At 64.1% G+C, this 57,671-nt stretch carries 48 protein-coding genes and 1 riboswitch (2 of these 49 only partly in view); of the genes, 30 read left to right on the forward strand and 18 right to left on the reverse strand.

Annotated elements, in window-relative coordinates; all coding sequences use genetic code 11:
- The 8 genes from treZ to MKD49_RS07645 form a co-directional block, all read left to right on the forward strand.
- Positions 1-69, forward strand: partial view of a malto-oligosyltrehalose trehalohydrolase gene (gene treZ / locus MKD49_RS07610; RefSeq protein ID WP_252695942.1) — the end only. The gene continues 1,830 nt to the left of window position 1, outside the view; the window shows 69 of its 1,899 coding nt (coding positions 1,831-1,899); the start codon falls outside the window, past its left edge; the stop codon is at positions 67-69.
- Positions 66-2,330, forward strand: a complete 2,265-nt coding sequence (malQ, locus tag MKD49_RS07615) for a 4-alpha-glucanotransferase (protein ID WP_252695943.1) — start codon at positions 66-68, stop codon at positions 2,328-2,330. The genes treZ and malQ overlap by 4 nt, the downstream gene beginning before the upstream one ends.
- Complete coding sequence (gene treY / locus MKD49_RS07620; protein WP_252695944.1) at positions 2,330-5,287, forward strand: malto-oligosyltrehalose synthase; 2,958 nt, start codon at positions 2,330-2,332, stop codon at positions 5,285-5,287. Before malQ ends, treY begins: the two co-directional genes overlap by 1 nt.
- 213 nt (positions 5,288-5,500) lie before the next feature.
- Entirely contained in the window at positions 5,501-7,189 is a 1,689-nt protein-coding gene (pgi, locus tag MKD49_RS07625; RefSeq protein ID WP_252695945.1) for a glucose-6-phosphate isomerase, read from the forward strand.
- A 32-nt stretch (positions 7,190-7,221) separates the two neighbouring features.
- Complete coding sequence (locus MKD49_RS07630) at positions 7,222-7,755, forward strand: hypothetical protein (RefSeq protein WP_252695946.1); 534 nt, start codon at positions 7,222-7,224, stop codon at positions 7,753-7,755.
- A 368-nt stretch (positions 7,756-8,123) separates the two neighbouring features.
- Entirely contained in the window at positions 8,124-9,728 is a 1,605-nt protein-coding gene (locus MKD49_RS07635; RefSeq protein WP_252695947.1) for an ATP-binding protein, read from the forward strand.
- Positions 9,729-9,784: 56 nt separating this feature from the next.
- Positions 9,785-10,249: a response regulator gene (locus MKD49_RS07640; RefSeq protein WP_034330180.1), complete on the forward strand. Its 465-nt coding sequence runs from the start codon at positions 9,785-9,787 to the stop codon at positions 10,247-10,249.
- Complete coding sequence (locus MKD49_RS07645) at positions 10,246-10,974, forward strand: response regulator (RefSeq protein ID WP_252695948.1); 729 nt, start codon at positions 10,246-10,248, stop codon at positions 10,972-10,974. Before MKD49_RS07640 ends, MKD49_RS07645 begins: the two co-directional genes overlap by 4 nt.
- Before the next feature lie 17 nt (positions 10,975-10,991).
- On the opposite strand, the gene MKD49_RS07650 is transcribed toward MKD49_RS07645, so the two are convergent.
- Positions 10,992-13,190, reverse strand: coding sequence for an ATP-binding protein (locus MKD49_RS07650; RefSeq protein ID WP_252695949.1), 2,199 nt, complete (start codon positions 13,188-13,190; stop codon positions 10,992-10,994).
- Positions 13,191-13,776: 586 nt separating this feature from the next.
- Between MKD49_RS07650 and MKD49_RS07655 the strand changes: the two genes are divergently transcribed.
- The 3 genes from MKD49_RS07655 to MKD49_RS07665 all read left to right on the forward strand — a co-directional run bounded on the left by MKD49_RS07655 (position 13,777) and on the right by MKD49_RS07665 (position 18,520).
- Positions 13,777-13,947, forward strand: coding sequence for a hypothetical protein (locus tag MKD49_RS07655; protein WP_157845750.1), 171 nt, complete (start codon positions 13,777-13,779; stop codon positions 13,945-13,947).
- A 13-nt stretch (positions 13,948-13,960) separates the two neighbouring features.
- Complete coding sequence (locus MKD49_RS07660) at positions 13,961-14,341, forward strand: hypothetical protein (protein WP_252695950.1); 381 nt, start codon at positions 13,961-13,963, stop codon at positions 14,339-14,341.
- A 375-nt stretch (positions 14,342-14,716) separates the two neighbouring features.
- A complete protein-coding gene (locus MKD49_RS07665; RefSeq protein WP_252695951.1) occupies positions 14,717-18,520 on the forward strand; it encodes a PAS domain S-box protein in 3,804 nt (1,267 codons plus the stop codon).
- A 114-nt stretch (positions 18,521-18,634) separates the two neighbouring features.
- Here the strand turns inward: MKD49_RS07665 and MKD49_RS07670 are convergent, their stop codons facing one another.
- Positions 18,635-18,916, reverse strand: coding sequence for a PAAR domain-containing protein (locus tag MKD49_RS07670; RefSeq protein ID WP_134136447.1), 282 nt, complete (start codon positions 18,914-18,916; stop codon positions 18,635-18,637).
- A 282-nt stretch (positions 18,917-19,198) separates the two neighbouring features.
- Between MKD49_RS07670 and MKD49_RS07675 the strand changes: the two genes are divergently transcribed.
- Together MKD49_RS07675 and MKD49_RS07680 are read left to right on the forward strand one after the other, a co-directional pair.
- Positions 19,199-21,331 carry a TonB-dependent siderophore receptor gene (locus MKD49_RS07675; RefSeq protein WP_252695952.1) on the forward strand — a complete coding sequence of 711 codons (2,133 nt, stop codon included), beginning with the start codon at positions 19,199-19,201 and terminating at the stop codon, positions 21,329-21,331.
- Positions 21,332-21,397: 66 nt separating this feature from the next.
- Complete coding sequence (locus MKD49_RS07680; RefSeq protein WP_252695953.1) at positions 21,398-22,648, forward strand: PepSY domain-containing protein; 1,251 nt, start codon at positions 21,398-21,400, stop codon at positions 22,646-22,648.
- A gap of 32 nt (positions 22,649-22,680) precedes the next feature.
- On the opposite strand, the gene MKD49_RS07685 is transcribed toward MKD49_RS07680, so the two are convergent.
- On the reverse strand, positions 22,681-23,505 hold the full coding sequence (locus MKD49_RS07685) for a universal stress protein (RefSeq protein ID WP_121045592.1): 825 nt from the start codon (positions 23,503-23,505) through the stop codon (positions 22,681-22,683).
- A 229-nt stretch (positions 23,506-23,734) separates the two neighbouring features.
- On the opposite strand from MKD49_RS07685, the gene MKD49_RS07690 reads away from it, so the two are divergent.
- Both MKD49_RS07690 and MKD49_RS07695 read left to right on the forward strand, forming a co-directional pair.
- The gene (locus MKD49_RS07690) at positions 23,735-24,151 is read left to right on the forward strand and encodes a VOC family protein (protein ID WP_034341547.1); all 417 of its coding nucleotides are present in this window, start codon (positions 23,735-23,737) and stop codon (positions 24,149-24,151) included.
- Positions 24,148-25,098: a glyoxylate/hydroxypyruvate reductase A gene (locus MKD49_RS07695; protein WP_252695954.1), complete on the forward strand. Its 951-nt coding sequence runs from the start codon at positions 24,148-24,150 to the stop codon at positions 25,096-25,098. The genes MKD49_RS07690 and MKD49_RS07695 overlap by 4 nt, the downstream gene beginning before the upstream one ends.
- Positions 25,099-25,137: 39 nt before the next feature.
- On the opposite strand, the gene MKD49_RS07700 is transcribed toward MKD49_RS07695, so the two are convergent.
- From MKD49_RS07700 to MKD49_RS07725, 6 genes are all read right to left on the reverse strand, one after another.
- Positions 25,138-26,565, reverse strand: a complete 1,428-nt coding sequence (locus MKD49_RS07700) for a heavy metal sensor histidine kinase (protein WP_252695955.1) — start codon at positions 26,563-26,565, stop codon at positions 25,138-25,140.
- The gene (locus tag MKD49_RS07705) at positions 26,558-27,250 is read right to left on the reverse strand and encodes a heavy metal response regulator transcription factor (RefSeq protein WP_034341551.1); all 693 of its coding nucleotides are present in this window, start codon (positions 27,248-27,250) and stop codon (positions 26,558-26,560) included. Before MKD49_RS07705 ends, MKD49_RS07700 begins: the two co-directional genes overlap by 8 nt.
- 96 nt (positions 27,251-27,346) lie before the next feature.
- Entirely contained in the window at positions 27,347-30,499 is a 3,153-nt protein-coding gene (locus tag MKD49_RS07710) for an efflux RND transporter permease subunit (RefSeq protein ID WP_252695956.1), read from the reverse strand.
- Entirely contained in the window at positions 30,496-31,740 is a 1,245-nt protein-coding gene (locus MKD49_RS07715; protein WP_252695957.1) for an efflux RND transporter periplasmic adaptor subunit, read from the reverse strand. Before MKD49_RS07715 ends, MKD49_RS07710 begins: the two co-directional genes overlap by 4 nt.
- Before the next feature lie 55 nt (positions 31,741-31,795).
- Positions 31,796-33,256 (reverse strand): efflux transporter outer membrane subunit, encoded by a 1,461-nt coding sequence (locus MKD49_RS07720; protein ID WP_252695958.1) that lies wholly within the window; start codon positions 33,254-33,256, stop codon positions 31,796-31,798.
- A gap of 232 nt (positions 33,257-33,488) precedes the next feature.
- Positions 33,489-34,673 carry a citrate synthase family protein gene (locus MKD49_RS07725; protein WP_252695959.1) on the reverse strand — a complete coding sequence of 395 codons (1,185 nt, stop codon included), beginning with the start codon at positions 34,671-34,673 and terminating at the stop codon, positions 33,489-33,491.
- A 102-nt stretch (positions 34,674-34,775) separates the two neighbouring features.
- On the opposite strand from MKD49_RS07725, the gene MKD49_RS07730 reads away from it, so the two are divergent.
- The 4 genes from MKD49_RS07730 to MKD49_RS07745 all read left to right on the forward strand — a co-directional run bounded on the left by MKD49_RS07730 (position 34,776) and on the right by MKD49_RS07745 (position 38,418).
- On the forward strand, positions 34,776-36,161 hold the full coding sequence (locus MKD49_RS07730; protein WP_252695960.1) for a CoA transferase: 1,386 nt from the start codon (positions 34,776-34,778) through the stop codon (positions 36,159-36,161).
- A gap of 49 nt (positions 36,162-36,210) precedes the next feature.
- The gene (gene lepB, locus MKD49_RS07735) at positions 36,211-36,903 is read left to right on the forward strand and encodes a signal peptidase I (protein ID WP_252695961.1); all 693 of its coding nucleotides are present in this window, start codon (positions 36,211-36,213) and stop codon (positions 36,901-36,903) included.
- A 186-nt stretch (positions 36,904-37,089) separates the two neighbouring features.
- The gene (locus MKD49_RS07740; RefSeq protein WP_371925461.1) at positions 37,090-37,662 is read left to right on the forward strand and encodes a TetR/AcrR family transcriptional regulator; all 573 of its coding nucleotides are present in this window, start codon (positions 37,090-37,092) and stop codon (positions 37,660-37,662) included.
- Between the two features lie 417 nt (positions 37,663-38,079).
- Positions 38,080-38,418 (forward strand): hypothetical protein, encoded by a 339-nt coding sequence (locus MKD49_RS07745; protein WP_245201974.1) that lies wholly within the window; start codon positions 38,080-38,082, stop codon positions 38,416-38,418.
- A 20-nt stretch (positions 38,419-38,438) separates the two neighbouring features.
- Here the strand turns inward: MKD49_RS07745 and MKD49_RS07750 are convergent, their stop codons facing one another.
- Genes MKD49_RS07750 through MKD49_RS07765 form a run of 4 tightly spaced genes read right to left on the reverse strand, consistent with a single transcriptional unit; the run spans position 38,439 to position 42,602 of the window.
- Positions 38,439-39,242 carry an endonuclease/exonuclease/phosphatase family protein gene (locus MKD49_RS07750; protein ID WP_252695963.1) on the reverse strand — a complete coding sequence of 268 codons (804 nt, stop codon included), beginning with the start codon at positions 39,240-39,242 and terminating at the stop codon, positions 38,439-38,441.
- Positions 39,242-41,551, reverse strand: coding sequence for a VTT domain-containing protein (locus MKD49_RS07755; protein WP_252695964.1), 2,310 nt, complete (start codon positions 41,549-41,551; stop codon positions 39,242-39,244). Before MKD49_RS07755 ends, MKD49_RS07750 begins: the two co-directional genes overlap by 1 nt.
- A 51-nt stretch (positions 41,552-41,602) precedes the next feature.
- The gene (locus tag MKD49_RS07760; RefSeq protein WP_227022713.1) at positions 41,603-41,782 is read right to left on the reverse strand and encodes a hypothetical protein; all 180 of its coding nucleotides are present in this window, start codon (positions 41,780-41,782) and stop codon (positions 41,603-41,605) included.
- Between the two features lie 34 nt (positions 41,783-41,816).
- Positions 41,817-42,602 (reverse strand): SDR family NAD(P)-dependent oxidoreductase, encoded by a 786-nt coding sequence (locus MKD49_RS07765; RefSeq protein WP_252695965.1) that lies wholly within the window; start codon positions 42,600-42,602, stop codon positions 41,817-41,819.
- Between the two features lie 348 nt (positions 42,603-42,950).
- Between MKD49_RS07765 and MKD49_RS07770 the strand changes: the two genes are divergently transcribed.
- The 5 genes from MKD49_RS07770 to MKD49_RS07790 all read left to right on the forward strand — a co-directional run bounded on the left by MKD49_RS07770 (position 42,951) and on the right by MKD49_RS07790 (position 48,198).
- Entirely contained in the window at positions 42,951-45,383 is a 2,433-nt protein-coding gene (locus tag MKD49_RS07770) for an ATP-binding protein (RefSeq protein ID WP_252695966.1), read from the forward strand.
- Positions 45,384-45,434: 51 nt separating this feature from the next.
- Positions 45,435-46,160: a methyl-accepting chemotaxis protein gene (locus MKD49_RS07775; RefSeq protein WP_039787064.1), complete on the forward strand. Its 726-nt coding sequence runs from the start codon at positions 45,435-45,437 to the stop codon at positions 46,158-46,160.
- A complete protein-coding gene (locus MKD49_RS07780) occupies positions 46,157-46,765 on the forward strand; it encodes a hypothetical protein (protein ID WP_252695967.1) in 609 nt (202 codons plus the stop codon). Before MKD49_RS07775 ends, MKD49_RS07780 begins: the two co-directional genes overlap by 4 nt.
- Positions 46,766-46,796: 31 nt before the next feature.
- Positions 46,797-47,753, forward strand: a complete 957-nt coding sequence (locus tag MKD49_RS07785) for a chemotaxis protein CheX (RefSeq protein WP_252695968.1) — start codon at positions 46,797-46,799, stop codon at positions 47,751-47,753.
- Between the two features lie 76 nt (positions 47,754-47,829).
- Complete coding sequence (locus MKD49_RS07790) at positions 47,830-48,198, forward strand: response regulator (protein WP_252695969.1); 369 nt, start codon at positions 47,830-47,832, stop codon at positions 48,196-48,198.
- 347 nt (positions 48,199-48,545) lie between these two features.
- Here MKD49_RS07790 and MKD49_RS07795 read toward each other — a convergent pair whose 3' ends face one another.
- The 4 genes from MKD49_RS07795 to MKD49_RS07810 form a co-directional block, all read right to left on the reverse strand.
- Positions 48,546-49,412, reverse strand: a complete 867-nt coding sequence (locus MKD49_RS07795; protein WP_252695970.1) for a DUF296 domain-containing protein — start codon at positions 49,410-49,412, stop codon at positions 48,546-48,548.
- A gap of 307 nt (positions 49,413-49,719) precedes the next feature.
- Entirely contained in the window at positions 49,720-51,036 is a 1,317-nt protein-coding gene (locus MKD49_RS07800; protein ID WP_134136426.1) for a voltage-gated chloride channel family protein, read from the reverse strand.
- 89 nt (positions 51,037-51,125) lie between these two features.
- Positions 51,126-51,199, reverse strand: a riboswitch (Fluoride riboswitch).
- 65 nt (positions 51,200-51,264) lie between these two features.
- Entirely contained in the window at positions 51,265-52,089 is an 825-nt protein-coding gene (locus MKD49_RS07805) for a tetratricopeptide repeat protein (protein ID WP_252695971.1), read from the reverse strand.
- Positions 52,090-52,108: 19 nt separating this feature from the next.
- Positions 52,109-52,483, reverse strand: a complete 375-nt coding sequence (locus MKD49_RS07810) for a cupin domain-containing protein (protein ID WP_209569852.1) — start codon at positions 52,481-52,483, stop codon at positions 52,109-52,111.
- Between the two features lie 139 nt (positions 52,484-52,622).
- Between MKD49_RS07810 and MKD49_RS07815 the strand changes: the two genes are divergently transcribed.
- The 5 genes from MKD49_RS07815 to ldcA all read left to right on the forward strand — a co-directional run bounded on the left by MKD49_RS07815 (position 52,623) and on the right by ldcA (position 56,438).
- A complete protein-coding gene (locus tag MKD49_RS07815; RefSeq protein WP_252695972.1) occupies positions 52,623-53,537 on the forward strand; it encodes a DUF72 domain-containing protein in 915 nt (304 codons plus the stop codon).
- 154 nt (positions 53,538-53,691) lie between these two features.
- Positions 53,692-54,327 carry a 7-carboxy-7-deazaguanine synthase gene (queE, locus tag MKD49_RS07820; RefSeq protein ID WP_209581915.1) on the forward strand — a complete coding sequence of 212 codons (636 nt, stop codon included), beginning with the start codon at positions 53,692-53,694 and terminating at the stop codon, positions 54,325-54,327.
- A 106-nt stretch (positions 54,328-54,433) separates the two neighbouring features.
- On the forward strand, positions 54,434-54,880 hold the full coding sequence (gene queD / locus MKD49_RS07825; RefSeq protein ID WP_039785881.1) for a 6-carboxytetrahydropterin synthase QueD: 447 nt from the start codon (positions 54,434-54,436) through the stop codon (positions 54,878-54,880).
- Positions 54,880-55,431, forward strand: coding sequence for a tRNA adenosine(34) deaminase TadA (gene tadA / locus MKD49_RS07830; protein WP_034332337.1), 552 nt, complete (start codon positions 54,880-54,882; stop codon positions 55,429-55,431). Before queD ends, tadA begins: the two co-directional genes overlap by 1 nt.
- The gene (gene ldcA / locus MKD49_RS07835; protein ID WP_199725145.1) at positions 55,428-56,438 is read left to right on the forward strand and encodes a muramoyltetrapeptide carboxypeptidase; all 1,011 of its coding nucleotides are present in this window, start codon (positions 55,428-55,430) and stop codon (positions 56,436-56,438) included. The genes tadA and ldcA overlap by 4 nt, the downstream gene beginning before the upstream one ends.
- 48 nt (positions 56,439-56,486) lie before the next feature.
- On the opposite strand, the gene MKD49_RS07840 is transcribed toward ldcA, so the two are convergent.
- On the reverse strand, positions 56,487-57,059 hold the full coding sequence (locus tag MKD49_RS07840) for a DUF1439 domain-containing protein (protein ID WP_121045573.1): 573 nt from the start codon (positions 57,057-57,059) through the stop codon (positions 56,487-56,489).
- Between the two features lie 244 nt (positions 57,060-57,303).
- Between MKD49_RS07840 and MKD49_RS07845 the strand changes: the two genes are divergently transcribed.
- On the forward strand, positions 57,304-57,671 hold the 5' portion of the coding sequence (locus MKD49_RS07845; RefSeq protein WP_134136421.1) for an ABC-F family ATPase. It continues 1,231 nt past the right edge of the window; only the first 368 of its 1,599 coding nucleotides appear in the window; its start codon is at positions 57,304-57,306; its stop codon lies beyond the right edge, outside the window.

The following is a 57,671-nucleotide window of genomic DNA, read 5'->3' on the forward strand; positions in this document are numbered from 1 at the left end:
TTCCCGGGCCATGCCATCCTGGCACTGCGCGAACCTCCGGCCGCCGCCGAGGCCGGGAGCGCAGAATGAACGCCGCCCTGCGCCAGCCGGCTGCGTCAGCGGCCCCCGAACTCATTGCCCCGGTGAATTCGTCCTCGTCTGAAAACGATTTATATCGTTTGGCAGAACGTGCCGGCATTGCCGTCCACTGGATCGACGCTTACGACCAGCCGCAGGTCGTCGCCGATGAGGCTTTGCAGGCGATCCTGGAAGCGCTGGGCCTGCCCTGCGCTACGGCCAGCGACTGCCGTGACAGCCTGGCGCAGCTCGACCGCGAGCACGCGGTAGGCTACCTGCCTCCGCTGTTGACGGGCGTACAGCATCAGCCGGTTGCACTGCCTGCGCATTCGCGCTTGCATGGACTGTCCTGCCGCGTGGAGCTGGACAACGGTGCCCGCCTGACCCTGCTGATCTCCTCCGATCTGAACGCGCCGCCGACCTTGCCGCCTATTGATGTCCCGGGCTATCACCGCCTGCTGGTGGCAGGTCACATCCTGACGCTGGCCATCGCACCGCCGCGTTGCTACACCATTGCCGATGCACTGGCCGAGCAGGGACGCGAGCGCGGCTGGGCGCTGGCTGCGCAGGTCTATGGCTTGCGCAGCGACAGCCTCAAGGAGGCGCGCAAGGTCTATGGCGACGGCGGCATCGGCCACTTCGGCGCGCTGGCCGAACTGGCACCGATGGCCGCGCGCTATGGTGCAGCCGCGCTGGCGATGTCGCCGGTGCATGCCATGTTTGCCGCCGATCCCGGCCGCAGCAGCCCGTATTCGCCGTCCAGCCGTCTGTTCCTCAATCCGTTTCTGATCGATCCGGCCGGCATTCTCGGTGCAGATGCCCAGGCCCAGGTGCTGGCCGAGGGCGGTTCGGAGATGATTGCCGCGCATGAACGCCTGCAACAATCCAACCTGATCGACTGGGCGCGCGCCGGTGCGCATCGCATGACGCTGCTGCGCCGGCTTTATGCGTTGTTCCGCACCGAACACGCGGGCGATGCCAAGCAGCAGGCGGCCTTTGCTGCCTTCCAGCTGGAGGGTGGTGCCGCGTTGCGCGCCCACGCCTTGTTCGAAGCCTACAGCCACCACCTGAGCAGTCAGGGTGTCACCGGTTGCTGCGACTGGCGGCAATGGGGCGAGGCTGGACGCCATCCCGATACGCCCGAGATGCAGGCCTTCGCCGTTGAACATGCAGGCGAGATCGACTTTCACCTGTTCCTGCAATGGCAGGCGGCACGCCAGCTGGCAGAGGCCCAGCATAGCGCTCGCGTGGCGGGCATGGCGATCGGTCTCATCGCCGATCTGGCCGTCGGTGCCGACAATGGCGGCAGCCAGGCCTGGAGCCATCAGGACGAGATCGCCGCCGGCCTGACCGTCGGCGCGCCACCGGATCGCCTGGCCCCGCAGGGCCAGAACTGGGGGCTGGGCGCATTTTCGCCACTGGCCCTGCGCAGCACCGGCTATCGTGCTTACCTGTCCATGTTGCGTGCGACCTTCGCGCAGGGCGGCGGGGTCCGCATCGACCACGTGCTCGGCTTGAACCGCCTGTGGTTGGTGCCGCAGGGGAGAGAGGCTGATGCCGGGGCCTATGTATCCTTCCCCCAGCAGGACATGCTGCGCCTGATTGCGTTGGAGTCCTGGCGCTATCGGACCATCGTCATCGGCGAGGACCTGGGCACCGTGCCGCCCGGCTTCGATACCGTGCTGGATGAGGCGGGTGTCTCCGGTATTCGCGTGCTCTGGTTCCAGCGTGAGAAGACGGGTTTCCTGCCGCCCTCGGACTGGTCGCGTCAGGCCATTGCCGTGACGACCACGCACGACCTGCCGACGGTGGCCGGTTGGTGGTCCGGTGCCGATCTGGCCTGGCGCGAGCGTCTCGGCCAACTGGAGGACGGCTTGCCGGCCGCCCGTGAGCAGCGCCGTGAAGAGCGCAGCCAGCTCTGGCAAGGACTGGTGCAGCAGGGCTGCGCGAGCGGCCCGCTGCCCGAAGCTGCGCCGGCCCTCAAGGAAGGCGACGAAGAGTCCGCCTTGCCCGTTGCGCTGGACGACTGTGCCATGGTGGTCGATGCCGCACTGGATTACGTCGCCGCCACGCCCGCCTCGCTGGCCGTGGTGCCGGTGGAAGACATCCTCGGCCTGACCCAGCAACCCAATCTGCCCGGCATGACCGAGCCTCACCCCAACTGGCGTCGCCGTTTGCCGGAAGACACGCCGCAACTGTTTTCCGCCTACGCAGCCAAGGCCAGGCTGGAGCGCCTGCGCCGCGTGCGCGGCGGCACCGCCAAGGAGATTTGATGCCAGCCCCTTCCGTATCGCCAGACCCTGCGGCGCACAGCAGCATCCCGCGCGCCACCGCGCGGCTGCAGCTGCACCGTGATTTCCGTTTCGAGCAGGCGGCCGCGACGGTGGACTACTACCACCGCCTGGGCATCAGCCACTTCTATCTTTCTCCCATTCTGGTGGCGCGCCCCGGTTCCACCCATGGCTATGATGTGGTGGATGCCACTCGCATCAATCCCGAACTGGGCGGCGAAGCCGGATTGCGCCACTTGCACCAGCGCTTGCACGCACAGGGCATGGGCATCGTGGTCGACATCGTGCCCAACCACATGGCCGTGGGCCATCACAATGCTTGGTGGCAGGACGTGCTGCGCTGGGGCCGCCACAGCCGCCACGCCGAATGGTTCGACATCCATTGGGACAGCCCCGATCCGGCCCTGAGCGGCAAGGTCCTGCTGCCTTTCCTGGGGCAACCCTACGCGGAAGCGCTGGAGGCGGGCGAGCTGGTGTTGCGCTTTGACGCCGAGCACGGCGAGCTGCAGATTGCCCATCACGACAATGTGTTCCCGCTCACTCCGACGGATTACGCCGCCGTACTGGAAACGGCAGGCAGTGCGCGGCTCAAGGATGTGATCGCTGCCTTTGCCGCCATCGATCCCGCGCAGGAGAACAAGGATGGCCGCGCCGATTCCGCCCGCGCGCAATTGCGCACCCTGGCCGCGGATCCCGAGGCGCTGGGCGACATCGACGCCGCGCTTGCTGCGTTCTCGGCCAGCCAGCCGCATGGCCGCAGTGCCATGCATCAATTGCTGGAGCGTCAGCACTATCGTCTGGCGTACTGGCGCAATGCCGCCGATGAGATCAACTGGCGGCGCTTCTTCGAAGTGAGCGAACTGGTGGGCATGCGCGTGGAGCGCGAAGACGTCTTCGAAGCCATGCATGCCGAGATCTTCCGGCTTTATGCCGAGGGCATCATCGATGGCTTGCGGCTGGACCATATCGATGGCCCGACCGATCCTGCTACCTATTGCCTGCGTCTGCGTGAGCGCCTGCGATCGCTGCGCCCCGGTCACGAACCCTATCTGATCGCCGAGAAGATTCTGGCCGGCGACGAAAGCCTGCCACCCGGTTGGCAACTCGACGGCACCACCGGTTACGAGTTCATGGACCAATGCGCAGCGGTGCTGCACGATGGCGAAGGCGAGCCGGTGCTGGACGAACTCTGGCGCGACATCGTCGGCGAATTGCCGGTGACGGCCGATCAGCTGCAGAGCCACGGTCCGGGCGAGTTGTGCCATTTCCCGACCATCGTGCAGGAGGCGCGGCGCAGCTTCCTGGTCCGCAATTTTGCTGCGGAATTCAATGCCCTGACGCTGTGCCTGCACCAGCTGGCGCGCAGCGCCACGCAGACGCGCGACCTGACGCTCATGTCCATCCGCCGTGCGGTGGCCGAGCTGCTGGTGCATTTCCCGGTCTACCGTACCTACGCCAACGCGCAGGGCATGCCTGCCGGAGAGCGCGAGCTGCTGGCCAGCACCGTGCAGAAGGCCGAGGCCACGCTGCATGCGGCCGACCATGCCACGCTGCATGTGGTGGAAGGCTGGCTGGGCGGGGACCTGTTGCTGGACAGTCGCGATGCGCATCGCCGCGCCCTGCAGCTGCGTGCCATAGCGCGATTCCAGCAACTGACGCCACCGCTGACGGCCAAGTCGATGGAGGACACGGCCTTCTATCGCTTTGGCCGACTGCTCTCGCGCAATGAAGTCGGTGCCGAGCCGGCCCATCTGTCACTGTCGGTGTCGCACTTCCACCGGCTCGCGGCCAGACGCGCCGAGCAGACGCCGGGCAGCCTGCTGGCCACCGGCACCCACGATCACAAGCGCGGGGAGGATGCCCGCATGCGGCTGGCTGCGCTCTCCGAAATTGCCGAGGAATGGTCCACGGTGCTGCGTCACTGGCATCAATTGAACGCGCCCATCGTGGCGGCGACGGCGGGCCAGCAGGGCGGCATCGATGCAGTCGATGAATGCATGCTGTACCAGACATTGGTCGGTGCCTGGCCCGACGGCATGCGTGCCGGTGACGATGACTTGAGTGCACTGGGCGAGCTGGCCGAGCGCGTGATCGCCTGGCAACGCAAGGCCTTGCGCGAAGCCAAGCGCCGCAGCGACTGGGTGGTGCCGCAGACTGACTACGAGGCGGCCTGCGAGCGCTTTACGCGCGCGCTGCTGTGTGATCCGGGACTCGATCCGCGCCATCATCCTTTCCTCACCGAGCTGGAAGATTTCGTGCGCCGGCTGGCACCGCTGGGCACGGTCAACAGCCTGTCGCAGACGATGCTCAAGCTGACCTCGCCGGGCGTACCGGATTTCTACCAGGGCAGCGAGCTGTGGGATCTGAGCATGGTCGATCCCGACAATCGTCGTCCGGTGGATTTCGCCTTGCGTGAACGGCGTCTGGCCGACGCCGTCAGCCGCCCGGTGTCGCTGCGCGACTGGCAGAGCGGCAGCGCCAAGCAGCAATTGATTCACGCGGCGCTGCAGTACCGGCGCGATCATGCGCTCTTGTTTGCGCAGGGTGCTTATGTTCCGTTGACCACCCACGGCAAGCTGGCGCGGCACGTGATTGCCTTTGCCCGGCTATTGCCGGTGCAGGAAGGGGACGAGCACGCGCTTGAGGCAACATTGGTGATCTGCACGCGCCTGGCCGGTCATCTGCTGTCCTTCGAGGGACGCCGCGAAGAGGCTTTGCCGCTGGTCTCCGCCGAGTCCTGGGGCGATACGCGCATCGCCATTCCGCAGGTCCTGTCGCATGCTGGCGGCGGCATGCGCCGTTGGCGCAGCGTGCTCACCAGTGGCCAGGGTGAGCTGGAGGAGTGCGCCATGCCTGATGGCGAACGCGGCGGCAGCATTGTGGTGGCTGACATTCTGGGCAGCCTGCCGGTGGAATTGCTGGCGTTGCGTGTGAATTGAGCCGTAGCGTGAAGAGCCCCCGAACAACCGATTGTTCGGGGGCTCTGAGTTTCACGCATGGCGCTGTGCTTGTGTGCGTCGTCACGCATGACTTCCTCTTTTCCTACATGGAAATGTTCCGCCGTCCGATGTCGTGCATTTGTCTCCGGCCACTACCATGACGCGATACCGGCATCTCCGCCGGCCCCGCCATGTTGTACAAGGAGTTTGCGCATGACCAAGTTGCCCGCCGCCGATCTGCAGCTGCCGCTGTTCACCTATGGCCAGCGCCAGTCGCTGACCGAGAAGAGCGCCTGGATCGCCCTGCAGGAACACCATCAATACAGCGCCCGCCATTTCCGGCTGGAGCGTCTCTTCGCTGCCGATGACAAACGCGGTGAAAAACTGGTGGCCGAAGCCGCCGGCATCTATCTCGACTATTCCAAAAACCTGGTCACCACCGAGACCATGACCCTCCTGATGAACCTGGCGCGCCAGTGCGACCTGCAGGATCGCATCGAGGCCATGTTCCGCGGTGACCGCATCAATGCCACCGAGCAGCGCTCGGTCTTGCACACGGCCCTGCGCATGCCTGCCGACGCACGCCTGGTGGTCGAAGGCGAGGACGTGATCGCATCGGTGCAAGAGGTGCTCTCCCGCATGGAGGCCTTCGCCGAACAGGTCCGCAGCGGCGCATGGACAGGCCACACCGGCCGTCGCATTCGCCACGTCGTCAACATCGGCATCGGCGGCTCCGACCTCGGCCCGATGATGGCGTACGAGGCATTGCGTCCCTATGCGCAACCGGACCTGTCTCTTCACTTCCTCTCGGACGTGGACGGTGCCGCGCTGCTGGAAACGGTGCGCCACCTGCCCGCCGAGGAGACGCTCTTCATCGTTTGTTCCAAAACCTTCACCACGCTCGAAACCACCACCAATGCGCGCGCGGCGCGCGACTGGCTGGTGCGGCAGTTGGGCGAGGAAGCGGCGGTGGCCCGTCATTTCGTCGGGGTGACGACCAACATCGAGGAGGCCAGCCGCTTCGGTATCGATCCGCAGAACATGTTCGGTTTCTGGGATTGGGTCGGCGGCCGCTATTCGATGACCAGTGCCATCGGCCTGTCCACCATGATCGCCATCGGGCCTGAACATTTCCGCGAGATGCTGGCCGGCTTCCATGCCATGGATGAACATTTCCGTACCGCCCCGCTGGAAGCCAACGTGCCGGCCATCCTCGGCATGCTCACCGTCTGGTACACCAATTTCTTCGGTGCCACGAGTCAGGCGGTGCTGCCTTACAGCCAGTACCTGAAGCGCCTGCCAGCCTACCTGCAGCAGCTGACCATGGAGAGCAACGGCAAGCAGGTGAACCTGCAGGGCGATGCCGTAGACTACCAGACTTCGCCGGTTTACTGGGGTGACAATGGCATCAATGGCCAGCATTCCTTCTACCAGTTGCTGCACCAGGGCACGCAGATGATTCCCTGCGATTTCATCGGCTTCTGCCAGCCGGTGGAAGCACTTGGCGACCACCATGCGCTGCTGATGGCCAACATGTTTGCCCAGGCCGAGGCGCTGGCCTTCGGCAAGAATGCGCAGCGGGTGCGGGAAGAGGGCACGCCGGAATCCTTGACGCCGCATCGCGTCTTCCCTGGCAACCGTCCCAGCAACAGCATGCTGGTCGAGCGGCTCACGCCCCACAGCCTGGGGACGCTGGTGGCCTTGTGCGAGCACAGCGTCTTTACTCAGGGCGTGATCTGGAACATCGATTCCTTCGATCAGTGGGGCGTCGAGTTGGGCAAGCAGTTGGCCAAACGTACCGCGCGCCAGCTGCTCGATCCTGCAGAGCCACTGCACCATGACAGTTCCACCAACGCCCTGATTCGCCGTTATCGCAGCGCCTGGTCCGATCAGAATGATTGAGCCGCGCTGCCCGTCCTTGCGCAGGAGAAACCATGAGCACCATCATCGCCGCCCGTTTCGATTTGCAGGAAGACGCCGCGCACGCGGTCTCGGTGCTGGAAGACGCCGGCTTTGCGCGCGAGCGGATCAGCAGTTTCTTCGTCAACCCGGCGGGCCAGCATGACCGCTTTGCAGTCGGCGGCGATCGCGACAAATCACCAGGTGCCGAAGATACCGACCGCGGCGCCGCCGTCGGTGTTGCAGCGGGTGCCGGTGCGGGAGCGGCTGCCGGTCTGGCCACCGCCCCAGTAACTGGCCCGCTTGGCCCCGCCTTGGGCGGCCTGGTCGGCGGCCATCTCGGTGGATTGGTCGGCAGCCTGGCCGCGACCGATGAGGTCACACCGCCACGGCGTCTGGCTGGGATGCTGGTGGCAGTCGACGTGGAGGACGAGCCCCAAAGCCTGCAGGTCATCCGCCTGCTGCAAGGCGTGGACGGCAGCGATCTGGAACGCGCCGAGGGCAACATCCGCGCGGGCGACTGGATCGACTTTGATCCGCTCTCCCAGCCGCAGCCCGTGAATGCGTAGGGGCGCAGGGCTCCACGGCTGAGGTTCCGAATAGCTTCGCTTCCCCCTGGCCCGGCAGTGTCCTGCCGGGCTTTTGCATTGACGCTTGCCATCGCGCACACGTGCGGGCATATTGTGAGTTTATAATCGTGCGTAACAATTGATTACCAGAAACGCACGCCTGCGGGGCCGGATCAACGTGACCCATGGTCCGCAAGCAAACCGGGACGTGCGCAGGACAGAACAACAAGGAAACGCAGAAGGGGGCGCACTGCAGGTCAAGCCCGATGCCGTCCGATGCAGCCTGGCATTCGCCGGGCAGCGAGTGGCGGCAGCGCTGGACCGGTGGCTTTGCACCGTAAGAATGATCGTGACGCGGGCGAATGCACATGAGATTGCTGACCAAGGGCTTGCTGATCGTTGCCATCCCAAGCCTGTTTGAAGTGCTGCTGCTGGGAGCGCTGTTCAAGGTCCAGGCCGATGCCGGGGATGCCGAGGGCTGGGCCTCGCATTCCCTGCAGGTGATGAACAAGGCCGCCGAACTGCGTGAGCCGATGCTGCTGGAGGCAGCGCGCGTGCGCAATGCGGTTCTGTTGGACCTGCCTGACACCCTGAGCCGGGGCGACCTGTGGGCCGACATCGAGGTCAAGACCGGCGAGCTTGCGCGGCTGGTTGCCGACAACGCGTCGCAAAGCGCGGCCGTACGAAAGGTGCATGAGTCCATTGCCAGCTACCGCAGTTGGGATGACAGTGCACGCGAGCGCCTCATGCGCGGCCAGCGCGATGACCTGATCCGCCAGTTGCGCGACGAACAGGGCGCACACCGGCTTTCCACCTTCCTCAATCTGCTCGACAACTTCGTGGCCGAAGAGCGGCGTCTGGGTGCCGAACGCAGCGAGCGTCTGCAGGCGGCACGCCGCTCGCAGACCTGGCTGCTGGTTCTGGCGGTGCTGGTTTCGATTGTGACGGCCGGACTGGCCTCGCTGGCGTTCATGCGCAATATCAGCACCCGCATCGGCGTGCTCACCGGCAATGCCCGCCGCCTGGCCGATGGCCAGCCGCTGGCGGCGCGCCTGGGTGGCCATGATGAGATCTCGCTGCTCGACGATGCCCTGCATCGCAGCAGCGAGCGCCTCGCCGAAGCCGCGCGCCAGGGCCAGGGTTACCGCGAGGAACTGGAGCAGCGCGCGCGCGAACTGGCCGACGTCAACACCGACCTGCGCCAGCAGACCCAGGACAATGAGATGTTCATCTACAGCGTCTCGCATGACCTGCGTTCGCCGCTGGTGAACCTGCAGGGCTTCAGCAAGGAAATCACCCATGCCACCCGAGATCTGCTGGACGAGGTGGATCGCCTGGCGCTGCCCGAACCGGACCGGCAACGCCTGCGCACGCTTGTCGAAGAGGATATCCATACATCGCTGCGCTTCATCCAGAATGCCGTGACACGCTCGGCCGGGATTATTGACGCCATGTTGCGACTGTCCCGTGCCGGCCGTGTTGAATACCAGCCGGTGATGCTGGACATGCATGCCATCGTCACCCGCATCGTCGCCGCCATGAGCGGCAGCATCCGTGCCAAGTCTGCCCGGGTCGAGATCGAAGCGGATCTGCCGCCGGCCTATGGCGATCCGACCTCGGTGGAGCAGGTGCTAGGCAACCTGGTTGGCAATGCCGTCAATTATCTTGATCCGGGCCGTCCGGGCCACATCACCATCGGTCATGTGCCGCAGGCCGACAGCGTGGTGGCGGCTCCCAGTCTGGTGACCTATTTCGTGCGCGACAACGGGCTCGGCATTCCCGCCGCCTACATGGACAAGATGTTCATTGCCTTCCAGCGCCTGCATGGCAACGCCGCCAAGGGCGAAGGCATCGGGCTGGCACTGGTCAAGCGGGTGGTGGAGCGGCACGGCGGCCGCATCTGGGTGGAATCGGTCGAAGGGCAGGGCAGCTGTTTCTACGTCGCCCTGCCGGCCCGCCCGCCGGTGTTCTGAAGGCAGTCAGACCGTATCGGGCAAACAGGGATCAACAACGGACAAGGGGGAACGAGATGGCCACAGAGCAGAGCGTCAACATCATCCTGGTCGAAGACGACGACGGCCACGCCGTGCTGGTCGAGAAGAACCTGCGGCGCGCCGGGCTGGTCAACGGCTTCCAGCGCCTGCGCGACGGGCAGGAAGCGCTGGACCATTTTTTCGGGGGCGAGCTGGGGCGGACCGACCTGCAGCAGGTGGTGGTGCTGCTGGACGTGAACATGCCGCGCGTGAATGGCGTGGAGGTGCTGCGGCGAATGAAGCAGGATGCGGCCACGGCGGCCATTCCGGTGATCATGCTGACCACGACCGACGACCCGCGCGAGATCGCCCATTGCTATGAAGTAGGCTGCAATGTCTACATCACCAAGCCGGTGGAATACGACGACTTCATCGAAGCGGTGCGCCGGCTGGGCTTCTTCCTGCAGGTGGTCAAGCTGCCGCCGCCGGGCGCGCCGGTGCGGGAGAGCGATTCCCGATGAGCGGTGCGACCGTCCATGTGCTGGTGCTGGAGGATGACGAAGGCCTGCTGGCGCTGGCCGGCCGTGTGCTCAGGAAGCAGGGATACCGTGTCACCGCCGTGGCCGATGCCGAGTCCGCCCAGGCGGCGGTGCAACAGGATCGGCCCGACCTGCTGATCGTGGACTACAACCTGCAGGCGCTGGACAGTGGCCTGGATTTCTTCCGCAGCCTGCGGGCTGCGGGCATGGGGATCCCGGCCATCATGGTCTCGGGCATGTCGGATGAAATGCGCATCATCGAAGCCTTGCGGGCTGGCGTAGCCGATGTACTGCCCAAGACCAGCGATTACCTCGACCACTTGCCGCAATGCGTGCAGCGCGTGCTGGTACAGCAGCGGCAGGCCGGTGATGCCGGGCAGATTGATGAGCAGGTGCGCCAGCTGCAGGCCGAGCGCGACGCGCTGCTGGCTGAGGTGCAGGCGGCGCAGGCCGAGATCGAGCGCCTGCGCAGCGCACGCGATGCCTTCCTGCGGACGCTGTCACAGGAACTGCGCCCGCCGCTCAATGCCATCCTCGGCTGGACCGATTACCTGCTGCAAGGCGGGACGGATGCCGCCAACCTGCACAAGGGCTTGCAGGTGATCGAGCGCCATGCGCGGGCGCAGTCGCAGTGGGTGGAAGACCTGCTTGCCCGGCACCGCATCCTCTCCGGCGCACTGCCGGAGCAGGAGCGGGACTGGCCTTGATGCGCCATCCAGCCGGTTCAGGCCGGCAGGATGGGCAAGGTGACGGTGAAGGTGATGATGTGGTGATCGCAGTTGAGGTCGATCTTGCCGCCGTGGCCGTTGACGATCTCGCTGACGATGTACAGGCCCAGTCCCAGTCCGCGCGCATTGCGCTGATTGCCCATGGATTCCTTCTTGTAGGGCTTGAACATGTGCTCGCGCACCGCCATCGGGATGGCCGGACCGTGATTGGAGACCGAGAGCGTCAGTACGTCGTCGCGGCGGAACACGATCAGGGTCGAGGGCGTACCGATCTCGCCATGATGGCGGGTGTTTGACAGCAGGTTGGAGACCACCTGGCTGATGCGGTCGCCATCGAGTTCGATTTCGCCGCAGTCTTCCGCCTCGAGGATGATCTCGTTGTCGGGGTAGGCCATGCGCGCTTCGTTGACGATCTCGGTGACCATCTTGCGCACATCCACCGGACGGCGCTGGATGTCCAGCCCCATGCCGCTTTGCAGGCGGCTGATGTCGAGCACCTGGGAGATCAGGCGATGCATGCGGCTTGATGAGGACGAGATGCGCTTGCTCAGGTTGGAGCTGGACGGCGAATGCTCGCGCACCTCGATCATGCGCGCGGCCATCATGATGGCCTGCAGCGGATCGCGCAGGTCATGGCCCAGCGTCGCCAGCAGGGTTTCGCGGGCGCGCTTGACCATGTTCTCGTTGGACAGCGCCACTTCCTGGAAGTCCATACGCAACTGGTTGGCGATTTCGGTTTCGGTCTTGGCCCACGGCAGGCTCTTGCCGCGTACCGTTTCCTTCCAGACCGCGAAGGAGCCGCGCGGGGTCAGTCGCGGACCGAGCGGCCCGATGCTGTATTTCTTTTCCGGATTGCCGCCCCAGCGGACGTCTTCCACCTGCTCGGTGCGGAACCAGAAGGCGTAGCCATCCTGTTCGCGATAGAAACGCACGGCCAGCACGCCGCAGATATCACCCAGCGCTGCCTTGAGTGCCGGCACATCGGCCCCCAGCGCACTGGTGGAGAAGAAGTCGCCCGGTTCGTTTTCGTTGAGCCAGTTGATGAGCGCGTTGACGCCTTCGCGCGAGGGAGCCTTCCCGAAGACCTGGGTCTTGCGCTCCATGGAGATGGCGCCACCGTGCGCATTCATCAGCCGCAGGAAGCCCTCATGGTCAGCCGCCAGGGCCAGCACGATGTCTTCCCGGTCGGTGACCTGGGCCACGATCTTGCGGCGCAGGTCGGCGCTGTACTCCAGTGCACGGGCGCGCTCGCCGTTGAGATTGCGTTCCACCAGGGCACTCACGAATTGCGAGAGCAGCTGGCATGACATGCGCACCGCATGCGGCACGAGGTGCGCGCTCATGTGATGGCAGGCGATGAGGCCCCACAGGCGTTCGCCGATCACGATCGACAGGCTCATGGAGGCACCCACGCCCATGTTGCTGAGGTATTCGATGTGCACCGGCGAGACGCTGCGCAGCATGCTGTGGCTGAGGTCCAGCGGACGGCCGGTGAGCGGATTGTGATCCGGTTCCAGCGCCACGGTGGAGGCTGTCACATCGGCGATCAGGCGGATCGGATTGATGACGTACAGGCGGCGTGCCTGCGCCGGGATATCGCTGGCCGGATAACGCTGGCCGAGGAAAGGTTCGAGGTCCTCGCGCTTGTGCTCGGCGATCACTTCGCCGCTGTCGTCATGCAGGAAGCGATAGGCCATCACGCGGTCGAAGCCGGTGATGCGGGCGATCTCGTCGACCGCCAGCGTCAGCAGGTCTTCCACGCCGGGCTGGCGCTGGATGCGCTGGATGGCCTGATGCGCGGCCAGGGCGAACGACTCCAGCGACAGGGCATCGGCGGGACGCTGTTCAAATTCGGCGATGAGCACGCCTTCGGATTTGTGCGTGACCAGGTCGAAGGCACCGGAGGCCAGCGCGATCATGCGCGAGTCGACGTAGCCATGGCGGTCTTCCAGTGCCGCCTGGATCACGGCGCGGGACGCAGCGTTGAGATGGGCCTCCTCCAGAGGCTGTCCCACCTCCGGCAAGTCGCCCAGCAAGGCAGCGGCATTGGCGCTGCGCGTGGCAAGCTTGCCCTCGGGCGTAAAGCACAGGAGGGCACCATGATTCTGGATGGATCCGGGGATGTGGATCGGCTCCTGATCACAATTGCTCAGGTCGACCGGTCGCCGGCGGCTTGCGTGATACGGATTGCTCATTCACTACTTTCTCGATGCCTGCACTGCAGGACGTCGAACTGCCGATGCGCGCGCGCCGGCAAGGTGGGGGGCGAAAGCAAGGGCATCCGGGAGACCCCGGTCTCACGTCCGGCAGATGCTGGCTCATGACCAGTGGCTGCGATGGCAAATGATGCGCATTCTTGGCTTCGGGAAATGCCAATTATAGGCGTCATCGCAAAGTTGCGTACAGGCTGAACAACATTTAATTCCACCGCGCGACAAGTGACGATCCGGGCAGTATCGCCGTCAAGGGGGTTCTTCCACTTTGTCCTACAAATCAATCGGGCGCAGTCCGATAGGACTCATCCGTGCGAGGTTCTAAGATCCTCAAAACTCGCAGAAACAACGCGGCACGGTCGGTCTTCCTGCAGGATGAGCGGATCCGATTGATGCCACATGGGAAAAGAAAATTCCGGTCCTGCGCTGTGACCACTTTTGCAGTGACAATTCGTGGACAACGGCTGCATCAGCCTCTTCCAGTTTGGGCGGACGCGGCTAAAATGAATTGTCATCGGAAGCGGGAGGCAGCAGGGCAGCCGGTGAACCATCAGGGAGCGAACACCCCATGCTGTCGATGAAACACAGGGAAAAAATCGATCGCAGTGTCGGCCAGACGACACGACTGGTCGATCAGTGGCAGCGCGAGCGCCTGCATGCGCAGGTCCTTCGCGATGCCGCACAGGACAAGCTGACGTTGCAACCAGCCCGGCGCAAGTGGTCAGCGCCGGATCTTTGAGCAGGGTAGCCTCATGGACAAGTCTGATTCCACCCATCCTTATGATCCGCTGATCGCCATTGCCCAAGGCGACTGGACGGCCTACCGCAACCATATCGCCTCGCAGGGCCACGCCGCGGCGGATGCCGAGCCGGAACCACTGGCGATGCCGGCTTACCCCGAACCGGCGCAGGACACCGCCGGACAGCCACTGCACGGCGAGGAAGATATCCTCGCCTACCGGCGGCGCTGTGCGCGGGCTTACATCGGCATGAACGGCCGTCTCGGCGGCCGTGCCTACCGGCCCAACGAGCCCGTGATCCTGACCCAGGAAGCGGTACAGGAACTGGCCGAACTCAACCGCCTGCTGCGTGAGGAGCGGGCGTTGAAAAAGAAAAGCCAGCCCGAAAGCTGAGCGCGCCTTGCGCCAATTGCATCAGTTGAATATTCCCTTCGCGCGCCGTCGTGCGGGAGGGTTGCGCGTAGGTGCGCGGCGCAATTTCATGTAGGAAAACAGGAAGACTGCGCAGATGCCTGTGCCATGCGCTGTTGCGGCCGGTGGATGTTTTTCCGTGGGCTGAGAGCGGCCCCGGAAGCGGCACCGGCTTCCCGTATAATCATCGGCGGCACGCGGCAGGCGCGCCGGGTGCCTGCGCCCGTCTTCACGGGCCTGCTCCAAGCGGATGCGAACAACAATGAAGGGACCCGCGGGAGCATGACGGCGCAAGCCTCGTCTCTCGCGAGACCGACCTCGGTGCTCAAAGCTAGGCTTAAAGGTAAGTTTCACGACATGGCAGACATTTCTTGGTTGCGCGGCACAGGCCTGGCCGCGCAGATCGTCACGGCAACCGACTGGACCACAAGTCCCCTGGGTGCGCCGGCGCAATGGTCGCCGACCCTGCGCACCTCTCTCAACATCGCACTGCATTCACCCCTGCCGAGTCTGCTGGTCTGGGGCACAGCACGCCAGATGCTTTACAACGATGCCTTCGCGGCCTGTATCGGTACGGCCCATCCGGCGGCCTTCGGTGCGCGCCTGAGCGAGTCCGCGCTGTGGCGGGGTGCCGCGCGCCTCTGCGAAGCGGCAATCGGTGCGGCCTTCAAGGGCCAGCAACAGCAACTGGGCCGGGTATCGCTGTTTCCCGATACCGCGGCAGCAGCGGGCACACCCGATCAATGGGACCTGACTTGCGTACCGGTGTGGGAAGACGCGGCCGATGATCAGCCCGCGCAAGTGGCCGGCGTGCTCTGCACGCTGGTGCGCTCTACCGGTCTGGATGCCGCGCTGGCGCACACCGACATGCTGCGCGACCTGATGGAGCAGTCGCCCAGTTTCAAGGCCGTGGTGCGCGGTCCGCAGCACGTATTCGAACGCGTCAATGGGGCCTACTTCAAGCTCTTCGGTGACCGGCCGGTGTTGGGCCTGCCGGCGCGGGAAGCGCTGCCCGAACTGCTGGACGAAAATCTCTACGAATTGCTGGACCGCGTCTACCAGACCGGGCAGACCTATACCGAACGCGGTGCGCGCCTGTTCCTGCGGCGCGCGCATGAGACCGGTTTCGAGGGGGCCGTGCTGGACTTCGTGTTCCAGCCCATCAAGGGGGCCGATGGCCAGGTGGCCGGGATCTTCATCGAGGGCAATGACGTCACCGAACGCTTCGTGGCCGAAGAGCGCCTGCGCATCGTCGACCGCGCGGGCGGGATCGGCATCTTTGAATGGTTCCCGGTCTCCGGCAAGCTGGCGGTCTCGGATCGATTCCGCCGCTTGTGGGGTCTGCCGGCCGAAGGCGAGGTCACCTCGCAGCAACTGGTGGACATGATCGATGAAGAATTCCACCCGAACCTGGGCACCTCGCGCATCAAGGAAGGCGGTCCGCGCAATCCGCTGGAATATACCGAATACCACATCACCCGCCCCGACGGCGAACAGCGCTGGCTGGCGCGCAAAGGCGAGGTGGTGCAAGACGATCCGCGTGCCGGTTCGCGTTATGTAGGGGTGGTGTTCGACGTCACCTCGCGCAAGCTGATGGAGCAGGCACTGGCCGCTTCCGAAGCCAGCGTGCGGGCCAACAATGCCTTCGTGCGCCAACTGCTGGATTCCACCGACCAGGGCTTCTTCTCGATCGACCGCGAGGGCATCGTCACGCTGTGCAATGCGGCCTTCCTGAAATTGCTCGGCTATGCCGGCGAGAAGGATGTGCTGGGCCGCTCGATCCACGAGGTGATCCTGACCTCAGCCGACGATGGCAGCGGCGCGCGCGGCGAATGTGCCGTGCTCAAGGCCGCCCGTGACGGCGTGACCACGCACGTGGAGAGCGAAGATTTCCTGCGCGTTGATGGCAGCAGTTTCCCGGTGCAATACCAGGCCCATCCGGTCTGGCAGGATGGTGAGCTGCAAGGTGCGTTGTGCACCTTCATCGATCTGACCGAACGGCGGCGCGGCATGCAGGCGCTGTCGTGGAGCGAGAATCGCCTGACCGCCATCTTCAACCAGGCCTCGGTGTGCTTCTCCGAACTGGACCTGGAGGGCCGCTATCTGCGCGTGAACCAGGCGCTGTGCCGCATGCTGGGCCGCACCGAGGCCGAGATGCTGCAGATGACCCTGGCCGACGTCACCCATCCTGATGACGTGCCGATGAACATGACGCTGTTCAAGCGTTGCATTGCCGACGGCAGTTCCTTCACGCTGGAAAAGCGCTACCTGCGTCCTGATGGCAGCGCGTTCTGGGTCTCCAGCGACATCAGCCGCATCGTCGACGGCGAGGGCAGGCCACAGGCCATGATCGCGGTCTCTACCGACATCACCGAACGGCGTCGCGCCGAAGACGCCCTGCGCGAACTCAATGACACGCTGGAGCAGCGCGTGGTCGAGGAGATCCTTGAACGCAGCCGCGCCGAAGCGGCGCTGCGCCAGATGCAGAAGATGGAAGCCGTGGGCCAACTGACCGGTGGCGTGGCGCACGACTTCAACAACGTGCTGCAGATCATCGGCGGCAACCTGCAGTTGCTGCAGACCGATCCGCGCCTGGATGACCGCAGCCGCCAGCGCGTGCGCATCGCCATTGGCGCGGTCGATCGCGGTGCCAAGCTGTCCTCGCAGTTGCTGGCCTTTGCCCGCCGCCAGCCGCTGCAGCCGCGCAGCATCAATCTGGAACGCGTGGTGCTGAACATGGATGACCTGCTGCGCCGGGCCGTGGGCGAGAACATCGAAATCTCCACCGTCATCACGCATGATCTCTGGAATACCATGCTCGACCCCAATCAGGTCGAGAACCTCATCATCAACACCGCCATCAATTCCCGCGATGCGATGCCCAATGGCGGACGGCTCACGCTGCAGATCGACAACGTGCAACTGAGCGATCCGGCCTTCCTCTCGCAGGCCGACCTGCCGCCGGGCGATTACGTGGAACTGCAGATCTCCGACAACGGGGCCGGCATGTCGCCCGAGGTGCGCGAACGTGCCTTCGAGCCCTTCTTCACGACCAAGCGCGAAGGTGAGGGCACGGGTCTGGGTCTGTCCATGGCCTACGGTTTCGTCAAGCAGAGCAAGGGCCACATCAGCCTGCACAGCGAAGCGGGCAAGGGCACCACGATCCGCATCTACTTCCCCCGCTGCATCGATCAGGAAGTGGTGATCGACGACAACCGCGACATGGAAGTGCGCGGCGGTGACGAAACCATCCTGGTGGTGGAAGACGATCCCAACCTGCAACTGACGGTGATCGATACCCTGTCCTCGCTGGGCTACCGTGTGCTCAAGGCGGACAATGGCGAACGCGCGCTGGCCATCCTGCAGAGCGGCATACCGGTCGACCTGATGTTCACCGATGTGGTCATGCCCGGCAGCGTGCCGGTGACTGAACTGGCGCGCCAGGCACGGCAGTTGTTGCCGGAGATCGAGATCCTGTTCACCTCCGGCTATCCGCGCGACGCCATCGTCCATGAAGGGCGGCTGGATGCGGGCGTGGAGCTGCTGTCCAAGCCGTATCGCATCAACCAGCTGGCGCAGCGCATCCGGCAGATGCTGTCGGGCCGGGCGCATCGCATCGAACTGGCACAGATGACGCGCGAGCGCGACCAGGCCAATGCCAGTGCAGACGCCAATGCCATGCTCCATGTCCTTCCGGTGGGCGGCAGCCATCGCCAGGCTGACGGTCAGGATGCGCATTTCGACCAGGCAGGCAGCGGGGCCAGCGTAGTGACGGTGCCGGAGGCAGAATCCGTCTCCGCGTCAGCAAGCGGCCTGCGCCTGCTGGTGGTGGAAGACAACATCGACTCCCAGCAACTGGTGTGCGAATTGCTGGAAACGCTGGGCCACCAGGCACGCGGCGTGATCAGCGCGGAGGATGCGCAGCAGGCGCTGGGCGAGCAGAGTTTCGATGTGCTCTTCACCGACGTCAATCTGCCCGGTATGTCCGGCGTGGACCTGGCCAGGAGCGCGCTGGAGCGCTTCCCGGAAATGGCGGTGATCTTCGCCTCCGGTTATGGCGCGATGGTGGCGCGCAATGTCGGCTTCGCCTCGCATGCGCTGCCCAAGCCCTACGATATCGACCAGCTGCAGGAGATACTCAAGAAGATCGCGACCGCGTGATGCCTGCAGCGTGATGCCCGGTGAGAGCGCGTGGGGCAGGGCCGGTTCCTTCCTGCTGCCGCGCGCAGAACATGGCCTGCTCATCCCGGTGAGCGGGCCATTTTTTCGTGGCGATCATTCGTCGTCTTTGGTTGGCGCGATCCTGGCCAACTGCTGGGTCGCGATGAGCAGGGCACCACATGAAGTTTTCATCCCTTCCACGGCCACCCGTCGGCCCAGGTATTCGTAGTTTTCTTCACCTGGCAGGATGATGAATTCACATCGGCATTTCGGACAGTAGCCGCGATGGCCCACCCCGGCCATGGGCTTGCCGTACAGCTTCACATTGTCAAATCCTTGCTGGACAACGCCGCCATGCGAGGTCGGATCGTCGAGGCGGATGATGGCCCTGGTCATATGCACTCTCTTTCACAGGAGGAAAAGCAGGGAAGATAAAGCCATCGCTCAGCCTGTGGCGCATAGGCGGCAAGAGATCAATCACAATCAGTAATTTTTGCAGCACTGCGTCGAATCATTTCGAGAAGTCAGGGCAGGGACTTCAGAAACTTTGTAAGGAAGGTTTCCTTTTTCTGTCATATTCCATAAAATAAATAAGAACTATTATCGTTCGTATTAAATAAAATGAATATGAAGAGGAATCCCTTGCTCCAGTCGTCCCTGCGCGCCCGCCCCAGCGCCATGTCCCGTGCTCTCCGTCCGGTGTTCATCAGCATGGCGTTGGCCGGCTCTCCTGCGCTGGTGCTGGCGCAGTCCGCCACCGACAGCGCGGCCGCTGCCGCCAATGACAGTAGCGCCGGCCAATTGCCGACCGTGACCGTCTCGGCCCCTGCTGCAGGCGAGGGAACGCAGCACCTGCAAAGCCAGTCCAGCGCCGGTGCGCTCGGATCGCGTTCGCTGCTGGATACGCCGTTTTCCGTCACCAGCATCACGTCTGCGGATCTGGCCGACAAGCAGGTCAACAAGCTCGGCGATCTGTTCTACAACGAGGCCTCGGTCAGCGACAACAGCGGAGGCTACAGCGCCTGGGCTTCGTACATCACCATTCGCGGCTTGCCGGCGGACTGGCAGAATTCCTTCCGCATCGATGGCAAGCCCTTCCTCGGCTATGGCATCACGCTGCCCTACGATCACTTCGAGCGCGTCGACCTGCTCAAGGGCTCGGCCGGTTTCATGTATGGCTTCGGCTCTCCGGGCGGGGTGCTCAACTACGTCACCAAGAAGCCGACCGACACCCCGGTGCGCAGCGTCTCGGTGGGCTATACCAGCAACAGCATCTGGAGCGAGCACGTCGACCTCGGCGGGCGCTTCGGCAACGACAACATGTTCGGCTATCGCCTCAACGTCACGCATGACCAGGGCGAGACCTTCAATGAAGGCCACATCCGCCGCAATTCTGCTTCGCTGGCGCTGGACGGACGCCTCACGCGCGACCTGACCTGGGATTTCCAGGCCATCTGGCAGAACAGCAATTCCACCGACCAGACGCCGTCGGTCGTCACCAGCAGCCTGGCGGGCAGCCGCCTGCCGTCGGTGGTCAGCGGGGCCGACAAGACCCTGGTCGGTCCGGGCCAGCATCTCGATACCAACTTCCAGCTCTACCAGACCGGGCTGACCTATCGCATCAACCCGGACTGGAAGGCCAACCTCAGCTACAGCCACAGCACCTCCAAGCGCTTCCGCAACGAGGACATCGCGATGCTCTCGGATGCCGCCGGCAACTACACCGACTGGCGCTCGGACAGCCGCGAAGGCCATACCTTCGACCAGTGGCAGGCCATGCTGGAAGGCAATGCCCGCACCGGCAGCATCGATCATCAGCTGGTGCTGGGGGCCTCGTGGCAGAAGCAGGTCAATGATTACTCGATCAGCTCGGTGTACAAGCAGATCGGTACCGGCAATCTCTATACGCAGAACACCAATGCGTATTACAGCAGCACCGAGCTGCAGACCTATCACAACGCCATCATCACCCAGCAGGCGGTCTTCGCCAGCGATACGCTGAACTTCTCGGAGCGCTGGTCGCTGCTGGCCGGTGGCCGCTACAACCAGTTCCGCCAGGATAATTTCAGCACCAGCGGCACCCTCAGTTCGCGCTACGACAAGTCGGCCTTGACGCCTACGGTAGCCTTGATGTTCAAGCCTGAGCGCAATACCACCGTCTACACCAGCTATGTGGAATCGCTGGAGCAGGGCGGCGTACCGGGCGTGACCAACACCAACTACGGCAGCCAGCTGAAGCCGCTCAAGAGCAAGCAGTACGAGGTCGGGGCCAAGACCGATCAGCAGAACTGGAGTGCCACCGCTGCGCTGTTCCGTATCGAACGCGCCTCGGAATACACGCTCAACGGGGCGCTGGTGCAGGATGGCCAGTCCAACTACCATGGGCTGGAACTGGGCGCAGCCTATCGTCCGACGGCGCAGTGGCAAGTGGCCGGCAGCCTCATGCTGCTGGATGCCAAGTACGACAAGGGCAATACCTACAATGGCAATCGCGTGGCTGGTGCGCCGCGCAACATGGCGACCGCATCGGTCGCCTATCTGGTGCCGCAAGTCGCTGGCCTGAAGCTCTCGGCCGATGCCAAGTTCACCGGCAGCACCATGGCGCGCGCGGCCAACGACATCGAGCTGGCCAGCTATACGCTGTTCAACCTCGGTGCCAGCTACACCACGCGCATTGGCCAGCACGACACGACTTTCCGGGCCTCGGTGAACAACCTGCTGGACAAGCGTTACTGGCAATACCAGTACGAGAACTACATCAAGCCGGGTGACCCGCGTACCTTCAGCGTGTCGGCCAAGGTCGATTTCTGATCTGGTCATGGTCGCCCTCCCGGCAGTCCCTGAATCACTCCGCCAATTAGCCAGGTAATCCAGCCCATGCGCGCACTTCTCGTCCTCCTCCATCGCTGGTTCGGCCTGGCCGTGGCCGTGTTCCTGTTCATCGCCGGCGTGACCGGCGCGCTGATCTCCTGGGATCACGAACTGGATGCCTGGCTCAATCCGCAACTGTTCCATGCCCGCAGCGCGGACCGTCCGGACGCCGGGCAGCCCTTGCCCGGGCTGGAACTGGCGCGGCGCGTTGAAGCGGCCGAGCCCAAGCTGCGCGTGACCTATGTGCTCACCGAAGCCGAGCCCGGCCACACCATCAGCATGATGGTCGAACCGCGCCTGGATGCAGTGACCGGCAAGCTGCCGGTCCTGGATTACAACCAGATCGCGGTGGATCCGGTGACCGGTGAAATACAGGGCCGCCGCATGTGGGGCGCGATTTCGCTGGCGCGTGAAAACCTGCTGCCTTTCCTCTACAAACTGCATTACACGATGCACCTGCCGGACATGGGCGGGATCGAGACCGGCATCTGGCTGATGGGCATCATCGGGATCGTGTGGGCGCTGGATTGCTTCATTGCGCTCTATCTGTCCTTCCCCAACTGGCGCAGCTGGCGCAAGTCGCTGGTCTTCCGCTGGCGCGAGGGCGGGCACAAGCTCAACTTCGACCTGCACCGCTCGGGCGGCGTCTGGATCTGGGGCTTGCTGCTGGTGTTGGCGGTGACGTCGGTGTCGATGAATCTGGAGCGGCAGGTCATGCGTCCGATTCTGCAAAGCGTTTCCACCCTGACTGCGGGCCCCTTCGACACGCGTACGCCGATTGCGCCCGAGAAGGTGCCGGAACCGCGTATTTCACGCGAGGAAGCGGTGGCGCTGGGACGCGCGCAAGGCGAGAAGCTGGGCCTGACGGAGCCGGTCGGCGGGGTCTTCTACTCGGGCATGTTCGGGGTCTATGGCGTGGGCTTCTTCCAGCCTGGCAATGACCATGGCGATGTGGGCCTCGGCAATGCCTGGCTGTATTTCGATGCCATGAGCGGCGCCTATGAAGGCGGCAAGATTCCGGGACGCGGCAGTGCAGGCGATATCTTCCTGCAGGCGCAATTCCCGCTGCATTCCGGCCGCATCCTCGGGCTGACCGGACGCGTGCTGATCTCGCTGATGGGCGTGCTGGTGGCGATGCTGTCGGTCACCGGGGTGATCATCTGGGTGCGCAAGCGCCGTGCCCGCCTGCAGCAGCGCGAGCGCCTGGCCGCCCAAAAGGCACCGGCCCGCGAGGGGCCGGTCGTGGAGGCGCGCTGAGTGAGCGCCAGACTTGAGACTTGATGACGGTGTCAATGCGCCATCAGCACCGGCAGGGTCATGGTCTTGAGGATGGTCAGCGTCACGCCGCCCAGCAGCACTTCGCGGAAGCGGGTGTGTCCGTAGCCGCCCATGACCAGCAGGTCGGAGCCCTTGTCGGCAGCCAGCGAGAGGAGGGCATTGCCGATATCGAGCGTGGTCTGTTCCTGTGCCACTTCCACCTTCACGCCATGGCGCGCCAGATAGAGCGCGATGTCGGCACCGGGCTGTTCACCGTGGGTGCCCAGGCGCTTGTCGGAGTTGAACAGCACCACCGTCACGTTGTCGGCCTGGCGCAGCAGGGGCAGGGCGGCCGTGATGGCGCGGGTCGATTCCATGCTGCCATCCCAGGCGATCAGGGCATTCTTGCCTACCTGCTTGAATTCACCGGCGCTGGGGATGATGAGCACCGGGCGCGGTGAATTGAGCATGACGTACTCGGGCAGGTCGGTGAGGAAACTGTCATCGGCATCGTCCAGGTCGGCCTGGCTCACCACGACCAGGTCGGCATAGCGCGCCTGCAGGGCCAGTCCACCCTCGGCGTCGTCATCGACGAAACGTTTTTCGCAGGAGGGCACGCCGACGCTGTTGGCGATCTTGTCGAAATTTTCCAGCGCGGCCAGCGCGCGGTCGCGGAAACCATCCATCTGCGCCGCGATGTAGGCCGCGCCTTCCATGGTGATGAAGCTGGAGATGCCGCTGACGGCGCTGCCGATCAGGTGCGCCTGCTGTGCGCGGGCCAGCTCGGCGGCAATGCGGATGCGCTGGGCGGCGTGGCGCGACTGGTCGACGTGGACCAGGATGGACTTGTAGCTCATGGTGGCTCCTCGGAAATTCGTGGGGGAAGACATCCGGGGCGGGATGCCATGCAGGCAGATTAGGCCGGGCACCTCCATGCGTCCAGCGCAAATCCCGAACTGCTTGACGCATGTCAATCCTGCCCCGTGGCTCTTGTAGGGAAGCATTATTGGCTTGTTTCCATACAAGCATGACGGTTGCGGTATGCTTGTCGGCTTTCGCAACCTGCCTGCCGATCCGGGACTGTCCATGCCATCCATCTTCCACCTGGCCTACCACGTGCGCGACCTCGACCAGTCGCGCCACTTCTATTGCGACCTGCTGGGTTGCGCCGAAGGGCGCAGCACCGAAACCTGGGTCGACATCGATTTCTTCGGCCATCAACTTTCGCTGCACCTGGGTGAACCGTTTGCCGTGAGCAATACCGGCCATGTCGGCCATCATCTGGTGCCGATGCCGCACCTGGGGGTGATCCTGCAACTGGATGAATGGCAGCAACTGGCGGATCGCCTCAGCGCCAGCGGCGAGGTGCAATTCGTGCTGGCCCCGCAGATCCGCTTTGCGGGCGAACCGGGCGAGCAGGCGACGATGTTCTTCCTCGATCCCTCGGGCAACCCCATTGAAGTCAAGGGCTTCCGCGATCTGGCGACGGTGTACGCCAAATGAGCGCGCCCATGCCGATCCCCTTCGTCAGCCAGAGTGATCCCGCTGCGGTAGCGTCGTGGTTGCAAGCTTTGCGCGCGGCCATGCCGGAGGAAGAGATCATCGCCTTCAGCGAGCTGGACGAAGACCAACGCGCGCAATGCCGCGTGGCCATCGTCGCCAATCCTGATCCGGCGCAGCTGACATTGCTGCCGCAACTGCAGTGGGTGCATAGCGTCTGGGCCGGAGTCGAGCGGCTGGTGGCCGATCTCGGACAGAGCGACTTGCAGATCACGCGCCTGGTCGATCCGCGCCTGGCCGCCACCATGGCCGAAGCCGTGCTGGCCTGGACGCTCTATCTGCATCGCGACATGCCGCATTACGCGCGCCAGCAACAGGCGCGGCAATGGAGGCCGTTGGACTATGTGCTGCCGGAGCAGCGCCGCGTCGGCATCCTCGGCCTGGGCGCGTTGGGTGAAGCGGCAGCCGTGGCATTGCGCCAGGCGCGTTTCCCGGTGCTGGGCTGGAGCCGCAGTGCGCGCAACGTGCCGGACGTGCGGACCTACAGCGGCATGGACGGACTGGCGGAGATGCTGGCACAGACCGACATTCTGGTCTGCCTGCTACCGCTGACGGCCGAAACGCGCGGACTGCTGGATGCAGTGCGGCTGGCACTGCTACCTCCTCAGGCACAGCTCATCAATTTCGCACGCGGGCCGATCATCAATGATGAGGCGCTGCGCGAGGCGCTGGATGCGGGCAGGTTGCGCCATGCGGTGCTGGACGTGTTCGCCACCGAGCCCTTGCCGCCGGAGGCGTGGCCCTGGTCGCATCCTGCAGTGACGGTGCTGCCGCATTGTTCGGCACCGACCGATTCGGGCACCGCTTCAGCCATCGTGGCCGCCAATATCCGCCGCTATCGCAACACCGGCGAGATCGCTGCCAATGTCGATCTCAAGCGCGGTTATTGAGCCGTTGAGTCATTGCGCCATTGAGCACAACCGGCGCGCTCACTGGCGCGCGATGGTAAAGCCGATGGTATTGTGCCCGCCGCTGCTGCTGGCAAAAGCGCGCCCGCCATGCATGCGGGCCACTGCCTTGACGATGGCCAGTCCCAGGCCGTGGCCGTGGCTGCCGTTGATGTCCTGGCGCGCGCTGTCGACGCGGTAGAAGCGGTCGAACAGGCGTGGCAGGTGTTGCTCGTCGATGGCCGGGCCGGGATTGGTCACGGCCACGCGCACCATCTCTTCGCCACCGGAAATGTCGATGCGCAATTGCGCGCCCTGCGGCGAATGCTGGATGGCGTTCTGGATCAGGTTGGTGAGGGCGCGTTTGAAGAGCGCCGTTTCCATGGTGGCCGTGGCCTCCAGATCGCCCGCCACGGTGATGGACATGCCGGTGTCGTCCAGCACGAACTCGAAGAAATCCACGGTCTTCTGCACCGCTTCGGCGACCCGCACCGGTACCCGGGCAGTGGCCGCTTCGCCCTGGTCGGAGCGCGCCAGGAACAGCATGTCGTTGACGATGGAACGGATGCGGTCCAGCTCTTCCAGGTTCGATTGCAGCACGTCCTTGAATTCCCCCGCACTGCGTTCGCGCGCCAGCGCTACCTGGGTTTCTCCGATCAGGTTGGCCAGCGGCGTGCGCAACTCATGGGCCACATCCGCATTGAAGGCCTCGAGCTGGGTATAGGCCTGCTCGATGCGTTCCAGCGCGCCATTGAAGGCATCGGCCAGCACCGACAACTCTTCCGGCAAGGCTTCCACCGGCATGCGAGCTGACAGTTTGCGTGGCGAAAAGCTTTGCGCGCGCGCCGACATGCGCCGCAGCGGGGCCAGCCCCGCTCGAGCGATCCAGTAGCTGGAGATGACCGCCAGCACGATGCCCAGCAGCGAAGAAATGCTGGTGGCCAGCAGGAAGGTGCGGCGCATCTCGAAGTAGGGAGCGCCATCGACACCGACCGTCACGCGCACTTCAGGACGATCCTCGAAGGCCGGCAGGGTGCGCGTCATGATGTGCAGTGGATAGGCGCGTCCCGGCAGGTGCAGGCGGCCGACCTGTTTGCCGTCGGCGTGATTGATGGCCGAGGGCGCGAGCCGCGTCAGGTCGCCATAGGTGTAGCGGGGATCATCGCTGGCGATCCAGAAGAACACGTGCTGGTCGGCCTGCGAGAGCGTCGACAGTTTCAACTGTACGCGGGCCCAGCGCTCGGTATTGCCGGCGCGCTCGATCTGGTAGCTGATGTCGTTGAGGGTGGTGAAGAGGGCATCGCGTTCGTGGCGCAGCAGTTCCCCCTTCAGGACGGTGTAGAGCACCACGCCGGCCACTGCGAAGATCAACAGGGCCGACGCCGCCGACATCAGCACCAGCCGCGCGGTGATGGATTGGCGCGGCGGCAGGCGGCGCTTCTTTGCCGGCGCGGCAGCGGTCTCACTCATCGCCGGCATCGGAGGTGGCGCGCGGCTCCAGCACGTAGCCCATGCCGCGCACGGTATGCAGCAGCTTCTGCTCGAAGGGCGCGTCGATCTTGGCGCGCAGGCGCTTGATGGCGACTTCCACCACGTTGGTATTGCTGTCGAAATTCATGTCCCAGACCAGTTCGGCGATGGCGGTCTTGGAGAGGATCTCGCCCTGTCTGCGTGCCATCACGGCCAGCAGGGCGAACTCCTTGGCGGTGAGGTCGATGCGCAGCCCGCCCCGGAAGGCCTTGCGCGAGATCAGGTCGATCTGCAGGTCGCCGATGCGCAGCTGCGGCGCTTCCTGCACGCGGCCACGGCGGGTCAGGGCCTGCAGGCGGGCCAGCAGTTCCAGGAAGGAGAACGGCTTGATGAGGTAATCATCGGCGCCGTCATGCAAGCCCTTGATGCGGTCTTCCACGCTGTCGCGCGCGGTCAGCATGATGACCGGCGTCTGCTTGACGGTACGCAGCGAACGCAGCACGGCAAAGCCATCCAGGCCCGGCAGCATCACGTCCAGCACGATGACGTCGTAGTCATGCTGGATCGCCAGGTGCTGCCCGTCGATGCCGTTGCTGGCCACATCCACCGCGCATCCCTGCTCGGTGAGGCCCTTGCAGAGGTATTCGGACATCTTTTGCTCGTCTTCGACTATCAGGATCTTCATTCGGTCTCCACTGGCCGCGCCGGGAACATTCCCCGGCGCCGGCCCATGCCGGATTCTACCTTCCCGGCTCCCCTTGTTGATGAACAGGCTACGGAGTCAATGTTCCTGCGCCAGGCGCGCGGCCTTGCGTTCCTGCCTTGCCTTCTTCTTGCGTTCGTACCAGTAGTGCGCGCGGTCCAGGTAAAGGTAGACCACCGGCGTGGTGAAGAGCGTGAGCGCCTGCGACAGCACCAGGCCGCCGACCATGGCATAACCCAGCGGACGGCGCAGCTCGGAGCCGGCACCATGGCCGAGCATGAGCGGCAGGCCCGAGAGCAGGGCGCACATGGTGGTCATCATGATGGGACGGAAGCGCAGCAGGCAGGCCTGGTAGATCGCTTCTTCCGGCTTCATGCCCTGGGTGCGCTCGGCGGTGAGGGCGAAGTCGATCATCATGATGCCGTTCTTCTTGACGATGCCGATCAGCAGGATGATGCCGATCAGGGCGATCACCGACAGGTCGTAACCGCCGATCATCAGAATCAGCAGTGCCCCCACGCCGGCCGAGGGAAGCGTGGAGAGAATGGTCAGCGGATGGATGTAGCTCTCGTATAGCAGGCCCAGCACGATGTAGACCGCGATCAGGGCGGCCGCGATGAGATAAGGCTGCGAGGCCAGCGAATCACCGAAGGCCTTGGCCGTTCCCTGGAAGTTGCCCACCAGGGTCTGCGGCACGCCCATCTCGTCCTTGGTTTTCTGGATGATGTCTACCGCCTCGCCCAGCGAGACGCCCTTGGCCAGGTTGAAGGAAATCGTCACCGCCGGGAACTGGCTCTGGTGGCTGATCGACAGGTAAGAGGTCTTGGTGGTATCGACCTTCACGAAGGTCGACAGCGGCACCTGCTGGCCGGTCAGGGGCGAGGTCAGGTAGAGTTTGTCGAAGAGTGCAGGATCCTTCTGCAACTGTGGCGTCACCTCCAGAATCACGCGGTAGCTGTTGATCTGCGTGAAGTATTGCGCCACTTGGCGCTGGCCGATGGCGTCATAGATGGTGGCATCGATGAGCGAAGGCGAAATGCCGAAGCTGGAGGCGCGTGCGCGGTCGATGGTGATGACCGCTGCTGCTGCCTGGTTCTGCTGGTCGGAGGCCACGTCGGTCAGCTGCGGCAATTGGCGGAAGCGATCCAGCATGCGCGGTGCCCACACGTTCAGTTCATCGAGGTCGGTATCGGTGATGGTGTACTGGTACTGGGTGCGCGAGAGGCGGCCACCGACGTTGATGTCCTGGCTGGCCTGCATGAACAGGTTCACGCCCTGCACCTTGGCCACCTGCGGACGCAGGCGCGCGATAACTTCATCGGCATTGGTGGTGCGGCCTTCATCCTTGGGTTTCAGTGCGATGAAGAATTGTCCGGTATTGAAGGTGGTGGAACCGGCGCTCATGGCAAAGCCGATCACGTCCGGATCCTTGCGCACCACCTCAGCCACCTTCAGCAGCCGTTCCTGCATGGCCGCCGAAGACGTATCCTGGGCCGACTCGGCAAAGCCGACGATGACGCCATTGTCCTGCTGCGGGAAGAAACCCTTGGGGATGAAGATGAACAGCACCACCGTCAGGGCCACCGTGGCGATGAAGCTCATCAGCGTGATGAACTGGTGCTTCATCACCACGTCGAGCCCGCGCTTGTAGCCATTGAGCATGGCATCGAAGCAGCGTTCGAACCATTGATATAGCTTGCCGTGCTGACGGCCATGCTCGTTCTTGAGGAAGCGCGAGCACAGCATGGGTGTGAGCGTGAGCGAGATGATGACCGAGACCGCAATGGTCAGCGTGACCGTCACCGCAAATTCGCGGAACAGCCGCCCGACGATGCCACCCATCAGCAGCAGCGGAATGAACACCGCCACCAGCGACACCGAGATCGAGATGATGGTGAAGCCGATCTCGCCCGCGCCCTTGAGGGCCGCTTCCAGCGGCGACATGCCCTCCTCGACGTAGCGGTAGATGTTTTCCAGCATGACGATGGCGTCATCCACCACGAAACCGACCGCAATGGTCAGCGCCATCAGCGAGAGGTTGTCGAGGCTGTAGCCGACCACGTACATGACCCCGGCCGTGCCCATGATGGCCAGCGGCACCGTGACCGACGGGATCAGCGTGGCCGCCACATTGCGCAGGAACACGAAGATCACCATCACCACCAGCGCGATGGTGAGCACCAGGGTGAATTCCACATCCTCCACGGAGGCGCGGATGGTCTGGGTGCGGTCGATCAGGGTGTTGACGTTGATCGCCGCCGGGATGGCCGCGCGCAGGCGTGGCATGGCGGCCTTGATGCGGCCCACGGTCTCGATCACGTTGGCACCGGGCTGCTTGGTGATGGCCAGCACGATGGAGCGGCCATTGCTGATGGTGTGATCGGCCGTATTGGCCGCACCGGCGAAGGCCCAGGCGGCGATCTTGTTGTTCTCCGGGCCGTCGATGGCGATGCCGATGTCCTTGACGCGGATCGGCGCGCCATTGCGCCAGGCCAGGACCATGTCGTTCCACTGCTCGGCCTTGAGCAGCTGGTCGTTGGTATAGACGGTGAAGGCCTGGCGCGCGCCATCGACCGTGCCCTTGGGCTGGTTCACCGTGGTGGTGGCGATGACGCCGCGAATGTCTTCCAGGCTGATGCCCAGCGTAGCGATCTTGGCCGGATCGACCTGGATGCGCACGGCCGGTTTCTGCTGGCCGTTCACGCTCACCAGGCCCACGCCCGAGATCTGCGAGATCTGCTGGGCCAGGATGTTGTCGGCATAGTCGTTGACCACCGTCAGCGGCAGCGCATCGGACTGCACCGACATGATCATGATGGGCGAATCGGCCGGATTGATCTTGCGGAAGGTCGGCGGATTGGGCAGGTTGGCCGGCAACTGGCCGGTGGAGGCGTTGATGGCGGCCTGCACGTCCAGCGCGGCGGCATCGATGTTGCGGTTGAGGTCGAACTGCAGGGTGATCTGGGTACTGCCCAGGGTGCTCTGCGAGGTCATCTGCGAGAGACCCGCGATCAGCGAAAACTGGCGTTCCAGCGGCTGTGCCACGTTGGAGGCCATGGTCTCGGGACTGCCCCCCGGCAATTGCGCGGTCACCTGGATGGTCGGGAAATCGACCTGAGGCAAGGGCGCGACCGGCAACAGCGGCCACACCGCGATGCCCACCAGCAGGATGGCGATGGCCAGCAGCGTGGTGCCGATGGGGCGCTTGATGAAGGCGGCGGAGACGCTCACTTGGTGCTTCCTTTCGCGTCAGCGTTGGCGGCAGGCGCAGCAGCAACAGCGCCCTTGGCCGGCTGCGGCTTGCTTTCCACGATGCGGCTGCCCGGCTTGAGCTTGTACTGGCCGTCGATGACGACGCGCCGGTCTGCCGTCAGGCCGCTGTCGGCGGCCAGGACGGCGACGCCGTCCTGGATGCGGTCGACCTTGACCGGCTGCATGTTGGCCTTGTCGTCCTGGTCGATGGCATAGACATAAGTGCCTTGCTGGTTGCGCTGGATGGCGGCAGCGGGCACGGTCAGGGCGTTGCCGTGGCTGTTCATCTGCAGGCGGGCATTGACGTACTGGCCCGGCCACAGCTTGTGTTCGGCATTGTCGAAGCGTGCCTTCAACTGCACAGTGCCGTTGGTGGTGTTGATCTGGTTGTCCAGCAGGATCAGCTTGCCGGTGGCCAGTACTTCCTGAGAGTCGCGCGCATAGGCGACCACCTTCAGCGGCTGCTGGCTGTTGCGCTGGGCCCGGTTGATGCCGACCACGGCTTCTTCCGGCAGGGTGAAGACCAGCGTGATCGGATCGATCTGGTTGATGACCACCAGGCCATTGGCATCGGCCGCATGCACGATATTGCCCGGATCGACCAGGCGCGCACCGACACGACCCGAGAGTGGCGCATTGATGGTGGTGTAGCTCAGTTGCACCTTGGCATAGGCCACCTGCGCCTCATCGGTCTTGACCGCTGCCTCCAGCTGCGCCACCAGCGCCTTCTGCGTATCCAGCTGCTGCTGGGTGGCCGCATCCTGGCTGCGCAGGGTGGTGTAGCGCTGCAGGTCCAGGCGCGCATTCATGAGGGTGGCCGCATCCTTGGCCCGTTGCGCCTCGGCCTGCGCCAGTTGCGCCTGCAGCGCACGCGGGTCGATCTGCGCCAGCAGTTGTCCCTTCTTGACCTCCTGGCCTTCCTCGAAGCCGACCTTGTCCAGCTGGCCGTCTATGCGGGTCTTGACGACCACGCTGGCATTGGCGGTGACCGTGCCGACGCCGGCCAGATACAGCGGCAGATCGCGCTCCTGCACGCGGGCCACCGAGACCGATACCGGGGGTAGTGCCTTGGTGGCAGGCTGATCGGCCGCGGTGGCGCGTTGCATGGCGCTCCAGCTGCCGATGCCGGCGGCCAGGATCAGGGCCGTCGCCACGACGATGGCCAGCGGGGAGCGTTGCGGAGTCGGGGAAGTCTTGGGGGAGTTGGGTGAGGTGGTCATGCCTGAAACTCGTCCTGGAAAATGCACATGGGATTCGGAAGATGGGCCGCGCACATCAGCGCGCTGCCATCGGTGCCTGCACGCTGGCCGGATCGGTCTGTCCGACCTGCCAGCCGCCGCCGGTGGCCTTGATCAGCGCCACGCTGGCGACCAACTGGCGGCCCAGCAGGGTGACTGCGCTGCGCTGGTTGGTCAGGGAGGTGGCCTGGGTGGTGACAACCGACAGATACGTCACGATGCCGGCCTGGTACTGGCTCATGGCCAGCCGTTCGGCCAGCTGCGCCGATCTGACGGCCTGGGCCTGGGCCGCGCTTTCCTGATCCAGCACGCGCAGGGTGGAGAGGTTGTCTTCCACGTCCTGCAAGCCGGCCAGGACGGTCTGCTTGTATTGCGCAGCGGCAGCGTCATAGGCGGCCATCGCTGCGTCGTTGCGGGCAGTGCGCGCGCCGCCATCGAAGAGCGTCTCGGCCAGCGCTGCACCCAGCGACCAGACGCGGCTGGGCGTGTTGAACAGGTCGGCGAACGAGGCGCTGTTGTAGCCGCCGGTGGTCGACAGGGTCAGGGTCGGGAAGTAAGCCGCACGGGCCACGCCGATATTGGCGTTGGCGGCAGCGGCCAGGCGTTCGGCATTGGCGATGTCGGGGCGGCGCTCCAGCAGGTCGGAGGGCAAACCTGCCGGAATCTGCGGCAGGCTGGCCTGCAGGCGCAGGGCATTGGCATCCATGCCGCTGTCGGTGGCCGCCGCCGCTGGCAGGGGAGCCAGGCTGAAGGCCGCCGGTGCCTTGCCGATCAGCATGGCGATGGCGTGTTCCAGCTGGTTGCGGGTGGCGTCCAGGTCGATCAGTTGGGCCTGGGCCGAGCGCAGCTGCGTCTCCGCCTGGGCGACGTCGGAACGCAGGGCGGTACCGGCTTCGTATTGATGGGTGGTCAGTTGCAGCGAGCGGGTATAGGCCTCGACCGTGCGGCGGTACAAATCCTTTTGCAGGTCCGTCACGCGCAGTTGCAGGTAGTTCTGCGCCAGCGTGGCCTGGATCGCCAGGCGGGCCGCGGCCAGGCTGGCGGCGCTGGCCTGGGCGCTGGCATCGCCGGCCTCGGCACCGCGCCGGATGCGGCCCCAGACGTCCGCTTCCCACGAGGCATTCAGGCCCACGGTGTAGCTGTCGCCCAGGCGTTGCACGCCGTTGGTATTGGTCTGCGCCCGGGCCGCACCGGCCTGCGCGCCGACGGTCGGCCACAGGCTGGCGCGCGCCACGGCGGCTGTGGCCTGGGCCTGGCGATACTGGGCAGCGGCTTGCTGGATGGTTTGGTTGGCGGCGTTGGCCTGATTGACCAGGTCGTTGAGGATGGGATCGCCATAGGCTTCCCACCAGCGTTGATGGTCATCGGCCTGGCGCGGCGCGGCCACTTTCCAGGGGCCTTGTTCCTTGTAGGCCTGGGGCAGATCCATGGCCGGGCGCACGTAATCAGGCCCGACCGCGCAGCCGCCCAGCAGCGCGGCCAGCACCAGTACCGTCATTCCCTTCTTGGCGCGGAAGGGGGAGTGTTGTGGGGGATGAGTGAAATGACGAAGACGGGCGCTGGCTGCGACGCGGCGAAACGGGACGACCATAGGGCTCACGATGATGGCTTGCGGATGAAGGACTGGCCGGCAACGCGGCACCCCTCAGCACCCGAGGCCGACCCCTGCTTACGACGCTAATGTAAGCTCGGCCGCTCAACGCGAGGCTGACATCAACATGACAATTTTGTCAGCCAGGACGTACACCGACATAGGCAGCCCGCGGCCGGATCAGGCTGCCGCTGCGGCCCTGTTCCAGCGCATGGGCGATCCAGCCCAGCGAACGGCCCAGCGCAAACAGGCCGAAGGCACTGCCGGGCGGCAGGTGCAGATGGCGCCGCACGGCGGCCAGGGCAAAGTCCACCGAGGGGGGATGGCCGGTCAGTTCGCGGACTACCTCGATGGTTTGCTGCCAGCACGGATGGACCGGCAGCAGCGGCGCCAGCAGGGCGGAAGCGCGCACGTCACCTTGCGGATAGAGATGGTGGCCAAAGCCGGGCAGCTCTTCGCCGCGTGCCAGCCGTTGACGCAGGCTGGCGGCGGGATCGTCCTGTTCATCCAGCGTCTCGAGCAGGGCTTCGACACGCGCCGTGGTGCCGCCATGCAGCGGCCCGGACAGCGCGGCCAGCCCGCCGACGACGGCCGCCTGCAGGTTGGCGCCGGTCGAGGCGATGCATCGGGCAGTAAAACCCGAGGCATTGAGTTCGTGGTCGGCGCACAGCACCAGGGCACGGCGTACCAGCTGCGCACCGGCCGCATCCAGTCCCCAGGCGCTGGCACATTGCTGGTGCAGGGGCGCGATGGAAGGCGCCGTTCCGAGCAGGCAGGCCGCCAGGCGGCGTACCAGCAAGCCGCAGCTGGCCAGCTGGCGCGGCAGCGGCAGGTGCCATTGGGCGCCGATGTCTTCAGCGCAGGCCAGGGCAAACAGCGGCAGCAAGGTTTGCTCGGCGCGGCCTGCGCTCCACTCGGACTGGACGCTCTCCAGCCGCGGCGGCCGGGCCGGCGGCACCGGGCCGAAGGCATCCTCCACCGCGCAATCCCAGAGCAGGGCGGCGACTTCTTCGACGCTGGCCTCGGCGCTCAGGGTCACGGCATCATGGCCCCGGTAATGGAGCCGGCCGTCTTCGATCAGCGTGAGCGCCGATTCCAGCACCGGCAAGCCCCAGTCCAGTGCCGCCCGCGCCACCTCGCGCGGCTTGCGTCCACGGGAACGGCTGGCGGCCAGCCGCTCGACCTCGGCGGCCAGGTAGCGGCGGTCGCGGGCCTGCCCGCCGGGATGGGCGTGCAGCAGGCCGCGGCTGACGTAGGCGTAGAGCGTCTGGCGGGATACGCCGAGCAAGGTGGCGGCCTCGGAGGAGGAAAGATAGCGGCTCATGGGGGCCCGGAAAGACAGACAAGTTGATTAAATTAATCAATATTGACGATTAATTCAAGGCTAGTATCCTGCAGTCATCGCCCTTTCATTCCGAGGATTGCCATGACATCCCTTTCCCCCTCGCAAGCCATGCTTGCCACGATGTGGAACGCCCTCGACGGCGATCCTGACGCTCTTGCCGCCGTGGGCCTGACGGGCGAGGGCGGTTTGCCGTCGGTGTTTGCCACCACCGACCTGGCCCAGGCATCGGTGGCGGCAGCCGGACTCGCGCTGGCCGGGCTGGTCAGCGGTGCCGGCGGGGCCTTCCCCGAAGTGAACTGCGATCGCCGCCTTGCAGCAATGTGGTTCAGCAGCAGCCTGCGGCCCGAGGGCTGGGCGCCGCCGCCTTTGTGGGATGCGGTAGCGGGCGATTACCGCGCCGCCGATGGCTGGATCCGCCTGCACACCAACGCCAGCCATCACCGTGCTGCAGCCCTGGCAGCGCTGGGGCTGGATGCAGGGCAGGCCACGCGCGAGGACGTGGGTCGTGCCGTCTCGGGCTGGCGCGCCAGCGAACTGGAAAGCGCCGTGGTAGCCCACGGTGGCTGCGCCGCCGAAATGCGCAGCCAGGTGCAATGGGCAAGCCATCCGCAAGGCGCGGCCGTAGCGGCCGAGCCGCTGGTGGCCTGCCGTTACTTCGATGCGGCTGCGGCCGCGCCGCGCCCGGTGGACCCGGTGCGGCCACTGGCCGGGGTGCGGGTACTGGATCTGACGCGGGTGCTGGCCGGCCCGACTGCCACGCGTTTGCTCGCCGCTTTCGGCGCCGATGTGCTGCGCATCGACCCGGCCTCGTGGGAGGAGCCCGGCGTGGTTCCCGACATGACGCTCGGCAAGCGTTGCGCCGGACTGGACCTGCGCCAGCCAGTCGGGCGCGCCGTGCTGGAAGCGCTGGTGCGGCAGGCCGACGTGATGGTGCACGGGTATCGTGCCGATGCCCTGGAGCACCTGGGGCTGGGTGCGCCTCGGCGGCGCGAACTGAACCCCGGGCTGGTCGATGTGGCCCTCAATGCCTACGGCTGGAGCGGTCCGTGGTCGTCGCGGCGCGGCTTCGACAGCCTGGTGCAGATGAGCAGCGGCATTGCCGAGGCCGGCATGCGCGCCGCCGGCAGCGACAAGCCGGTACCGCTGCCGGTGCAGGCGCTGGACCATGCGACCGGTTATCTCATGGCGGCGGCCGCCGTGCGCGGGCTCACCCGGCGCCAGACCGGTGGCGGCAGCCAATACCGCTTGTCGCTGGCCCGTACTGCCCGCCTGCTGGCCGATTATCCGGCCGCCTCAGGCCAATCGCCGCTGGCCCCCGAAACGATGGCCGACGTGCATCCGCATCTGGAAATGACCGTCTGGGGCCCGGCCCGGCGCCTGCGAGGCCCGCTCAGCGTGGGGGCGGCCGAGATGGCGTGGGACCGGCCGGCCTCGCCCTTGCGCAGCGTCCAGCCTGCATGGAGCTGATTTCATTTAGCATGGTGGTCTTCGTGAAAACAAACAACGAGACGGCAACATGAGCTTCCCCCTCAAACAACTGGCAGCAGCCAACAAGGGCCTGCTGGCCTTCATCGCGCTGATGGTGGTGTTTCGCAGCGCCATCGCCGACTACAACGTGGTGCCCAGCGGCTCCATGATGCCGACCGTGATGGTGGGCGACCGCATCCTGGTCGACAAGCTGGCCTATGACCTGCGCCTGCCGCTCACCCACATCAGCCTGCTGCGCCTGGGTGAACCGCAGCGTGGCGATATCGTCACCATCGATTCGCGGCAGGCCGGCGAACTGCTGCTCAAGCGCATCATCGGGCTGCCGGGCGATGTGGTGGAGCTGCGTGACAACGTGCTCTTCATCAATGGGCAGCCCGCCAGCTACGGCCCGGCGCACGCGCGTCCCGAAAGCGGAGATGGCGTCGACCAGGCGCGCTACCGCGATGAAAAGCTGGACGGGATGAATCACCTGGTGCGCCTGTCGGAGGCCCATCCCAGCCTGCACAGCAGCTTCGGCCCGGTGGTGGTGCCGGCCGATCATTACATGATGCTGGGCGACAATCGGGACAACAGCATGGATTCGCGCTACTTCGGCTTCTTCGCCCGCAGCGAGCTGATGGGGCGCACCCGCCGCATCGCCTTCTCCCTGGATGCCGACCAGTTCTACAAGCCGCGTCTGGAGCGTTTCGGCCGTCCCTTGGACGCGGTGACGATGCAGTAATGAGATTTCCGGGATTTTTGTCACAAAAATCTTCGTTTTTTTGCTGTCAATCGCTCAAGTTGTCCAAAAGCATGCCGTTATCAATGACGGAAAACATGCCTTTGTCATCTGGAGCACATCATTTCTCTCACCTTCATCTCCGATCCGGCCACCGGTCGCCGCAGGAATGCCGTCAGTCATGACGCCATCCTCGATGCCACTTATGTGATGCTCGAGGAGATCGGTTTCGACAAGCTCTCCCTGGAGGGCGTGGCGGCGCGCGCCGGCGTAGGCAAGGCCACCATCTACCGCTGGTGGCCCAACAAGAGCGCACTGGCCATGGAAGCCCTGCTGCGCGCGGTCGAACCCTTGCCGCCGCTGGGCGACAGCGGTTCGGCCCGCGACGACATCGAACAGCACATGCTGCAACTGTCCCAACTGTTGCGTGGCAAGTCCGGCCGGGTGGTGCGCGAGATGATCGCGCTGGCTCAGTTCGAGCCCGAGAGCCGCCGCATTTTCAACGACAACTACCTGGAGCCGCGCCGCCTGGCGCTGGTCAACGTGCTGCGCCGTGGCGCCCAGCGCGGCGAATTCCGGGAGGATGCCGACCTCAACCTGGTCTTCGACCTGCTGTACGCCCCCGTACTGCAGCGTCTGCTGACCGGCAGCGCCGACATCGATGAACGCCAGATCCAGTCCCAACTGAAACTGGTCCTGGGCAGCATTGCGCTGTCCCAACCCCTTTTGACGCAAAGTAAAATTTCGAGCCAACAAACGTAAATTTTATTGAGCAGTACCCCGATTGCACCTAGAATCCGAGACGAAACGTATCGTATTGGTTCTGGGCAAGTGAACTTTTGCGTCAAAAATCAGCGATTCCGGGCCACCGGGATACGCTGAAAGCGCCAGCAGACGGCGGCTTTCGACGACAAGAATCCATCTCTTCCTCCGCAGAGGGCGCGGAGGACAGCCCTCGGGAAATGCGAGCCACCTGTTCAGCGGGTGACCTGCTTCTTCCCATGCACCGGTGCAGGCCGGCGCAATTCCAGACGACGTTGATCCGAACAGACATTGCCAGCATCCCTCAAGGGAGACTGGCGCATGGTTGCCCCCGCGCATTTGGGCGTCGTCACGACGGCGCGTGGGCAACCCAGGGGCAGACCACACATGCAACATATGCCAGTGCAAGGGGGAAATATGCACAGCAACGCTATGCAGTCATGCCGGGGCGGTGATGCTTCCGGCGATGGCCAGGAATTCTGCCGCCGCTATCGCAAGATGCGGCGCTGGTGTCTCACCGGCTTCGTCGGCATTCCGTTTTTGCTGGGATTTCTCTGGCTGCAGTTCGTCGCCGCGCGCAGCGGCGGCGAATTGTTCTATGCCGATCACGTCTGCGATTGCCGTGAGGCAGTCTCGATGTGGGTACGCGATTATGTATGGACGCAGATGATCTGGCTGCCGGGCAACATGCTGTTCCTGCTGATCTGGATCGCGTTGGCAGTCAAGCTGTGGAGCGGCAAGCGCAGCGCAGGCTGATCCTCCGCGTCATCAGCTGGTCAGCCATCGATATGGGCCACCAGCGGCAAATGGTCAGAGGCCACGCGTGACAGGGCGGTGCGGTGGACCTGCACCTGCAGCAGGCGTTGACGCGGGCTGATCCAGATGCGGTCCAGCGCAAACAGCGGCCAGCGTGATGGGAACGTGCGCGGCGCGGGTGCGGCCTCGAAGTGGGAAACCAGCCAGCGCAGGGCACGCCCCCACATGAACCATTCATTGACGTCTCCCATGAGGATCACCGGCGCTTGATCGGTATCGAAGGCCTGCAGCAGCCGTTTGATCTGGGCACGCCGCTCAGCGGGCTTGAGCCCCAGATGGGTGGCGATCACGCGCAGCATGTGGCCGTGGCAATCGATATCCGCATCCAGTGCGCCACGCGGCTCGCGGCTGCCGAAGGACAAGTCGATGCTCTGTTTGGCCAGAATGGGGTAGCGGCTCAGGACGGCATTGCCATAACGGCGTTCGGCACTCTCCATGGTCGGTCCCTCGGCCGCGAAAAATCCAGTCTCTTTCCTCAGCAAGGACAGCACATCCGGCTGCGAGGAGCCGCCCAGGGGCACTTCCTGCAGGGCCACCACATCCGCATTGATTTCCTTGAGCACCTGGGCAATGCGCTGCGGGGAGAATACGCCATCGGTGCCGATCGCCCCATGGATGTTGTAAGTCGCCACGGTGAGCGGCCATGGGTCGAGGTCGCGCAAGGGCACATCGCCGGTGAGGACGAGTTCCGTATCGGAACGCGCCTCCGCCGTCGATGCCGGCTGGTACTCGGCGGCACGATGGGACAGGCTACCGGAGCGCATCAGGCCTGCCTCGCCTCCACGCCATGCTCGGCGCTGACGCGCGCCATGTCCTCATCGCCCGGAGTGTGCGGCGCAGGGCTCTTGCGGGCGGACGGTGCGGACGATTTCGATTTCTTCCCGACGCGCGGCTTGAGCAGCTTCTGCAAGCCAAACGCCATCAACATCAGCGCGGCAGTCACGCCGACCAGAATCAGCACAGTCTGCAAACTCGGATGGCGAATGGCTTCGGCCAGATTGTGCGAGAACACCACCGTCAACGCGATACCCGGGGCCATGCCGATCAGGGTGCCCAGCAGGTAATCGCGCAAGCCAAGGTGCGACGCGCCCGCCACCACGTTGACGACCGTGAAGGGCGCAATCGGCAGCAGCCGCACCACGGCCATGGCAGCGATGCCGCGCTGGGCAAAGCGTCGGCTCAGGTTGTTGATGCGTGGACCCAGCATGTCGCGTAGCGCGTCATGCCCCAGCCAATGGCCCAAGCCGAAGCCGAGCAGGGCGCTCAAGCCCACGCCCGCCGTGGCATACAGGCCGCCATTCACCGGCCCGAACACCACCCCCGCGACCGCGATCAGCACCGTGATGGGTACCATCAGCATGCCCGCCACCACGAAGGCCGCAATCACGATGGCCGGCGTGAAGGGCATCTGGTCGACGCTGCGCGCCAGCGCAATCAGCGAGCTCAGATTGATCCATTCGCGCAGCGGCGTGAAGCGCCAGGCCAATGCAAAGACCACCAGTGCCACGGCCAGCACGCCCAGGCCGATCATGCGGCGCGGCACCGGCTTTCTGGCGCTGTGCGGCACATAGGCATCGACGATTTCATCGGGACTGATGGGGCGTTCCGGATCGAAGACGGCATTGTCCTGGGTCAAGGCATCCAGCTCCGGGATGAGGCGCGGATCCATGGGGCGCAGTTCGCGCCGTTCCGCCTTGCGCAAGCGGGCGATGGCGCCATGCAGGCTCTGGTCCTGCTCAAGGGCGGCTTGCACATCGGCAGCTGCGACGCCCAGATGCTCGGCCAGCAGGCGGTTGCGCATGAGCGCGATGGCCGCGCGGACTTCGTCCTGCTTGGCGGCATCGCCCTGCAATTCGATGGTCAGGTTGCATTCGGTGTCGAAGGCCATGGAGCGATTGCTCATGTTGGCCGAGCCGACCGAGAACAGCCGGTCATCCATGCTGAAGACCTTGCTGTGGACGTTCAGGCAGCAGCCATCCTCCAGGCCGGGCAGGTGCGGGCAATACATCTGGTAGCGCGTAGCGGCCTGCTCGCCCTGGTTTTCCAGGGCGCTTTTGAGACGGTGATGGATGCGGGCGCGCAGCGCGCCCATGGTGGCCTGCTCCAGCCAGCCGCTCTGGGTCTGCGGAGAGATGACGGCCACTTCGGGGCCTTGCGGTTCGCGCAGGCGCGCGCCAATCGCTTCGGACAGCACGTTCGAGGTGAAGTACTGGTTTTCGAAGAACAGGTGATGCTGCGCACCGGCGATGGCATCAAGATAGAGTTCGCGTACTTCAAACACCCCTGGACGATCTTCGTAGGCAGGTTCGGTGCGCGAGATGCCGACCCGCAGATCGCACAGATCGGGCTCGAATCCCTGGGGCCATGGATCATCGGCAGGCAAGCTGGTGGCCTGCATCAACGCGGTACGGCGTTCGGCATAGCCGGCTAGGCTCCAGCGCCGACGCGCCAGTTCGCCCAAGGCACGGGCGACATCGCCGTCGACCATGGCCTGCACGTCATGGAAAGGGGCGTAAGGCTTGTCGTCGGGATCGCGCCGCAGCGGGTTCTCTGGGAGATGTTCCGGCGTATCCCAGCGGCAGCGGGTCAGGTCAAGGCCGCCCACGAACGCCAGCTTGTCATCGATCACCACGATCTTCTGATGATGCGAAGCGCCGACCGGATGGCGCGCATCGGTCCGGAAATGCAGACGCTTGTTACGCGCACGGCCCGGCTTGCGGGCAATCATCCATTCACGTTCGAGCGCGTAGAGCATGGCGTAGTCCCAATTCAGCACGCGGATGTGCAGATCGGGCTGGCGCTCGACCAGCGCATGCAGCAGGTCACCCAGCTGCGGCGGCAGGCCGTCGTCGGTGTCAGTGATATCGGGTACCAGGACGGTACGGCTGTCGATATCCCAGCCGAGAATGAAGACGCTGCGCCGGGCGTTGATCAGGGCCATGCGCAAGGCGCGGAAATAATCGGCGGCGTCGATGAGCAGCTTGAAACGCTGCGCATGTTCCACCCGCCAGCAATTGCGGCCGGGCTGCAGCAGCCCCGCTGCGGGGGATTCCTGGACAGGGGTGGACGACATCATGGCCTCCGGAGACACGTGACTTTTGTGATCGTTGTGGTGTGAATGGGATCAGGGCTTGCCAACAGACATCGGATGTTCATCCGTGTCGCTCGATTGCCGGGACGCATCCGTCGCGCCTTTGCTGCGCTCTTGCACCGCTTGGTGCGGCAGAGGCTTGGGCTTGCGCTGGTCCATGCCGGTCTCGGTGGATTCCGTGGTTTCTTCGGGCAGGGGAATCTTGTCGCTCACGATGGGCTCCTCTTCACTTTCAATCACTTGTGGTTCATTGCGGCGGCTGGCCGTTGGAGGCGGTGACGCCACCGTCGACCGGCAGGTTCACACCGGTCACGAAGCCGGCATCAGGGCTGGCCAGGAAGGCGATCACGGAAGCAATCTCCACCGGGTCGGCACCGCGGCCGAGCGGAATGCGTTCGGCAAACTTGGCCAGCTGTTCCTGATCCTCAGCCACATCGGCGGTCATGCCGGTGAAGGTAAGGCTGGGGCAGACTGCATTCACGCGCACGCCCTTGCGGCCGAAATCCAGGGCCATGGCGCGGGTGAGGTTGACGACGGCACCCTTGGAGGTGTTGTAGGCCGCCAGATTCCAGTCGGCCCCCAGTCCCGAGACCGAGGCCACGTTGACGATGCAGCCGCGCGTCTTCTCCAGATGGGGCATGGCCTCGCGCGCCCCGTAGAACACGCCGTTGACATTGGTGGCCTGGACGTGGTGCCAGTCTTCCGGGCTGACCTGGGTGATGTCGCCTTCGGCAAAAATGCCGGCGTCGCTGACCAGGACGTCGATGCGGCCAAAGCGTTCGATGGCGAAATCCACCATCTGGCGCACGTCTTCATGGTGCGACACATCGGTTTCACGCGCGGCGCTGCGCTCGGGCGGCAGGGAATCGAAGACCTTGGTCAGTGCGGCAGCATTGCGGTCGGCAAGCAATACCTTCGCGCCTTCGTCCGAAAAGCGGCGCGCAGTCGCTTCGCCGATGCCGGAGGCGGCCCCGGTGACGATGACGACCTTGTCCTTGAAACGTTGCAATTGGGAGGGATTGAGGCTGGGCATGCGGGCTCCTGTTCAACGGATAAAGCAAATGGGTAAGCGTGATGGCAGCAGGGCGCATGGGGCCATGCCGCCAAAAGCTTCACATTAGGCCCTTCCTCGGCGGCAGCCCATCGGACAGCTCCCCAAGCTGATGTAGGAAGATGCTGTCGCAGATCGCCCTCGGGAGGGCAAATGCGAGTCTCCGATAAACGCAAAAGTGTAATTTTTTGTTGTCATGGAGCAGTAATACTTCAGTGCAACAATGCGCCCCGCATCCAGACCGGCTGTTCATTCGTTCAGTTTCCAGGGAAGAAGCTGAAGCAAATGACCAAACCTGCGCCGGTTCACCGCCACCTCAAGGGGAATTCCATGACCATCCGCATGCGTATCACGCTATTGGTGATACTTACCTTTGTCGCGATCGCCGGTATCGGCGGCTACGCGATGATGCAATCCCGCAGCAGCGCCGTGGAGGTGCGTTCGGTGACCGAGGGCGTGATGCCCAGCGTGCTGGCCTCGGCCGATCTGATGGGGCAGTTGAAGGATGTGCAGCTGGCCGCCATGGTGATGGTCAACGAGACCGACAATCAACTGGTCGCGCAGGAAAACGACAAGCTGGCCGAGAAGAAGGCCGTGCTGGAAAAGGCTCTGGCCCTGCAGGCGCAGCAGGCTGAGGGCGTAGCGCAGCGCGGGCTGATCGAGCAGGCCAAGGAAAGCCTGGACAACTACTTCGGTGCCATCGATACCACCGCCAAGTTCAAGCTGGCCGGCAAGAACGAGATCGCGCAAGCGCAGTTCTTCGGCGGCGTGATGCAGTACCAGACCGAGCTGGAAGGCATCGTCAACACCCTGCGCATCGAGAAGAACCGCTTCAAGGACAACGCCATTGCCTCGCTGAACGGCAAGCTGGCGCAGACCACTACCACCATCAGCATCGTCACCGTGGTGGCAGTATTGCTGCTGGGTGGCCTGGGCTTCCTGCTGTATCGCCAGATCACCGGTCCGATCAGCCGCATGGCCGCCATGATGGGTGAAATCGCCACCAGCCAGGACTTCACCCGCCGCCTGCCGGTGCAGCGCATGGACGAAGTGGGCCATTCCATCGTCGCCTTCAATGGCATGGTCGAGAAGATCGAGGAAGCCTCGGCCCAGGTGCGCCAGAAGACCGCCGACATGCAGGCCATGCTGCAGAACATTCCTCAGGGCATTCTCACCATCGTCGATGGCAACAAGGTGCATCCGGAGTATTCGGCCTTCCTGGAAACGGTGTTCGACACCACCGACATCGCCGGCCGCGACGTGATGGAACTGGTCTTCTCCAACACCAATCTCGGCGCCGACACGCTCTCGCAGATCGAAGCCATCGGCGGCGCCTGCATCGGCGAAGACGTGATGAACTTCAGCTTCAACGAACACCTGATGGTCGGCGAAATCGAAAAGACCATGGCCGATGGCAGCGTGAAGATCCTCGATCTCTCGTGGTCGCCCATCACTGATGAGCAGGACATGGTGATCCGCCTGATGCTGTGCGTGCGCGATGTGACCGAGCTGCGCCACCTGGCTGCCGAAGCCAACGAGCAGAAGCGCGAACTGGAAATGATCGGCGAAATCCTCGCCGTGGCCCCGGCCAAGTTTGCCGAATTCATCGTCAGTGCCCGCCGCTTCCTGGACGAGAACGAGCAGATCGTGCACCAGAACCCGCAGGCGACGGCCTTCGCCATCGCCAAGCTGTTCCGCAACATGCACACCATCAAGGGCAACGGCCGCACCTACGGCCTGCTGCACCTGGCCAACGTGGTCCACCACACCGAGCAGCATTATGACGACCTGCGCCATCCGGCCAGCGGCGCCGTCTGGAACCAGGAAGAGCTGCTGCTGCAACTGGCCCAGGTGCGCGAGATCATCGACCGCTACGCCCGCATCAACGACGTCACGCTGGGCCGTGGTACCAGCGCCGGTAGTGGTGGCGAGCAGGTGCTGCCGGGCTACGAACGCCATGTCCTGACCATCGACCGCAAGCACATCCAGGAAAGCCTGCTGCGTCTGGAGAACGTCAATACCACCAACCTGCACGAGCTGGTGGCCGTGCGCAACGACGTGCGCCGTACCCTGCGCCTGCTGGGCACCGAGACCATCGAGGAAGTACTGGCCCCGGTCATCGATTCGCTGCCGGCGCTGGCCAGCGACCTCGGCAAGTCGGCCCCGGTGGTGCAGATCGACGACAACGGCTACGTGGTCCACAGTTTTGCTTCGCCTCTGCTGCAGAACGTATTCATGCACCTGATCCGCAATGCGATGGATCACGGTCTGGAATCGGGCGAAGAGCGACTGGCCAAAGGCAAGCCCGAAGCCGGTACCATCAAGCTGGAAATGGGCGTGATGGAAGACATGTTCCAGATGGCCCTGTCCGACGATGGCCGTGGCCTGGCGCTGCACAAGGTGCGCCAGATCGCTATCGAGAAGCAGCTCATCAGCGTGGACCAGGTACTCACCGATGCCGAGATCGCGCGCCTGATCCTGCAACCGGGCTTCTCCACCCGCAGCGAAGTGACCGAGGTATCGGGACGCGGCGTGGGCATGGATGCAGTGCTGGACTTCGTCACCCGTGAACACGGCAAGATCGAGATCCGCTTCATGGATAGCGAAGAGGGGGCTGCCTTCCGTGCCTTCCAGATCATCGTGATGCTGCCGGAAACCGTGGCGGTGGAAGTCGATGGCATCGACGTGCCGTATCCGGTGGCGGGACAGGAAATCGCTGCACCGGCGGTGCTGCCGCCGGGCGGCGATGCACAGGTCGCCTGATTCACCTGACGCGATCACGCAATCTCATCAAGACAGCAGGAATAGCACGCCATGTTTCAATCACTTCTTCTGGTGGCGCTGGGCGCTGCCCTGGCCGGCCTGCCGATGGCCGCGCTGTGGCTGCGCCAGAAGCGCCGCGCGCGCCAGCTGATCGATGCCGGTCAGCTGGAACGCGTGCGTGACCAGGCACAGGCCGCACTCGCCGAGCAACAGCAGCAATGGAGCGCGCACCAGCAACAGCTGGAACAGGATCGGCTGGCCGCGCAGCAGCATATGGCCGAGATGCGCCGAGAGAGCGAGGCCATGCTGGCGCGCCTGTCCAGCGAGCAGTCCGATCACGTGTCGCGCGTGCGCCAGAGTTGCGACGAGTCGCAGGACACCATCAGCAAGCTGCTGGGACTGGTGCGCACCTTCGAGCGCTGGCATGACGACATGAACGAGCTGATCGCGCACAACCGCGAGATGCATCGCAAGAACGACGAGTTCGCGCTGATCGTGAATCAGGTCATCATCGTGGCCCTGAATGCGTCCATCGAAGCCGCGCGTGCCGGTGTGCATGGCCGTGGCTTTGCCGTGGTGGCGCAGGAAGTGCGCGATCTGGCGCAGCGGGCCGAGAAGCTTTCCAAGAGCTATCGCGCCAACCTGTACCAGAACGACCTGATCACCACCACCACCTTCCAGGACCTGCAGGCCGGCGGCAAGATGATCATGGGTGCCGTCATCGGCCTCGACCTGATCAACAAGAAGACCCGGCAAGCCCTGGCCGAAGCGGCATGAGCGCCAACGACATGGACGAGCTGCAGGCAGTAGCCGAGGTCGTGGCCGACGAGCGCATCAGCGCCAGCGCGCGCGACGGTTTCGATACGCTCCTGCAGCAGGCGCTGCGTAGCAGCCTGGTGCCGTCGGACGCCAGTGCGGAGATCTCGGTGGTGGAAGACACCGCCGCCCTCACCGGGAAGAAGATGGTGGTGCTGACCATCTCGTCTTATCTGTTCCGCCTGATGGTGATGTTCCACTTCACGCCGGACGCCGCCACTCGCGGCCACTTTGCGCGCCTGACGCGGGTGTCTGCAGGGGAGATGGGCGAGCAGGCCTTGATGGATGCGATTGCCGAATGCGGCAATCTTTGCTGCGGCATCTTCAACCGCGAACTGGGGCGCTTCTTCCCGCACCTGGGCATGTCCACGCCCAACGTGATCGATACGCAGTGCGTGGCCTACCTGCAAAAACTCAACTGCGCGCACGTGCGGCATTTCGCCATCGACATGGCAGACACGCCGCGCCTGCATGTCTCGCTGGCTCTTTCCACTTACGACCGGCTGGACTTTGCCGTGGCACCGGGCGAAGAGGCCGATACCACGGGCGAGCTGGAACTGTTCTGACCATCCAATGATTCGGGGGAATCTCATCACCATGGAAGCCACTGCCAGCCTCGACAACGCCATCACCAGCAAGATGCTGGTCCTGGACCGCGACGCCGACTGCTACGACACCATCAAATCCTTTTGCGAGCGCCACAACCTGGTCGGGCTGAAGGCGCATGAAGAACATGTGATGGCGGTCTTGCGCAGCAACGTCGACCTGGGCGGCATCATGCTCTCGGAAAGCCTGGCCGGACTGGGCGAGGGCGGGCGGGGCCTGGCGCGCCGCATCCGCGAGGTGCGTCCGGAATTGCCGATCCTCCTGCGCCGCCGCCGGGAAGCTGCTGATGTCGAATTGTCCGAACGCGATAGCGAACTTTTCAGCGCCGTCTATCGCATCGAGCACATCGATGCGCTGGCACCAGCGGTGGCCTCGTCGATTTTCAGCCAGCAATACCCCAATGCACTGGTGCGCGGCATTGCCGAGATCAGCCGCATGGTGCTGGAGAGCCAGTTCCCCGGCATGCAGGTCGAGATCGAGCAGCCTTATCTGGTGCGCGACCGCATCATCTTCGGGGAAGTGTTCACGCTCATTCCGCTGGAGAGCAGCTGGTGCCGTGGCTACATGATGCTGCAGGCGGAACAGAAGACGCTGCAGGCGCTGGCACCGGACGAATCGGGCGATTTCCGCCATCTCAACAATGCGCTGGGCGAACTGACCAACCTGATCTGGGGCTGGTTCAAGAACCGCTTCATCAACCAGAGCCAGCCCATTCATCAACTGAGCCAGGTGCCGATCATCATCAATCACCAGCATCGATACATTTCCTTCGGTTCGGAGGATGCGCAGCTGTGCTTCAAGTACTTGCTGCGCCGGAATGACGGCGCTGCGCCGCTGGTGCTGTTGCAGCGCTTCATCTTCAACCTGTCATGGTCGCCGGAGGATTTCACCGAGAACCAGACTTCGGTGGAAGAGCTGTTCGAATCCGGCGAGCTGGAACTGTTCTGAGGCCGGGGCAGCACCCCGGCATTGATTTACCTTCCCCTCAAGCAATTACGCAAATCAAGCAAAGAGAGAATTCAAGATGGCACAAATCCTGGTAGTGGACGATTCGAGCACCGTGCGCGCCGAAGTCGGTGACTTCCTCAAGAAAAATGGCCTGGACGTGGCCCTGGCCGTGGATGGCCGCGATGGCCTGGCCAAGCTCAAGGGCGACCCGGCCATCAAACTGGTGGTCTCCGACGTGAACATGCCCAACATGGATGGCCTGACCATGGCCGAGAAGATCCGCAGCGAACTGGGCAATGCCACTGTGAACATCATCATGCTGACCACCGAGAACTCGCCCATCATGAAGGAACGAGGCAAGGCGGCCGGGATCAAGGGTTGGATCGTCAAGCCCTTCAAGGGGGAGGCAGTGTTGCCGACGTTCAAGAAGCTGGTGGGTGTTTGAGTCGATAAGATAGCTAAAGAGAACTCATTATCCTGCAGCAGGATTCTTGATCGGCTCGCTTCTTTGCGAGCCGTTTTCATTTCCGGCGTTACTACTGTCCTGGGTGATTTGACGTGGCTACAATGATCGTCCGTTCATGATCCAATCCGTTTCAAACCGAGCGATATGCCGAAACTCAAGCAAGGAACGATTCTGCCCGGCCGCCGCGAAAACGCCGCCCTCACAAAGGCTGCTCTGGCCGACCCGGACACGCAGCTTCTCACGGCGGAGCAGTTCGCAGCGATGCGTCCGGCGCGCGGACGTGGCAGATCTGCAGGAGTGGCTGGCGCAGCACAAGCTGGCTCGAATCACTTCTCTTCCAGCACCAGTTCGAAACAGATCAGCACCGGATTACTGCCGCGCTTGAGCACTCCTTCACGGACCTGACCTTGGGGATTGATGAGGCCGATGTCCAGGCGCCCGATTCCATCGCGCACTTCGCCCGAGCGGACCAGGATTTCAGTGGCACGGTCTTCCAGCACGCGTCCGTCTTCAAAATCTGCCCCGATGATGCTGCCCACGCTGCCGCGCACGATGGCATTGCGCATGCCGTGCTCCGCGCAGGCCTGTTCGACGGCGATGGTGAGATCCTGGTCGGGGCGGATGCGTGCCAGTACCAAGCGTTTTCCACTCGCTGAGAGGGGCTGGCCGCTCAGCCGGGTAGGGTAGAACAGGGTGAAATTGGTCTCCGGATCGTAGCGAGTCGCCATGGTGGCGTCGTGCAGACCCCAGGCTTGCGCGGGCGTACTGGCACCGACCACGGTTTTTTCCATCATCAGGTGACCACCCTGGCGCTGGCCATCGCGTCCGCGCCAGATGGCGTGACAGTGCACGAAAGGCTCACCATCCTTGCGTCCGACGGTCGCGCAGGCGTATTCGATCACCGTTCCTTCTTCCATCGCCTGTGGCGCGCTGTAGAAAGCGGCGTGTTGGTCATCCACCGCCAGTGCAGGCATGAGGAAGTGAAGGGGAGAGACAGGGAGGTTGGCGAAGCGCACGGTACCGCCATCCAGGCCCGCGCGTGCCAGCGGAATGCTGATGGCGTCACGCAGGTTCATGCCGGCTTCGAGGGTGAAATCGAGATGCATCGCCGGACCGGACAGGGTAACGATGCGCTGCGGGTCGCGCGGGCCGGGGTGGCGGACGGTGCGGGCGAAGGCGGGTGCGGCTGTCATGCGGTCTCCTTGGCAGCTGGGCTGCAGGGGGTGCGGCTTTGAGGGGCCGTCGGGGCTGGTTGAGTTCGGGGATTATCGCGCGTTCGGTGGCGGGGTGCCGGTGAATGTTTTTAATCCGTCAGCACGCAGATGAAGTTTGCAACTGCATATGGTCACTCACAATGAGTGCTGACACTTCTGCGGACACCTCTGGCTCGATCAGCAGTACAGATGGAGGAAATGACCATTACAGTCCCGATACAGCGCACTGTACAGTTATGCTGTCCGCCTCCCGCTGCACGAGACAGGGTACCGGCCCGGCCTCACGTCACTTCTCGCCGATACTCTCCTGCTCCCGCTCCGCCTGGCGCCGCGCCCTGTAGGCGCCAATCTCGCCGATCTTCAAGCCTTCCGGCAGCGACAGATACTTCCCCTGTCCCACGCGTTGCGCATGATAGATGCCGGTATGTCCGGAGAACAGATAGGCCACCACGCAAGCCAGCGCCGCAAACGGACCGATCTCCGGCCCGAACAATTCGACGGCCATGATGGTGGAGGCAATCGGCGTATTGGCCGCGCCCGCAAAGACCGCCACGAAGCCGATCCCGGCCAGCATCGAAAACGGCAGATGCAGCAGGGGGGCCAGCGCATTGCCCACTGTCGCGCCGATATAGAAGAGCGGTGTGACTTCGCCGCCCTTGAAACCGGTGCCCAGCGAGGTCACCGTGAACACCATCTTGCCCAGGAAATCCCAAGGGGCCAGCGGCTGCTGAAAGGCTTCCACGATCACCGGGATGCCGAGACCGATGTAGCGTTGCGTACCCAGCGCCCACACGGCTACCGCAACGATGGCACCGCCGATGAAGGGCCGCAGCGGCGCATAGCTGACGTGGCGCTTCATGAAGGCCGACAGCCGGTGCGTGCTGTTGGCAAACACCATACCGACCAGCCCGAAGACCACACCGGCTGCGATCACCGCCGCCACGCTCCACAGCGCGACCGGTACCACGCTGCCCATGTGGTAGTGGGTGTGATGCACGCCCCAGGCCAGCCCGACCTGATCGGCCGCGATGGCCGCCACGAAGCAGGGCAGGATGGCGTCATAGCGCATGCGGCCGATGGCCAGCACTTCCAGTCCGAACAATGCACCTGCCATCGGCGTGCCGAAGACCGACGCAAACCCGGCGCTGATGCCGGCCATCAGGAGAATGCGCCGGTCTTCCGTGCGCAACCGCAGCACCGTGGTCAGCTGATCGGCGAGCGCGCCGCCCATCTGCACGGCCGTGCCTTCACGGCCCACGGAGGCGCCGAACAGATGCGACATCACGGTGCCAAACAACACCAGCGGCGCCATCCGCAGCGGGATCACCTTTTTCGGATCGTGGATTTCATCGATCAGCAGATTGTTGCCGGCTTCCACCGGCTTGCCGGTCTTCAGGTACAGCCAGCCGACCGCAAAACCGCCCAGCGGCAGCAGCCAGATGATCCACGGATGGGTTTCACGCCAGTGCGTGGCGTAGTCCAGCGCGAAGAGGAAGAAGGCCGAGGCCGATCCGGCAAGGGCGGCGATCAGGCTGGCGATCAGACACCATTTGACGATGTAAGGCAGCAGGTGCAACTGTTCGGGGAGTTTTTGATTTTTCATGTGACCAGAGTGCTGAATGAACATCCTGGCACACCGGGTAAGGAGCGCGCGAAGCAGAAAGGCGAACGCCTACAGCCCCGGATTGCCAGGTCACTGTAGGCATCATCAGCCCCAACAGGACGTTGGTGGCGGTTGGAGGAGGAATGCCATCTCCTTGACCCCGATAGTAGCAAGATTGAAGCTCATCGACAACGGCGCGTTGTCTGTTGCAGACAGTGCATAGGTCAATCATCCACGCAGGGCCGCTTCCAGGTCACGCACGTGCAGCCATAGCCGGCCGCTTTTGCCCGCCGTCAGGGCGTGGGCGATGCGGCCGAACCACTGCGGTTGCAGCCGCAGCGCCGTGCGGAAGGCCTGCAGGGCATCGTCCATGCGATGTATCTCTTGCAGGGCCACACCCAGGTTGAGCGCGGCATCGGCATAGCCGGGACGCAGTTGCAGCGCGCGGGCAAAGGCGTCGACGGCGGCGGCACCTTCCTTCATATCCTGCAGCGTCAGACCGAGGTTGAACCAGGTCTCGGCTACCTCGGGACGCAGCCGGCACGCTTGTTCAAAGGCCTCACGGGCGGCGGGCAGCTCGCCCAGTTCGCGCAGGGCGCTCCCCAGGTTGAGGACGGCTTCCATGGCTTGCGGCGCCAGCGCGACGGCCTGGCGCAAAGCCGCTACGGCCTCCGCATGCCGCCCCACTGCCGACAAACTGGTGCCGAGGCGGAAATGCGCCTGGCTCAGTTCAGGCTGATGTCGCGCAACTGCTTGGAAATAGTGGACCGCCGTGGCGGGATCGCCTTCGGCCAGCGCAATTCGGCCGGCCATGAGCAACGAGGGCACATGCTGCGGCCGAGGTGCCAGGCTCAGCAGGATATGTTGCCGCGCCTGCGCCAGCGCCTGCCGGTCCAGCGCCAGCATGGCCAGCAGCTGATGGGCCGCCGGATGCTGCGGCACCAGCGCCAGCAAGGCGTGGCAGGCTTGTTCGGCTTCTGCGGCACGTCCGGCATTGTAGTGCTGCAGGGCGTCGCCCATGATCTGGTCGGGAGCGGCTGGCGAGGCGGACATGGCGCGGGCAGGTGGTTGCTCAGCCAGCGGTGCGTTCGACGATGACGTAATGCTTGCGCACCGGTTCCAGCACTTCAAAGACGCCCTTGAATCCCGCCGGAATCACCATCGCATCGCCCGGACCCGCTTCGGCTGCATGGCCCTGTTCGTCGATGACGCGGCAGCGGCCTTCGAGGACGCAGAAATATTCATCTTTGTTGGGGGCGAAGGCGATGCGCCAGCTGCCCTTTTCGCAGGCCCAGATGCCGGCGTTCATTTCTCCGCTGGCATTGGTGAAGTGATTCCACGTGGTGCGCAGCGGATTGCCCTCCAGCCGGCGGTCTTCGCGTGGGTGGTCATATTCGGGTGCAGGGGAATTCAGGCGGAACTGGGTGATGGCAGGGGTGGCGGACATGGTGAAGAAGTGGACAGGCATGGTCAACGGCGAGGCCAGCAGTGTAACAGCAGCGGGCCCGCTACAGTCGCGCTGGCTGGCACCAAGCTGGATGCCTTTGGTCACATCCGGATAGGAGAATCTGAACGAGGAGAGCATCATGGGCAAGATCTGGATCGGCATTTCCGGCTGGCGCTATGCGCCGTGGCGCGGCAGTTTCTATCCCGAGGGGTTGCGTCAGGACGGCGAACTGCACTACGCCTCGCGGGTGCTGCCGAGCATCGAACTCAACGGTTCCTTCTACGCCCTGCAGCGCCCGGAAAGCTACCAGCGCTGGTATGAAGCAACGCCGCCCGGCTTCCTCTTCAGCCACAAGGGCAATCGCTTCATCACGCACACGCGCCGGCTGCAGGATATTGATGGTGCGCTGGCCAATGTCTTCGCCTCCGGCGTACTGAACCTGAAAGAAAAGCTCGGCCCCTTCCTGTGGCAATTCCCGCCCAGCTTCCGCTATGACCCGGAGCCGCTGGAACACTTCCTGAGCTTGCTGCCGCACGATACCGAGGCGGCGCAGCGGCTGGCGCGTGGCCATGAGCCGCGCATGGAGGGCAGGGTGGCGCTGGACATCGACCGCAAGCGCAAGCTGCGCCACGCCATGGAAATTCGTCATGACAGCTTCGTGGATGAATCCTTCATCAAGCTGCTGCGCAAATACAAGGTCGCGCTGGTCGTCGCGGATGCGCCCAAGAAATGGCCCTATCAGGAGGACGTGACGGCTGATTTCATGTACCTGCGCCTGCATGGCGACAAGCGCCTGTACCAGAGCGGCTACAGCGATGAAGCCATCGACGCCTGGGCCGAGCGCATCCGGGCCTGGGCCCGCGGCGGTCAGCCGGAAGACGGGCCGCGCATCTCGGGGAGCGCGCCGCGCAAGCGGGCCAGTCGCGACATTTACTGTTATTTTGATAACGATGTGAAGGTCAAGGCCCCCTTTGATGCGCGCCGCCTGATTGAACGCCTGGGCCTGAAGCTGGACTTGCCGCCTCCCGGCCGCATGCTCGATGAGGATCAATGAGGTGAACTGGCGCGAGGAGCGGCTATAATATCGCCCCTGATGCGGACAAAATGGGCTGCAATATCAGTGACTTAGTGAAGTTTGCTGAATTGCTGAAGCCCGCCGCGTGAATTCATCCCAGTGCGGCCTTGCGCCTGCCTTTCGCCTTCATATCGTGACTTACAGCATCAAAGAAATCTTCTATACCTTGCAAGGCGAGGGCGCGCACGCCGGCCGTCCGGCGGTGTTCTGCCGCTTTTCGGGCTGCAACCTCTGGACAGGCCGCGAGGAAGACCGCGCCCGCGCCATCTGCCAGTTCTGCGATACCGATTTCGTCGGCACCGATGGCGAGAACGGCGGCAAGTTCAAGTCGGCGGCTGAGCTGGCCGACAAGATCAACAGCTTCTGGCCGGCCCGCCACCCGGCCAGCAAATACGTCGTCTTCACCGGCGGCGAGCCCCTGCTGCAACTGGATACGGCCCTGATCGAGGCCATGCATGCGGTCGGCTTTGAGATCGCCATTGAGACGAATGGCACCATCGAGGTGCCGCAGGGCGTGGACTGGATCTGCGTGAGCCCCAAGATGGGTTCGGAACTGAAGGTCAAACGCGGCAGCGAACTGAAAGTGGTGGTGCCGCAGCCCGGCCAGCCGCTGGACGAATATGAAAAGCTGGATTTCCAGCACTTCCTGCTGCAACCCATGGATGGCCTGCAGGCGGCCGCCAATACCCGGCTGGCCATCGAGATGGTCAAGAACAACCCCAAGTGGAAACTGAGCATCCAGACCCACAAGCTGCTCAATATCCCCTGACCGATTTTTTGCTTTTTTCTTCATGCGGCGCTGCGCCGCGTGATTACAATGGCTTTACCCGGCCTGCTGCACGGCTTGTGCGGCGGCCATCCTCGAAGAAACATTCATGCTCACCATTACCCGCAAACTCGAATTCGACGCCGGCCACCGCATTCCGGACCACAAGAGCCAGTGCCGCAACCTGCACGGCCACCGCTATACGCTGGAAATCACCCTGACCGGTGCGGTCATCGATATCGAGGGCAATTCCGACAACGGCATGATCATGGACTTCTCCGACATCAAGTCCCTGGCCAAGGAACACCTGGTCGATGTCTGGGACCATGCCTTCCTGGTCTATGAAAAGGACGCGCCGGTCCGCGACTTCCTGGCCAGCCTCCCGGGCCACAAGACGGTCATCATCGGCAGCATCCCGACGGTCGAAAACCTGGCCCGCGAAGCCTTCGCCATCCTCAAGGCAGCCTACAAGGACCGCTACGGCACCGGCCTGCACCTGCAGAAGCTGGTGCTGCACGAAACGCCCAATTGCTGGGCCGAGATCACGGCCGACTGATGGACGGCGCTGTCCTCCCGCAAGCCATCACCGAGGCCGACCTGCGCCACATGCGCGCCGCGCTCGACCAGGCCAACAATGCCTGGGCGCTGGGCGAGGTGCCGGTGGGTGCGGTGGTGGTGAAGGATGGCGTGGTGATCGCCACCGGCTTCAACCAGCCCATCGGCAAGCACGATCCGACCGCCCATGCGGAGATCATGGCGCTGCGCCGGGCGGCCGAGAAGCTGGGCAACTATCGCCTGCCCGGATGTGAACTCTACGTCACGCTGGAACCCTGCGTGATGTGCTCCGGCGCCATGATGCACGCCCGCCTGGCGCGCGTGGTCTATGGCGCGGCCGATCCAAAGACCGGTGCGTGCGGCTCGGTGGTGAACCTGTTTGAACAGGACAAGCTGAACCATCACACCGAACTGCTGGGCGGCGTGATGGCCGAGGAATGTGGCCAGTTACTGAAAGAATTCTTCGCCATGCGACGCGAACAAGTGAAGCAGCAACGCCTGCTGGACGCCGCCGCGCAAGGCGATGCACAAGCATCAGGTGAACCAACATGACGATCGCAACTGCTGGCCGTGAACTGCTGGAAGGACTGGTCCCGCCGGGAACGGGGGTGGCCATTGTGGCACCGTGTGGGCATGCCGGGCTGGACCCGGCCGGCGTGCAGCGTGGCGTAGCCTTGCTGGAATCGCTGGGCTGCCGGGTGCGCAATTTCTACGACCATGCCCGGCGCTACCAGCGCTTCGGCGCCACCGATGAGCAGCGCGCGGCGCAACTGATGGAAGCGGCGGCCGACCCGGAAATCGAGGTCATCATGGGGCTGCGTGGCTCCTACGGCATGAGCCGTATCCTGCCAGCGCTGGATATTCCTGCGCTCGCTGCCAGTGGCAAGCTGCTGGTGGGCTACAGCGATTTCACGGCCCTGCAGTGCTGCCTGCTGGCGCAATCCGGCTACGCCGGTTTCCAGGGGCCGATGCTCTCCGGTGACTTTGGTGCCGAATCCCCCAATTGGGCAGCGCTGGCGACCTTGTGGCGCACGCTGACTTCATCGCAGGTGGTGGTCCACAACTATGACGGCCAGGCCGGTGCAGATCGGGCCGCCAATGGCGACCGCCGTACCGATCCGCTCAGTCCGGTGCTGCAGTGCTCGGGCAAGCTGTGGGGCGGCAATCTGGCGATGATGGCGCATATGGTTGGCCATCCGCAGTTTCCCGCGATCGACGGCGGGATTCTGTTCCTGGAGGATGTGAATGAACATCCGTTCCGGGTGGAACGGATGATCCTGCAGCTGGAGCAGGCTGGCGTGCTGGCCAGGCAGAAGGCCATCCTGCTGGGCGACTTCTCGGCCTACCGCCTGGCCGAGATCGACAACGGCTACGATTTCACTGAAATGCTGGCCTTCCTGCGCCAGCGCATCGCCACCCCCATCGTGACCGGCCTGCCTTTCGGCCATGTGCGCGATCTGGTGACCCTGCCGCTGGGCGCGCACGCGGAGCTGGATGCCCGCGGCGCAGAAGGCTTCACCTTGACTCTCTCGGATTATCCGACCCTGGCCCGTCGCTGAGACTGCACGCGGCCCGGCGTGCTGCTTGCGTGCTCAGTGAAGGAATCGTCACTTTTCCTTGATTTCCACCTTGACCGCGTCCTGTTCGACCGTGATCTTGCCGGGCTCGAAGGTCTTGCCGTTCATCTGCAACTGCTCCGGCTTGAAGGTATAGAGCGCGTAGTCGCGCAGGAACTGGTCGGCGGCGGCATTGCCAAGGGTGGTCAACTGCTGGGCATATTGCGGCGGCAGGTCGGTGCTGTCGACCTTGTCCACCTTCGGGGCATCCAATCGCAGCGAGCGCGTGGCCGGATCGTACTTGAATGCGCTGCTCAGGGTCAGCACCGCGTTGACCGGGCGCTGCAGGAGCAGGGGATTGGCAATCTGGGCGTCGACCACGGTATTCATGCGGTTTTCGGACGGCAGCATGCCCAGGCGCGGGTTGCTGAAGGTCACGTCGAAGATGTCCATGTAGCGCATCTTGCGCGGGAATTGCGGGGCGATGGCCGTCTGCAGTTGCTGTCTGGAGACGGTGTATTCATTGGTCCAGATGTTGTACCCGGTATCGGCTGCGTGCGCCGGCAGCAGGGGCAGCGTGGATACGGCGAGGAGGGCGGTGGCGGAGAGGATGGCTCGCTTCATGCTTGCGGTTTCCAGAGTGACAAAATGGGTCAGAGCGCGCCCGGGCGCGTAAAAATCCCGGGAATTGTAAGCCAGCGCTGCGGATGAACAGCGCAAACATTGAAATTTGGCAAGGTTTTGGCAGTGCGCCGCCACCGCAATACAAGCCGCATCAGGCGTGCAGTGGTAAAATGCCGGGTTTCGCGCGCCAAGGGTTCGTTGTTGACCGGCGTACGCAAGTTACATTTTTGAAAAGGTTTTCGCAGTGCTATCCACCGCAAACATCACCATGCAGTTCGGCGCCAAGCCGTTGTTCGAGAACATTTCCGTCAAGTTCGGCGATGGCAATCGCTACGGCCTGATCGGCGCCAATGGCTGCGGCAAATCCACCTTCATGAAGATTCTGGGCGGCGACCTGGAGCCGTCGGGCGGCAACGTCAGCCTGGACGTGAACGAGCGCCTGGGCAAGCTGCGCCAGGATCAGTTCGCGTATGAAGAAATGCGCGTGCTGGATGTGGTCATGATGGGCCACGTGGAAATGTGGGCGGCCATGTCCGAGCGCGATGCGATCTACGCCAATCCGGATGCCACTGACGACGACTACATGAAGGCCGCCGACCTGGAAGCCAAGTT

This window comes from Herbaspirillum sp. WGmk3 (genome assembly GCF_023952535.1).
GTDB lineage: Bacteria > Pseudomonadota > Gammaproteobacteria > Burkholderiales > Burkholderiaceae_D > Herbaspirillum > Herbaspirillum huttiense.

Excerpts from the sequence above, each read along its gene's own strand:
- malQ (WP_252695943.1), top strand. The coding sequence starts at position 66 with ATGAACGCCGCCCTGCGCCAGCCGGCTGCGTCAGCGGCCCCCGAACTC.
- treY (WP_252695944.1), top strand. The coding sequence starts at position 2,330 with ATGCCAGCCCCTTCCGTATCGCCAGACCCTGCGGCGCACAGCAGCATC.
- pgi (WP_252695945.1), top strand. The coding sequence starts at position 5,501 with ATGACCAAGTTGCCCGCCGCCGATCTGCAGCTGCCGCTGTTCACCTAT.
- MKD49_RS07630 (WP_252695946.1), top strand. The coding sequence starts at position 7,222 with ATGAGCACCATCATCGCCGCCCGTTTCGATTTGCAGGAAGACGCCGCG.
- MKD49_RS07635 (WP_252695947.1), top strand. The coding sequence starts at position 8,124 with ATGAGATTGCTGACCAAGGGCTTGCTGATCGTTGCCATCCCAAGCCTG.
- MKD49_RS07640 (WP_034330180.1), top strand. The coding sequence starts at position 9,785 with ATGGCCACAGAGCAGAGCGTCAACATCATCCTGGTCGAAGACGACGAC.
- MKD49_RS07645 (WP_252695948.1), top strand. The coding sequence starts at position 10,246 with ATGAGCGGTGCGACCGTCCATGTGCTGGTGCTGGAGGATGACGAAGGC.
- MKD49_RS07650 (WP_252695949.1), bottom strand. The coding sequence starts at position 13,190 with ATGAGCAATCCGTATCACGCAAGCCGCCGGCGACCGGTCGACCTGAGC.
- MKD49_RS07655 (WP_157845750.1), top strand. The coding sequence starts at position 13,777 with ATGCTGTCGATGAAACACAGGGAAAAAATCGATCGCAGTGTCGGCCAG.
- MKD49_RS07660 (WP_252695950.1), top strand. The coding sequence starts at position 13,961 with ATGGACAAGTCTGATTCCACCCATCCTTATGATCCGCTGATCGCCATT.
- MKD49_RS07665 (WP_252695951.1), top strand. The coding sequence starts at position 14,717 with ATGGCAGACATTTCTTGGTTGCGCGGCACAGGCCTGGCCGCGCAGATC.
- MKD49_RS07670 (WP_134136447.1), bottom strand. The coding sequence starts at position 18,916 with ATGACCAGGGCCATCATCCGCCTCGACGATCCGACCTCGCATGGCGGC.
- MKD49_RS07675 (WP_252695952.1), top strand. The coding sequence starts at position 19,199 with ATGTCCCGTGCTCTCCGTCCGGTGTTCATCAGCATGGCGTTGGCCGGC.
- MKD49_RS07680 (WP_252695953.1), top strand. The coding sequence starts at position 21,398 with ATGCGCGCACTTCTCGTCCTCCTCCATCGCTGGTTCGGCCTGGCCGTG.
- MKD49_RS07685 (WP_121045592.1), bottom strand. The coding sequence starts at position 23,505 with ATGAGCTACAAGTCCATCCTGGTCCACGTCGACCAGTCGCGCCACGCC.
- MKD49_RS07690 (WP_034341547.1), top strand. The coding sequence starts at position 23,735 with ATGCCATCCATCTTCCACCTGGCCTACCACGTGCGCGACCTCGACCAG.
- MKD49_RS07695 (WP_252695954.1), top strand. The coding sequence starts at position 24,148 with ATGAGCGCGCCCATGCCGATCCCCTTCGTCAGCCAGAGTGATCCCGCT.
- MKD49_RS07700 (WP_252695955.1), bottom strand. The coding sequence starts at position 26,565 with ATGAGTGAGACCGCTGCCGCGCCGGCAAAGAAGCGCCGCCTGCCGCCG.
- MKD49_RS07705 (WP_034341551.1), bottom strand. The coding sequence starts at position 27,250 with ATGAAGATCCTGATAGTCGAAGACGAGCAAAAGATGTCCGAATACCTC.
- MKD49_RS07715 (WP_252695957.1), bottom strand. The coding sequence starts at position 31,740 with ATGACCACCTCACCCAACTCCCCCAAGACTTCCCCGACTCCGCAACGC.
- MKD49_RS07720 (WP_252695958.1), bottom strand. The coding sequence starts at position 33,256 with ATGACGGTACTGGTGCTGGCCGCGCTGCTGGGCGGCTGCGCGGTCGGG.
- MKD49_RS07725 (WP_252695959.1), bottom strand. The coding sequence starts at position 34,673 with ATGAGCCGCTATCTTTCCTCCTCCGAGGCCGCCACCTTGCTCGGCGTA.
- MKD49_RS07730 (WP_252695960.1), top strand. The coding sequence starts at position 34,776 with ATGACATCCCTTTCCCCCTCGCAAGCCATGCTTGCCACGATGTGGAAC.
- lepB (WP_252695961.1), top strand. The coding sequence starts at position 36,211 with ATGAGCTTCCCCCTCAAACAACTGGCAGCAGCCAACAAGGGCCTGCTG.
- MKD49_RS07745 (WP_245201974.1), top strand. The coding sequence starts at position 38,080 with ATGCACAGCAACGCTATGCAGTCATGCCGGGGCGGTGATGCTTCCGGC.
- MKD49_RS07750 (WP_252695963.1), bottom strand. The coding sequence starts at position 39,242 with ATGCGCTCCGGTAGCCTGTCCCATCGTGCCGCCGAGTACCAGCCGGCA.
- MKD49_RS07755 (WP_252695964.1), bottom strand. The coding sequence starts at position 41,551 with ATGTCGTCCACCCCTGTCCAGGAATCCCCCGCAGCGGGGCTGCTGCAG.
- MKD49_RS07765 (WP_252695965.1), bottom strand. The coding sequence starts at position 42,602 with ATGCCCAGCCTCAATCCCTCCCAATTGCAACGTTTCAAGGACAAGGTC.
- MKD49_RS07770 (WP_252695966.1), top strand. The coding sequence starts at position 42,951 with ATGACCATCCGCATGCGTATCACGCTATTGGTGATACTTACCTTTGTC.
- MKD49_RS07775 (WP_039787064.1), top strand. The coding sequence starts at position 45,435 with ATGTTTCAATCACTTCTTCTGGTGGCGCTGGGCGCTGCCCTGGCCGGC.
- MKD49_RS07780 (WP_252695967.1), top strand. The coding sequence starts at position 46,157 with ATGAGCGCCAACGACATGGACGAGCTGCAGGCAGTAGCCGAGGTCGTG.
- MKD49_RS07785 (WP_252695968.1), top strand. The coding sequence starts at position 46,797 with ATGGAAGCCACTGCCAGCCTCGACAACGCCATCACCAGCAAGATGCTG.
- MKD49_RS07790 (WP_252695969.1), top strand. The coding sequence starts at position 47,830 with ATGGCACAAATCCTGGTAGTGGACGATTCGAGCACCGTGCGCGCCGAA.
- MKD49_RS07795 (WP_252695970.1), bottom strand. The coding sequence starts at position 49,412 with ATGACAGCCGCACCCGCCTTCGCCCGCACCGTCCGCCACCCCGGCCCG.
- MKD49_RS07800 (WP_134136426.1), bottom strand. The coding sequence starts at position 51,036 with ATGAAAAATCAAAAACTCCCCGAACAGTTGCACCTGCTGCCTTACATC.
- MKD49_RS07805 (WP_252695971.1), bottom strand. The coding sequence starts at position 52,089 with ATGTCCGCCTCGCCAGCCGCTCCCGACCAGATCATGGGCGACGCCCTG.
- MKD49_RS07810 (WP_209569852.1), bottom strand. The coding sequence starts at position 52,483 with ATGTCCGCCACCCCTGCCATCACCCAGTTCCGCCTGAATTCCCCTGCA.
- MKD49_RS07815 (WP_252695972.1), top strand. The coding sequence starts at position 52,623 with ATGGGCAAGATCTGGATCGGCATTTCCGGCTGGCGCTATGCGCCGTGG.
- queD (WP_039785881.1), top strand. The coding sequence starts at position 54,434 with ATGCTCACCATTACCCGCAAACTCGAATTCGACGCCGGCCACCGCATT.
- tadA (WP_034332337.1), top strand. The coding sequence starts at position 54,880 with ATGGACGGCGCTGTCCTCCCGCAAGCCATCACCGAGGCCGACCTGCGC.
- ldcA (WP_199725145.1), top strand. The coding sequence starts at position 55,428 with ATGACGATCGCAACTGCTGGCCGTGAACTGCTGGAAGGACTGGTCCCG.
- MKD49_RS07840 (WP_121045573.1), bottom strand. The coding sequence starts at position 57,059 with ATGAAGCGAGCCATCCTCTCCGCCACCGCCCTCCTCGCCGTATCCACG.